General features: G+C 69.0%; 59 protein-coding genes (2 of these 59 running past the window's edge). 31 read left to right on the top strand and 28 right to left on the bottom strand.

Features of this window, described 5'->3' with window-relative positions; all coding sequences use genetic code 11:
• Positions 1–412, top strand: the 3' portion of a protein-coding gene (locus RM1_RS02045; protein WP_083576485.1) for a DUF1206 domain-containing protein. The gene continues 404 nt to the left of window position 1, outside the view; the window shows 412 of its 816 coding nt (coding positions 405–816); its start codon lies beyond the left edge, outside the window; the stop codon is at positions 410–412.
• Between the two features lie 136 nt (positions 413–548).
• On the top strand, positions 549–824 hold the full coding sequence (locus RM1_RS02040) for a hypothetical protein (protein WP_072749779.1): 276 nt from the start codon (positions 549–551) through the stop codon (positions 822–824).
• Here RM1_RS02040 and RM1_RS02035 read toward each other — a convergent pair.
• Complete coding sequence (locus tag RM1_RS02035; protein WP_072749778.1) at positions 794–2095, bottom strand: hypothetical protein; 1302 nt, start codon at positions 2093–2095, stop codon at positions 794–796. The two genes, RM1_RS02040 and RM1_RS02035, sit on opposite strands and share 31 nt — an antisense overlap.
• Positions 2096–2302: 207 nt before the next feature.
• Between RM1_RS02035 and hypF the strand changes: the two genes are divergently transcribed.
• The 7 genes from hypF to RM1_RS02000 are packed head-to-tail and all read left to right on the top strand — an operon-like array spanning position 2303 to position 9457.
• A complete protein-coding gene (hypF, locus tag RM1_RS02030) occupies positions 2303–4696 on the top strand; it encodes a carbamoyltransferase HypF (RefSeq protein ID WP_072749777.1) in 2394 nt (797 codons plus the stop codon).
• Positions 4693–5436, top strand: coding sequence for a HypC/HybG/HupF family hydrogenase formation chaperone (locus RM1_RS02025; RefSeq protein ID WP_072749776.1), 744 nt, complete (start codon positions 4693–4695; stop codon positions 5434–5436). Before hypF ends, RM1_RS02025 begins: the two co-directional genes overlap by 4 nt.
• The gene (locus RM1_RS02020; RefSeq protein WP_072749898.1) at positions 5433–6122 is read left to right on the top strand and encodes a D-sedoheptulose-7-phosphate isomerase; all 690 of its coding nucleotides are present in this window, start codon (positions 5433–5435) and stop codon (positions 6120–6122) included. The genes RM1_RS02025 and RM1_RS02020 overlap by 4 nt, the downstream gene beginning before the upstream one ends.
• Positions 6119–7231 carry a hydrogenase expression/formation protein HypE gene (gene hypE / locus RM1_RS02015; RefSeq protein ID WP_072749775.1) on the top strand — a complete coding sequence of 371 codons (1113 nt, stop codon included), beginning with the start codon at positions 6119–6121 and terminating at the stop codon, positions 7229–7231. Before RM1_RS02020 ends, hypE begins: the two co-directional genes overlap by 4 nt.
• A gap of 30 nt (positions 7232–7261) precedes the next feature.
• The gene (locus tag RM1_RS02010; RefSeq protein WP_027501456.1) at positions 7262–7534 is read left to right on the top strand and encodes a HypC/HybG/HupF family hydrogenase formation chaperone; all 273 of its coding nucleotides are present in this window, start codon (positions 7262–7264) and stop codon (positions 7532–7534) included.
• Between the two features lie 33 nt (positions 7535–7567).
• The gene (gene hypD / locus RM1_RS02005) at positions 7568–8701 is read left to right on the top strand and encodes a hydrogenase formation protein HypD (protein ID WP_072749774.1); all 1134 of its coding nucleotides are present in this window, start codon (positions 7568–7570) and stop codon (positions 8699–8701) included.
• Positions 8702–9457, top strand: a complete 756-nt coding sequence (locus RM1_RS02000) for a DUF6390 family protein (RefSeq protein ID WP_072749773.1) — start codon at positions 8702–8704, stop codon at positions 9455–9457.
• Between the two features lie 42 nt (positions 9458–9499).
• Here the strand turns inward: RM1_RS02000 and RM1_RS01995 are convergent, their stop codons facing one another.
• Both RM1_RS01995 and RM1_RS01990 read right to left on the bottom strand, forming a co-directional pair.
• Complete coding sequence (locus tag RM1_RS01995; protein ID WP_072749772.1) at positions 9500–10111, bottom strand: LysE family translocator; 612 nt, start codon at positions 10109–10111, stop codon at positions 9500–9502.
• Positions 10112–10373: 262 nt separating this feature from the next.
• Positions 10374–11189: a hypothetical protein gene (locus RM1_RS01990; RefSeq protein WP_143069414.1), complete on the bottom strand. Its 816-nt coding sequence runs from the start codon at positions 11187–11189 to the stop codon at positions 10374–10376.
• A 530-nt stretch (positions 11190–11719) separates the two neighbouring features.
• Between RM1_RS01990 and RM1_RS01985 the strand changes: the two genes are divergently transcribed.
• A complete protein-coding gene (locus tag RM1_RS01985; protein ID WP_143069415.1) occupies positions 11720–12799 on the top strand; it encodes a hypothetical protein in 1080 nt (359 codons plus the stop codon).
• Between the two features lie 38 nt (positions 12800–12837).
• Here RM1_RS01985 and RM1_RS01980 read toward each other — a convergent pair whose 3' ends face one another.
• The 15 genes from RM1_RS01980 to RM1_RS01915 all read right to left on the bottom strand — a co-directional run bounded on the left by RM1_RS01980 (position 12838) and on the right by RM1_RS01915 (position 24686).
• Entirely contained in the window at positions 12838–13458 is a 621-nt protein-coding gene (locus RM1_RS01980; RefSeq protein ID WP_083576457.1) for an RES family NAD+ phosphorylase, read from the bottom strand.
• Positions 13459–13477: 19 nt separating this feature from the next.
• On the bottom strand, positions 13478–14110 hold the full coding sequence (locus RM1_RS01975; RefSeq protein WP_072749769.1) for a hypothetical protein: 633 nt from the start codon (positions 14108–14110) through the stop codon (positions 13478–13480).
• A gap of 73 nt (positions 14111–14183) precedes the next feature.
• Positions 14184–14441, bottom strand: a complete 258-nt coding sequence (locus RM1_RS01970) for a HypC/HybG/HupF family hydrogenase formation chaperone (RefSeq protein WP_072749768.1) — start codon at positions 14439–14441, stop codon at positions 14184–14186.
• 4 nt (positions 14442–14445) lie between these two features.
• Positions 14446–14979 (bottom strand): hydrogenase maturation protease, encoded by a 534-nt coding sequence (locus RM1_RS01965; RefSeq protein WP_072749767.1) that lies wholly within the window; start codon positions 14977–14979, stop codon positions 14446–14448.
• A 27-nt stretch (positions 14980–15006) separates the two neighbouring features.
• Positions 15007–15126 carry a DUF6893 family small protein gene (locus RM1_RS27230; RefSeq protein WP_092667773.1) on the bottom strand — a complete coding sequence of 40 codons (120 nt, stop codon included), beginning with the start codon at positions 15124–15126 and terminating at the stop codon, positions 15007–15009.
• Positions 15127–15128: 2 nt separating this feature from the next.
• Entirely contained in the window at positions 15129–16508 is a 1380-nt protein-coding gene (locus RM1_RS01960; RefSeq protein ID WP_072749766.1) for a hypothetical protein, read from the bottom strand.
• Positions 16505–17140 (bottom strand): DUF6084 family protein, encoded by a 636-nt coding sequence (locus tag RM1_RS01955; RefSeq protein ID WP_072749765.1) that lies wholly within the window; start codon positions 17138–17140, stop codon positions 16505–16507. The genes RM1_RS01960 and RM1_RS01955 overlap by 4 nt, the downstream gene beginning before the upstream one ends.
• The gene (locus RM1_RS01950) at positions 17137–17805 is read right to left on the bottom strand and encodes a DUF5947 family protein (protein WP_072749764.1); all 669 of its coding nucleotides are present in this window, start codon (positions 17803–17805) and stop codon (positions 17137–17139) included. Before RM1_RS01950 ends, RM1_RS01955 begins: the two co-directional genes overlap by 4 nt.
• A complete protein-coding gene (locus tag RM1_RS01945) occupies positions 17802–18746 on the bottom strand; it encodes a NifU family protein (RefSeq protein WP_083576484.1) in 945 nt (314 codons plus the stop codon). Before RM1_RS01945 ends, RM1_RS01950 begins: the two co-directional genes overlap by 4 nt.
• Positions 18747–18748: 2 nt before the next feature.
• Positions 18749–20545 (bottom strand): nickel-dependent hydrogenase large subunit, encoded by a 1797-nt coding sequence (locus tag RM1_RS01940; RefSeq protein WP_027501466.1) that lies wholly within the window; start codon positions 20543–20545, stop codon positions 18749–18751.
• Between the two features lie 24 nt (positions 20546–20569).
• Positions 20570–21625 carry an NADH-quinone oxidoreductase subunit B family protein gene (locus RM1_RS01935; RefSeq protein ID WP_072749762.1) on the bottom strand — a complete coding sequence of 352 codons (1056 nt, stop codon included), beginning with the start codon at positions 21623–21625 and terminating at the stop codon, positions 20570–20572.
• Between the two features lie 134 nt (positions 21626–21759).
• Positions 21760–22557 (bottom strand): hydrogenase nickel incorporation protein HypB, encoded by a 798-nt coding sequence (hypB, locus tag RM1_RS01930; protein ID WP_072749761.1) that lies wholly within the window; start codon positions 22555–22557, stop codon positions 21760–21762.
• A gap of 3 nt (positions 22558–22560) precedes the next feature.
• The gene (locus RM1_RS01925; protein WP_027501469.1) at positions 22561–22890 is read right to left on the bottom strand and encodes a hydrogenase maturation nickel metallochaperone HypA/HybF; all 330 of its coding nucleotides are present in this window, start codon (positions 22888–22890) and stop codon (positions 22561–22563) included.
• 66 nt (positions 22891–22956) lie between these two features.
• Entirely contained in the window at positions 22957–24144 is a 1188-nt protein-coding gene (gene nicT, locus RM1_RS01920; RefSeq protein WP_092667774.1) for a Nickel transporter NicT, read from the bottom strand.
• 179 nt (positions 24145–24323) lie between these two features.
• Positions 24324–24686, bottom strand: a complete 363-nt coding sequence (locus RM1_RS01915; protein ID WP_027501470.1) for a nuclear transport factor 2 family protein — start codon at positions 24684–24686, stop codon at positions 24324–24326.
• A 133-nt stretch (positions 24687–24819) separates the two neighbouring features.
• On the opposite strand from RM1_RS01915, the gene RM1_RS01910 reads away from it, so the two are divergent.
• On the top strand, positions 24820–25611 hold the full coding sequence (locus tag RM1_RS01910) for a helix-turn-helix domain-containing protein (RefSeq protein ID WP_072749760.1): 792 nt from the start codon (positions 24820–24822) through the stop codon (positions 25609–25611).
• On the opposite strand, the gene gdhA is transcribed toward RM1_RS01910, so the two are convergent.
• Positions 25604–26971, bottom strand: a complete 1368-nt coding sequence (gene gdhA / locus RM1_RS01905) for an NADP-specific glutamate dehydrogenase (protein ID WP_072749759.1) — start codon at positions 26969–26971, stop codon at positions 25604–25606. The genes RM1_RS01910 and gdhA overlap by 8 nt on opposite strands.
• A 205-nt stretch (positions 26972–27176) precedes the next feature.
• Here gdhA and RM1_RS01900 point away from each other — a divergent pair, with 205 nt between their 5' ends.
• A complete protein-coding gene (locus RM1_RS01900; RefSeq protein WP_072749758.1) occupies positions 27177–28586 on the top strand; it encodes an NAD(P)/FAD-dependent oxidoreductase in 1410 nt (469 codons plus the stop codon).
• Here the strand turns inward: RM1_RS01900 and RM1_RS01895 are convergent.
• The 7 genes from RM1_RS01895 to RM1_RS01865 are packed head-to-tail and all read right to left on the bottom strand — an operon-like array spanning position 28583 to position 33335.
• Positions 28583–28933: an ArsR/SmtB family transcription factor gene (locus tag RM1_RS01895; protein ID WP_027501474.1), complete on the bottom strand. Its 351-nt coding sequence runs from the start codon at positions 28931–28933 to the stop codon at positions 28583–28585. The genes RM1_RS01900 and RM1_RS01895 overlap by 4 nt on opposite strands.
• A complete protein-coding gene (locus RM1_RS01890; protein ID WP_072749757.1) occupies positions 28930–29601 on the bottom strand; it encodes an urease accessory protein UreD in 672 nt (223 codons plus the stop codon). The genes RM1_RS01895 and RM1_RS01890 overlap by 4 nt, the downstream gene beginning before the upstream one ends.
• 4 nt (positions 29602–29605) lie before the next feature.
• The gene (gene ureG / locus RM1_RS01885; RefSeq protein ID WP_072749756.1) at positions 29606–30283 is read right to left on the bottom strand and encodes an urease accessory protein UreG; all 678 of its coding nucleotides are present in this window, start codon (positions 30281–30283) and stop codon (positions 29606–29608) included.
• A 52-nt stretch (positions 30284–30335) separates the two neighbouring features.
• Positions 30336–30974 (bottom strand): urease accessory protein UreF, encoded by a 639-nt coding sequence (locus RM1_RS01880; RefSeq protein ID WP_072749755.1) that lies wholly within the window; start codon positions 30972–30974, stop codon positions 30336–30338.
• A gap of 16 nt (positions 30975–30990) precedes the next feature.
• Positions 30991–32712 (bottom strand): urease subunit alpha, encoded by a 1722-nt coding sequence (locus RM1_RS01875; protein ID WP_072749754.1) that lies wholly within the window; start codon positions 32710–32712, stop codon positions 30991–30993.
• A complete protein-coding gene (locus tag RM1_RS01870; RefSeq protein WP_072749753.1) occupies positions 32712–33023 on the bottom strand; it encodes an urease subunit beta in 312 nt (103 codons plus the stop codon). Before RM1_RS01870 ends, RM1_RS01875 begins: the two co-directional genes overlap by 1 nt.
• Before the next feature lie 9 nt (positions 33024–33032).
• Complete coding sequence (locus RM1_RS01865; protein ID WP_027501480.1) at positions 33033–33335, bottom strand: urease subunit gamma; 303 nt, start codon at positions 33333–33335, stop codon at positions 33033–33035.
• Between the two features lie 182 nt (positions 33336–33517).
• Here RM1_RS01865 and RM1_RS01860 point away from each other — a divergent pair, with 182 nt between their 5' ends.
• The 16 genes from RM1_RS01860 (at position 33518) to RM1_RS01785 (ending at position 52004) form a co-directional block, all read left to right on the top strand.
• Positions 33518–33934: an Rv3143 family two-component system response regulator gene (locus RM1_RS01860; RefSeq protein WP_072749752.1), complete on the top strand. Its 417-nt coding sequence runs from the start codon at positions 33518–33520 to the stop codon at positions 33932–33934.
• A gap of 288 nt (positions 33935–34222) precedes the next feature.
• Positions 34223–34591 carry an NADH-quinone oxidoreductase subunit A gene (locus tag RM1_RS01855; RefSeq protein ID WP_072749751.1) on the top strand — a complete coding sequence of 123 codons (369 nt, stop codon included), beginning with the start codon at positions 34223–34225 and terminating at the stop codon, positions 34589–34591.
• Between the two features lie 63 nt (positions 34592–34654).
• On the top strand, positions 34655–35218 hold the full coding sequence (locus RM1_RS01850) for a NuoB/complex I 20 kDa subunit family protein (protein WP_072749750.1): 564 nt from the start codon (positions 34655–34657) through the stop codon (positions 35216–35218).
• Positions 35215–35976, top strand: a complete 762-nt coding sequence (locus RM1_RS01845; RefSeq protein ID WP_072749749.1) for an NADH-quinone oxidoreductase subunit C — start codon at positions 35215–35217, stop codon at positions 35974–35976. Before RM1_RS01850 ends, RM1_RS01845 begins: the two co-directional genes overlap by 4 nt.
• On the top strand, positions 35976–37271 hold the full coding sequence (gene nuoD / locus RM1_RS01840) for an NADH dehydrogenase (quinone) subunit D (protein WP_072749748.1): 1296 nt from the start codon (positions 35976–35978) through the stop codon (positions 37269–37271). Before RM1_RS01845 ends, nuoD begins: the two co-directional genes overlap by 1 nt.
• Before the next feature lie 41 nt (positions 37272–37312).
• Positions 37313–39523, top strand: a complete 2211-nt coding sequence (nuoF, locus tag RM1_RS01835; RefSeq protein ID WP_072749896.1) for an NADH-quinone oxidoreductase subunit NuoF — start codon at positions 37313–37315, stop codon at positions 39521–39523.
• A complete protein-coding gene (locus RM1_RS01830; protein WP_072749747.1) occupies positions 39523–41928 on the top strand; it encodes an NADH-quinone oxidoreductase subunit G in 2406 nt (801 codons plus the stop codon). Before nuoF ends, RM1_RS01830 begins: the two co-directional genes overlap by 1 nt.
• Positions 41928–43280: an NADH-quinone oxidoreductase subunit NuoH gene (nuoH, locus tag RM1_RS01825; RefSeq protein ID WP_072749746.1), complete on the top strand. Its 1353-nt coding sequence runs from the start codon at positions 41928–41930 to the stop codon at positions 43278–43280. Before RM1_RS01830 ends, nuoH begins: the two co-directional genes overlap by 1 nt.
• Positions 43273–43809 carry an NADH-quinone oxidoreductase subunit NuoI gene (nuoI, locus tag RM1_RS01820; protein ID WP_072749745.1) on the top strand — a complete coding sequence of 179 codons (537 nt, stop codon included), beginning with the start codon at positions 43273–43275 and terminating at the stop codon, positions 43807–43809. Before nuoH ends, nuoI begins: the two co-directional genes overlap by 8 nt.
• Positions 43806–44618 (top strand): NADH-quinone oxidoreductase subunit J, encoded by an 813-nt coding sequence (locus tag RM1_RS01815; protein ID WP_072749744.1) that lies wholly within the window; start codon positions 43806–43808, stop codon positions 44616–44618. The genes nuoI and RM1_RS01815 overlap by 4 nt, the downstream gene beginning before the upstream one ends.
• Positions 44615–44914, top strand: a complete 300-nt coding sequence (nuoK, locus tag RM1_RS01810; protein ID WP_027501491.1) for an NADH-quinone oxidoreductase subunit NuoK — start codon at positions 44615–44617, stop codon at positions 44912–44914. Before RM1_RS01815 ends, nuoK begins: the two co-directional genes overlap by 4 nt.
• 1 nt (position 44915) lies before the next feature.
• Positions 44916–46808 (top strand): NADH-quinone oxidoreductase subunit L, encoded by a 1893-nt coding sequence (nuoL, locus tag RM1_RS01805; protein WP_072749743.1) that lies wholly within the window; start codon positions 44916–44918, stop codon positions 46806–46808.
• Positions 46805–48472, top strand: coding sequence for an NADH-quinone oxidoreductase subunit M (locus RM1_RS01800; protein WP_072749742.1), 1668 nt, complete (start codon positions 46805–46807; stop codon positions 48470–48472). Before nuoL ends, RM1_RS01800 begins: the two co-directional genes overlap by 4 nt.
• Complete coding sequence (nuoN, locus tag RM1_RS01795; RefSeq protein WP_072749741.1) at positions 48469–50133, top strand: NADH-quinone oxidoreductase subunit NuoN; 1665 nt, start codon at positions 48469–48471, stop codon at positions 50131–50133. Before RM1_RS01800 ends, nuoN begins: the two co-directional genes overlap by 4 nt.
• A gap of 136 nt (positions 50134–50269) precedes the next feature.
• The gene (locus RM1_RS01790) at positions 50270–50692 is read left to right on the top strand and encodes a YciI family protein (RefSeq protein ID WP_072749740.1); all 423 of its coding nucleotides are present in this window, start codon (positions 50270–50272) and stop codon (positions 50690–50692) included.
• Positions 50693–50696: 4 nt separating this feature from the next.
• Positions 50697–52004 carry an RNA polymerase sigma factor gene (locus tag RM1_RS01785; protein ID WP_072749739.1) on the top strand — a complete coding sequence of 436 codons (1308 nt, stop codon included), beginning with the start codon at positions 50697–50699 and terminating at the stop codon, positions 52002–52004.
• On the opposite strand, the gene RM1_RS01780 is transcribed toward RM1_RS01785, so the two are convergent.
• Positions 52001–52435, bottom strand: coding sequence for a PaaI family thioesterase (locus RM1_RS01780; RefSeq protein WP_397513361.1), 435 nt, complete (start codon positions 52433–52435; stop codon positions 52001–52003). The two genes, RM1_RS01785 and RM1_RS01780, sit on opposite strands and share 4 nt — an antisense overlap.
• A 198-nt stretch (positions 52436–52633) precedes the next feature.
• On the bottom strand, positions 52634–53362 hold the full coding sequence (locus RM1_RS01775; protein ID WP_072749738.1) for a hypothetical protein: 729 nt from the start codon (positions 53360–53362) through the stop codon (positions 52634–52636).
• Between the two features lie 324 nt (positions 53363–53686).
• Between RM1_RS01775 and RM1_RS01770 the strand changes: the two genes are divergently transcribed.
• The 3 genes in view from RM1_RS01770 to RM1_RS01760 are tightly spaced (each overlapping or abutting the next) and all read left to right on the top strand, a layout consistent with a single transcriptional unit that may run on beyond the window.
• The gene (locus RM1_RS01770; protein WP_092667780.1) at positions 53687–55081 is read left to right on the top strand and encodes an iron chelate uptake ABC transporter family permease subunit; all 1395 of its coding nucleotides are present in this window, start codon (positions 53687–53689) and stop codon (positions 55079–55081) included.
• Positions 55078–56169: a FecCD family ABC transporter permease gene (locus tag RM1_RS01765; RefSeq protein ID WP_072749736.1), complete on the top strand. Its 1092-nt coding sequence runs from the start codon at positions 55078–55080 to the stop codon at positions 56167–56169. The genes RM1_RS01770 and RM1_RS01765 overlap by 4 nt, the downstream gene beginning before the upstream one ends.
• Positions 56169–56862, top strand: partial view of an ABC transporter ATP-binding protein gene (locus tag RM1_RS01760; RefSeq protein WP_072749735.1) — the 5' portion only. Its footprint extends 179 nt past the window's final position; the window shows 694 of its 873 coding nt (coding positions 1–694); it begins with the start codon at positions 56169–56171; its stop codon lies off the right edge, out of view. Before RM1_RS01765 ends, RM1_RS01760 begins: the two co-directional genes overlap by 1 nt.

Below are 56862 nucleotides of genomic sequence, written 5' to 3'. Positions count from 1 at the left end.
AAAGTCCACCAGCCAGCAGGACGCGGGAATCAGTGCACACCTGATGCGATCTACGGCCGGTACCGTCGCCCTCGTGGTGGCCGGGCTGGTGATCGTCGCAGTCGGTGGATATCACGTGTACAAGGGCGTGAGCCAGAACTTCCTCTACGACCTCCACGGCGCGTCCAGCAACTTGGTCCGAACGCTTGGCATCGCGGGTTATGCCGCCAAGGGTCTCGTTCTTGCTGAGGTAGGGGTGCTGGTCGTCGTTGCCGCGATCGTGTCGGACCCGAACCGAGCGACGGGACTCGATGGCGCGCTGAAGTCACTTCTGCCCCAACCCCTCGGGCCCGTGCTCCTCGTCGCAGCAGGACTCGGGATCATCACCTACGGCTTGTACAGCTTCGCTATGGCCCGATACACCAAGATGTGATCCCCCTGGATGCAGGATCCGACAACGAACGCAGTTCGGAGGTTCCTCTGACCGGGACAGTTCGCTTGACAATAAGGTAAGGCGTACCTAATCTTCACGCTCGGGCACAGTGCCCGACACGTGAGGAGTCAGCGTCATGATCGACGGTCTCATCGAAGAGGCATACGCGCGGGGCACGGTCCGCGCGGTGACGCCGACCCCAGAGGGCCACGACCAGTACCTGCTCGACCGCGCGGGCGACCCGACCCGGCGGGAGGCACCCGTCGCGGTGCGGGTACGCGCGGACGGGCGATTCGCGCTGGCGACAGGCGACGGCGGGGCACTGACCATCGGACAGGTGGCGGCGCTGTGTGGGCTGACCGGCCGCCCGACGGACCGGACTCAGCCGTTCCCGCTCAGGCAGGCCCGGTAGCCGCCCGCCTCGAAGTCCGCGCGCGCACAGTAGGTCGCCCGCGGGTAGTACTCCCCCATGGTCACCGCGGGATCGGAGTTCGCGGCCTGGGACGCCTGCACCGACTGCGGGTAGAAGGCCGGACCGGGCAGCATGTGCCGCAGGAACAGCACCTTCTTCGGAACCTCGGTCGATCCCCATGGCAACACCGTCACCGTGGGGTCTGACGCGGCGGACGCAGGCACGTCCCCCGGCGCCGCCACCACGTAGGTGTAGTAGCCGCTCGAGTCGAGATTGGTCTGGAAGTCGGCCGCGCAGGCCACCACCGGGTAGGGCGACACCTGATCGTTCTGGCACATCGACCAGTACCGCACCTGCTCCCCCGGCTCCGTCACCGGCACGCCTGCCCTGGTGTCCGGGAAGGTCGGCGCCCGCCCCCGGACGACCACGATCCGGCCCGGCTGGTAGCTCAGTCCGGCGCCGATGTACTTGTTGTCGCCGTTGGGGAACAGCCCGGAGGTGCTGGCCGGGTTCACGAACGTCGCCTCCGGCACGTTCCCGGGGAACGCCCCCGACGCCGCGCCCGCGATCAGCCGATCGAAGGCGGCCTCCATCGCCTGCCCCAACGGTCCGCTGGTGGCGTCCGCCGGGTCGAATGCCGTCGTGCAGGTCGAGATCGGGATCGTGGTGGCGCCGTTGTTCAGCACCAGTGCGACTGCAGGGAGCGGCACGCCTCCTGGCAGCGAGGCGGCGTCGTCCGGGACGTACACACGGATGATCAGGAAGCCCATCGGCACCGTCTGGGTCGCGGCTCCGGTTGGCAGCGCCCGGATCTGGTTGAGCGCATGATCCGCCTCCCCCGGCACCACGGTGGCGTGCCAACGGCGCGCCGAATCCGGCGACCCGGCCGACGAGGGATCCGCGAAGGGGTTCACGCTGCCCTGGTCCGGGGCGATCTGGTCGTCCCGCAGGGTGTCGACGGTGTTCAGGTCGGTGCCGTATGTGTTGAGCGAGAAGTACCGCGCGGCGGGATAGTCCCCGCTGAGCTCGATCCGGTCGTCCCCGCCCAATGCGTACGGCAGCACCCAGTAGGTCGCGTTGGCGTCCGGGAACGCGACGTTGAGAACGGTCTCGTTCGACATGAACCGCCACGCGCACGCGGGCGACTCCGGGGCGGCCTGTGCGGCGGGAGTGGCCGGCGCGGGCGCGCCGAGGGCCGCGGCCAGCACCGTGGCGACCAGCACGAACAGGACACGCACCGCGAGTGTCGGGTGTCTCGCCGAATCGGACATACCGGCTCCGTTTCGTTCCGTTCGCTCACGCTACCGTCCGACGCCCCACTGGGTCGTGTATTCCGGCGCAGGTCAGACCGTGACATGCGCAGGACGCTCCGGCGACGCCCTTGCGGGTCAGGAGCGCGAGGAGAAAGATCCGATGAAGGCCGGTCGTCACCCAGCACCCCGGACCGGGGTGAACCGTACTGCGATGTGGAGTCGGGTATGACAACCCACTTACAGCCAGCACACCGGGAGGAAGGCCGTATCGAACGGCGTCGGATCATCGTCCGCGGAATCGTCCAGGGAGTGGGGTTCCGGCCCTTCGTCGCCAGGCTGGCGGCGGACCTGGCGATCAGCGGCCACTGCGGCAACGACGATGCCAGCGTGTTCATCGAGGCGGAGGGCACCGCCGCGGCACTAGCGGAGTTCGAGCGCCGGATCCGGGCCGATGCCCCGCCGATCGCCGTCATCGTCGACATCGCCGCCGAAACCCTTGCCCCGCAGGGTGACACGTCCTTCCTCATCGCGGAGAGCAGGCACGTCCTCGGCGCGCGGACGCTGATCTCCCCGGACGTGGCGACCTGCGCGGACTGCGTGCGGGAGTTGCGGGACCCCGCCGACCGCCGCTACCGCCATCCGTTCATCAACTGCACCAACTGCGGTCCGCGCCTGACCGTGATCACCGACCTGCCCTACGACCGGCCTGCGACCACACTGGCCCCGTTCGAGATGTGCCCGCACTGCCGCCGCGAGTACGGGACCCAGGAGGACCGGCGCTACCACGCCCAGCCGATCTGCTGCCACGACTGCGGTCCACGGATCTTCCTGGAGCACGACGGTATCCGGACGGTCGGGGACGACGAGGTGCTCCGTCGCGTCCACCAGGCGCTCGGCGACGGCCTGATCGTCGCGATCAAGGGGCTCGGCGGCTTCCATCTGGTGTGCGATGCGGCCCAGCCTTCCGCGGTGCGGCGGTTACGGATCCGAAAACGCCGTCCCGCCAAGCCGTTCGCGGTGATGGCCGCGGACACGGCCACCGTGGAGCGGATCGTCGAGGTGTCCGGCGCCGAGGGGCGCCTGCTCGGCCACCCGGCGCGACCGATCGTGCTCCTGCACGCGCGCGGATCCGGACCGGTCGCGGACGAGGTGGCGCCCGGCCTGGACGAACTCGGGGTGATGCTGCCGTACACCCCGCTGCACCACCTGCTCTTCTCGCCCGTTCCCGGGCGCCCACACTACGAGCAACCCCGCGTCCTCGTGATGACCTCCGGGAACACCAGCGGCGAACCGCTCTGCTTCGACAACGACGACGCCCGCGCGCGGCTCTCCGGGATCGCCGACATGTTCCTGATGCACGATCGCGACATCGCGGTGCCGTGCGAGGACTCGGTCCTGGCGGTGTCCGAGGACCGGGAGGTCCCGATCCGCCGGTCGCGAGGATATGCGCCGCTGCCGATCCCGCTGCCCTCGCCGGGTCCGGTGGTGCTGGCGGTGGGGGCCGAGGTGAAGAACACCTTCTGCCTGACCCGCCAGGATCTCGCGTTCTGCTCGGCGCATCTCGGCGACATGGGCACCCTGGAGAGCCGGCGCGCGTTCGAGACCTCGGTGCGGCAGCTGACGACCATGCACAGGGCCGCACCCGCGCTGATCGTCGCGGACAACCACCCGGGCTACTCGACAAGGCAGTGGGCGACGCGGCACAGCGAGGCGAACGGGATCGAGCTGCGCACGGTGCAGCACCACCACGCGCACGTCGCCTCCCTCCTCGCCGAGCACACCCGCATCGGCTCGAGAGTCCTCGGCGTCGCGTTCGACGGCACCGGGTACGGGTGCGACGCCACCGTGTGGGGCGGCGAGCTGCTGCTGGTCGGCCCGGACATCCTGACCACCGAGCGGTCGGGCCACCTGCAGTCGTTCTGGCTGCCCGGCGGCGACGCCGCGATCCGCAACCCCGCCCGCGTCGCGTTGTCGCTGCTGCACGAGGCCGGTATCCGCGAGATCGACGACCTGCCCTGCGCCCTGGCGCTCGCGGCCGCGGAACGCCTGCTCGTCGCCTCGCAACTCTCCTGCGGGGCGGGCGCCGTCCGCACGACCAGCGTCGGCCGCCTGTTCGACGGCGTCTCCTCCCTACTGGGCGTGTGCCACCGGGTCAGCTACGAGGCGCAGGCGGCCATCGAACTGGAGGCGCTCGCCCGGCAGGCCGGCGAGACCGCGCCGCTGACGATGGCGGTCGAGGGCGAGCAACTGCGCCTCGAGGGGCTGTTCACCGAGCTCGTGGCCGGCCTGCGCCGGGGCGAATCCGCGGCCTCGCTTGCGCTCGGATTCCACCACGCGCTCGCGACCGCGACCGCGACGCTGGCCCTGCGGATCGCCGACCGGACCGGCACGGGGACCGTCGGGCTGACAGGAGGCGTCTTCCAGAACCGGCTCCTGCTGAGCCTGCTGCGAACGCGGCTGCAGGACAACGGGGTCGACGTCCTCACCCACCAGCGGGTACCCGCGAACGACGGCGGACTCTCGCTCGGCCAGGCGGTGCTCGGCATCGCGTTGCTCGAGCGCACCTCCGACCGGCGCGGCACCCGGGCAGACGAACCGGAGATCGGAGCACGGCGATGACCATCACAGCGCACCCGGGCGCGCCCCTGATCGACGACGATCTCTCCGCGGATCTCGCGTCCGCGGCACTGTCCCTCGCCCGACGATTCAACGCGGGCGCCACGCTCTGGGTCATCTCGCCGCAGTGGGAGCCACACGCCCATCACGTCGCGGTCGAGTTCGTGCACCCGGTGATCATGGGCAAGCGGGCGCTGCCGTCCGTCGCGCTGGTCGAACCCGACCCCGTGGCGCAGTGCCGCGTCGCCACCCGGCCCGGCGATGTGATCATCGCGGTGGCCTCCGCCGACCAGCCCCAGGTGCGCGATGCGATGCGGCGCGCGCCCGCGTGGGGCGCGGACACGATCTGGATCGGCTCCGGACCCCGCCCGCCCGCCGGCAGCGCGGATCACACGCTGTGGGTGGCCTCCGACGACCCGATGATCCCGGCGACCGGCAGGTTCGTGCTGATGTACCACCTGCTGTGGGAGCTGACCCACGTCTGCTTCGAACATCCCGGCCTGCTGATCCCGGACGACGACGTGTGCACCGGCGACGGATGCGTCACGTGCGGCGACGAGGGCCGACTCGCCGAGGTGGTGCTGCCCCCGGCGACCGCGCTGGACACCGCGCTCGTCCGTACCGGCTCCGGCGAGGAGTCCGTCGACGTCACCGTGCTCGGCGAGGTCGACGTGAACGACCTGATCCTCGTGCACGGCGGCGCGGCGATCACCCGCATCGACGACACGGAGGTGTGCCGATGAGCGAGCGGGAGGACACCAACTTCCTCTACCCCTTCATCGATGCGGAGGAGAACGACGCAGGCGCGTTGCTGACCGACCTGGCCGCGTCGGCGCGCAGCAAGGCCGCCGAGAGCGCACGGCTGCAGCGGGCCTCGCTCGACGAATGGGGCGATCCGATCACCGCGGCGGGCGCCCAGATGGCCGAGCGCTTCCGCGCGGGTGCGCGGCTGTACACGTTCGGGAACGGCGGCAGCTCCACCGACGCGGCCACCCTGGCCTCGCTGTTCAGTCGGCCCGCCCGCGGTCGTCCGGTCGCGGCCTGGTCGCTGGCGGCCGATCAGGCGGTGGTCACGGCGCTGGGGAACGACGTGGGTTTCGAGCTGATCTTCTCCCGCCAGATCATCGCCCACGCCAAGCCCGCCGACATCGCGATCGCGCTGTCCACCTCCGGCAACTCCGACGATCTGATGACGGCGCTGGCCGAGGCCCGCAAGCGCGGGCTCCTGACCGTCGGGTTCGCCGGCCACGACGGCGGCCGGATGGCGACCAGCGACGACCTGGACTTCTGCTTCACGATCCGGTCCCAGAGCATCCATCGCATCCAGGAGAGCCACGCGCTGGTCGGATACCAGCTCTGGTCTGCGGTGCAGAACAACCTCGCGAAACCCGCACCGGGGCCGCGAGAGACGACAGGCGGTCCCAGATGAGCAGCTCACAGGTCGGTGACCGACCCTCGACAGCGGCCGAACGCGAGGGCCGGGTGCTCGACCGGATCGACGAGTTCCGCAAGCGCCGTCCGCGCCTGCTCGAATCGGTGGTGACCCTCGCCCACGGTGCGGGCGGCAAATCCTCCGCGGCCCTTGTCGATTCCGTCTTCGTCGAGTCGTTCCGCAATCCGGAACTCGAGCAGCTCGGCGACGCCGCGGTGCTGCCGCTCCCGTCCGGTGAGCGGCTCGCGTTCTCGACCGACTCGTATGTGGTTCAACCGCTGCGGTTCCCCGGTGGGTCCATCGGGAATCTGGCCGTGCACGGCACCGTCAACGACCTGGCCGTCTCGGGCGCGCGCCCGCAATGGCTCTCGGCCGCCTTCGTCATCGAGGAGGGCTTCGAGATCTCCGCGCTGCGCGAGATCGTTGCCGACATGCGCGATTCCGGCCAGGCGGCCGGCATCGAGATCGTCACCGGGGACACCAAGGTGGTCGGCAAGGGCGCAGCGGACGGGATGTACATCTGCACCGCGGGCGTCGGTGTCATCCCCGCGGGCCGGGCGCTGTCCCCGGACCGGGTGCAGCCAGGTGACCACGTCGTGGTGTCGGGAACCATCGGCGAGCACGGCATGGCGGTGATGCTCGCCCGCGGCGAGCTCGCCATCGAGGCCGACATCGCCTCGGACACGGCTCCCGTGAACTCGCTCGTCGAGGCGCTGCTCGAGGCCGCCCCGTCGACCCGGTGGATGCGCGATGCCACCCGCGGCGGGGTCGGAACCGTCTGCAACGAGCTCGCGCAGGTCTCCGGCCTCGCGGTGATCCTCGACGAGCAGTCGCTGCCCGTCCAGCCGCAGGTGCTCGGCGCCTGCGACATGCTGGGTATCGACCCGCTCTACGTGGCCAACGAGGGCAAGTTCATCGCGATCGTGCCGAGCGCCGAGTCGGGCGCCGCGATCGACGCGCTGCGTGGGCAACCCGGCGGCGCGCAGGCGGCCGTCATCGGCGAGGTGATGGCCGAGCCGGAGGGCATCGTGGCGCTGCGGACCGCGTTCGGGGGCAGCCGGATCGTGGACATGCTCGTCGGCGACCCGCTACCGCGAATCTGTTGAGCAGCAGAAACTCCTGAAAGGAGGACGGCTATGTGCTTGGGCATACCGGGACAGGTGGTCGACATCGTCGACGCCCAGCAGCACCTGGCCAAGGTCGACGTCAACGGGATCCGCCGGGTCATCAGTGTTCGCCTGCTGGCCGATGAGGGCCTGGTCGTCGGCGACTGGGTCCTGGTGCATGTCGGGTTCGCGATGTCGAAGATCGACGAGGCCGAGGCACAGGTGACCCTGGACCAGGTCCAGAAGATGGGCGCCGACTACACCAACGAGATCGACGCGTACAACTCGTCCGAAATCGCCTGAACTCGGGCGTCATCCGTCAGCGAGGAACGCACGATGAAATTCGTAGACGAATTCCGTGACCCGGCCGCAGCCCGCGCGCTCGTGAGGTCCATCACCGACCTCGCGGGCACCGACGAGTTCAAGTTCATGGAGGTGTGCGGCGGCCACACCCACACGATCTACCGCCACGGCATCGAACATCTGCTGCCGCCGACCGTCGAACTCGTGCACGGTCCCGGCTGTCCGGTGTGTGTCATCCCGATGGGCCGGGTCGACGACGCGATGTCGCTCGCGGAACAGCCGGGGGTCATCTTCACGACCTTCGGCGACATGATGCGGGTGCCCGGTGCGCGGGGCAACCTGATCGAGGCGAAGGCAAGGGGCGCCGACGTCCGGTTCGTGTACTCGCCGCTCGACGCCCTCAAGATCGCCGTGGACAACCCCGATCGGGAGGTGGTGTTCTTCGCGGTGGGCTTCGAGACCACCGCACCGTCCACCGCGGTGACGCTGGTGCGGGCCCGGCAGCTCGGCGTCTCGAACTTCACCGTGTTCTGCAACCACGTCACGATCGTCCCGCCGATCAAGGCGATCCTCGAATCCCCCGACCTCCGGCTCGACGGCTTCCTCGGCCCCGGTCACGTGTCGACCGTCGTCGGCACCAGGCCGTACCGCTTCGTGCCGGAGGTGTACGGCAAACCGATGGTGGTGGCCGGGTTCGAGCCGCTGGACATCCTCGCCTCCGTGCACATGCTGCTGCAGCAGCACCGGGACGGCCGATGCGAGGTGGAGAACCAGTACACCCGCGTGGTCAGGACCGAGGGCAACACCCAGGCGCTGAAGCTGATGGCCGAGACCTTCGAGTTGCGACCGCATTTCGAATGGCGCGGACTCGGTTTCATCTCGCAGAGCGCGCTGAAGGTGCACCGCGACTACGCCGAGTTCGACGCCGAGGAGAAGTTCTCGATGCCGGGCGTTCGGGTCGCCGATCCCAAGGCGTGCCAGTGCGGCGAGGTGCTCAAGGGCGTCATCAAGCCCTGGGAGTGCAAGGTGTTCGGGACCGCGTGCACCCCGGAGACCCCGATCGGGACCTGCATGGTCTCGCCAGAGGGCGCCTGCGCGGCGTACTACAACTTCGGCAGGCTGCACCGCGAGACGGCGATGCTGGTCGGCAAGAACGCGGAGCGTTGAGTGCCGGGCCCGGCCGGACACCGGCTGTTCGCTCGGTATGCCTACGCCCCCAACGCGCTCGGCTACTGCGGCCCGGCGGACGCGCGCGCCCTGGAGGCCGTCGCGTGCGGCGACGGGACGGGTGCCGACGTGCCCGCGCTGGCCGCCAGGTTCAGCGGGGCCTGGCCGTACCAGCAGCTCATCGCCGAGATGTCCGGGCGCGCCGACCCGTTGGACGCGGCGGTGGTGCGGGCCTACTGGACCGGCAACGAGCTGACCGAGGAGATCGACCGCGAGCGCTTCGGCCGGGAGTTGCTGGCCCGGCTGGCGCCACAGGCCGGGCACTACTGGAAGCACCTCACCGAAGACCTCCTGGCCGAGGCGGCCCCCACCCACGGCTTCCACGTCTTCGGCGTGTATCCGTGGTCGCGGCTGCTCGGCTCCGGTGTGCCGCAGCCCCTGCAGGTGCTCGACTCCTGCCGGATCACCTGCGGGACGGTCATCGAGGTGCGGGCCGACAACGTGGTGGTGCGTGCGCGACCGCTCACCTACGACGGCGCGCTCGCGCTCGGAGGCGAGCAGGATCGGCCGGTCCGCCATCGGGTTGCGGGTGGTGCGTTCGTCCCCGATCTGCGCCGGGGCGACACGGTCGCGGTGCACTGGGACTTCGTGTGCGACAGGCTGAGCCCGTCGGACGCCGACCGCCTGCAGTACTGGACCGGGTGGCAGCTCGCGCACACCAATCGCCGCCTCGAACGGACCGAGGCCGTTGACTGAGTGCCGCGGTGCACGAAGATCAACGAAAACATGGTGCTGGAATCAGGCTTCGCGAGCGAGCCTGGAGCAGAAGCCGAGCATGACGACGCCTGCGGCGGTGTCGATCGTTCGTCGAACCGCGGGGCGTTCGAACTGTTGGCGCAGTGAACCCACGAACGCGACGACGAGCAAGCACCAGAGGGTTCCGAGAAATGGCAGGGTCCAGGCGTGCAACAGCCAGACCCACCAGGGCGCGTCCGGCTGCACGAACTGTGGCAGCAGCGACAGGTAGAAAACGAAGATCTTCGGGTTTGTGGCGTTGCAGAGGAATCCCTGCCGGTACCCGGTCCATCGGGCAGGCCGGGTTTCGGCCGACGTGGCGGCGTAGTGACCTCGGGCCGCGCTGAAAAGCATCGAACACCCGATCCAGGCGAGGTAGGCGATTCCGAACCACTTGATCGCGAGGAAGATCGGGTGCACACGGATGATCACGCTCGCGATGCCGAAGGAGACGAGCAGCCCTTGGACTGCCGCGGCGGAGCTAACCCCGAACGTGGTGGCGATCCCATGCCTGCGCCCGCCGGAAACGCTGTTGCGCACGATCAGCGCGAAATCCGCGCCCGGCGTCAGCACCAGCACGACGGCGACCGCGAGGAACAACCACGAGTAGGTCACGCTGGCACCCTAGCCAACCCCAGCTCATACAACTCGGGTTCAGCGTAGCCCGGTCAGGTGAGCATTCCGGTCCAGATCTGGGGTGAGAATCGCAAGCTCATCGAACGCGAACGATTTCTTGGGCACGGGCTCAGGCCCGGCAGTTCGAACGCGGCTTGGGCCAACGCTAGCCGCGACGTGTCAAGGATTGGCCGGTTCCGCGACGCTGGCTGGCAGACGGAATCGATACCAGAGGCCACCGCCACAGTCGTTGGCCGCAACTTCACTGGATGCGGGTTCCAACCGGAATGCTCACTACGATGGCGTCCAGTCGGATCGGCGCTAGACCAAGTGCGGTCCGCACGTGGTGAAGAAGAACCTCACGTTCATGCCGCGCTTTCCGCGTGTGCGTTTGCACTACGTCACGAGAACTATGCGCAGCCTCCGCGGCGCTCGGTGAAGCATTGTCAGGCAACCTGACGCCCTCCACATTTCCATCAGCGAACTGGGTCAGAAATCGGATCTGCACCATGATGTGGTTGTAGGTCAAACGGAACATCTCGGCGGCGGAGCATGGCTGCTCGTCGGCAACAAACTGGAAGAGGTCGATCGCGCGGTTCAGGTCTGCGAGTGCGTCCTCGACCTCCATGAAGAACTCCGACGGAGACTTTTCATGACGGTGTCTCGACGTAAGCACCCCCCTCTTAGGGCTACCCCACGACTCGGCACGCCAAGTCAGAGCCTTCACAGCCCGATCGACACGTATGTCGAGTTCTGTCGCCGCCGCCAGGATCGCGGCCGCTGCCTCAACAGTTTGCGCACGGACCCAGTTGCGCCGTTCCCGGTCCTCGGCAGCAGTGATGGTCTTGTCGGTGCCCTCAGCGCTGGCCTTCACCGAACGGGCGACGTTCTCCGCTGCCGCAGCAATCGATTTGTCCGCGTTGGCCTCTGCGGCCGCGATGGTCCTGTCGGCGTTTTCGCTGATCGTCCTGACGTTGCGATTGCTGACACGGAGCGCGAAGCCGCCAGCAACGAGCGCCGCGATGATCGGCGCCAGGATCTTCGCCCAGTCAAGCCACATGCTCGGGTCTTCGTTCACCGTAGAAGTATCCGTCGCTCACTTCATCCGATCCCTCAGACCCACATTGCGAACCCAGCGACACACTTCCGATCCCTACGAGCAGGAAGGTTCCGAGCCCTCCAAACGCCGTTGTCCTGATTGGTGGTGCCATGAAGGTAATCACGAGCACAACGGTCATCTCGGTGCTGTACGCCGCGTTGACTTCCGGCGCTACTGAGCGTCGCTGAGCGTGTCACACGAGAACCCGACATCCGATGGCTATGCAGGTTCTTTAGCGGCAACGCTCGACCGGCACGGTAGTCTTCAGCGCAAGGTAGCCCCGCGCCCGATGGCGTCGCCCATCGGATCGTCGAGTGTGTGGGGTTTTCATGATGACTGCCGAAGCGGCTGATCGAACTCTTGCTGTGTTCGTCCCCGGATGGATCCTCGATGACCGCTCGCTCGCACCACCCGCTCGCGCTGATGTCGTCGAAGTCGTGCTGACCTTCCACCCCACCGGCCCAACATCCTCACCATGTGAGCAGACCCTGCGGGCAACCATTCGGCCGGTGTTCGGGCACACCCCCTACAGCCACCCGGACGGCGGACTGCGGTGGCCGCTCGAGGTAGTCGGTGACGGATGGTCCGCCGAGTGGTCGTCCGACCGGCCCCTGACGGGGCGAGTCGAACTCACCGGCAGACTCTTCGTCGATATCGGCTCGCAACGGTCCGACAACCCCATCCGGGTTCGCGGCAGGGTTCGTCGGGTCCAGCTTGTCGAACAGCGCATCGAACACACCAGCAGTGGGTTGCGCGCCGTGGACGGCACCGAGCGCCTGACCGAGATCGAGTCCACCCCGCACCGCTACTGGTCCAACTGGGACACGACCTCGACCGAGGACCACTTCCAGGGAACCGGAGTGCTCCTCGACCTGGACCTCGACGACGTACCGGCCACCAAGGTGGAGTTCGTCGCCGGCGCGGTCTCCGTCGACGGACCCGACGTGTGGGTGATGGATCGGTCGAATCCTGTCCTGCTGCACCTTGATACGCGGTCCACACCACCACGAGTCGTCGAGTATCTGTTGCCGCTGACGATCGAGCCGCCGACCGACCAGTGGACCCGAAGGGTCCACGCCGACCGCGACGGGTGCTGGATCACCTCCCGATACGAGGTATTCCGGTGCGACCGTGCCAGGGACGGAACGTTGACCATCGAACGTGTCTGTGCCGAGGGCGGTAGCAGCGTGCTCGTCGACGGGCGACTGTTCCTTGTCGGTTCTACGTATCCGATGCTCGGCTTTGACCGCCGGTACGGTGCGGTGCGCGTCGATCCCGACGCGCACCCGGTGCGGATGCTCGACAACGAGCGGCGGCTGGTCCCGATCGATGATCCGGCCACCGTGGCCCGGGTGACGGCTCAGCCACGACGTGCCGACAAGGCGCGCGGTGCCGACGACACGGAATGGGTCGCAGTCGTCGGCCTCACCGCGCAGTCTCCAGACGGCACGCGCCGGCGAGTCGCTCTCGATGTACAAACTCGTGGCGTCGTGCACTGGATTCAGCCGGACCCCTACGCCGATCCAGCGAACGCAGACATCATGGCGAGAATCTCGGTTCCGAACCCGCGTACGCGGTCGATCGACTAGACACACTTAGCCGGCGCCAGGACCGACGCTGGCACCTATCAGCGCAGCGTGGCGTTGTAGACCGCGAGGTGCGAGCGCACCAGCTCCAGGCCCGCGGCGTCGTCGAGCGGGATCGGGTCCCGCACCACTGACATCAGGTCGGCCAACGCGACCGGCGGGTCCGCGTCCGCGCGGATGGTCATCACCACCGAGAACCGGTCCTCGTCGTTGCGGGCCCGGTACTTGATGCCACGCACCTCGGTGCCGTTCACCACCGCGGCCGCCCACTGCTGGGTCCGCGGGTAGTCGACGGGGTCGCACTTCGTCAGCCACGTGTCCTGGCCGATGGCGGCCAGGTGGCGGCCGTGCAGCAGCGCGACCGGGAACTCGGTGGTCACCTGCACCTGCGACAGCACCCGGCCCTCAAGCTTGCGCCTGCGCAGGATCCTGGGCACGTTGTCGTCGAGTGGGAGTGAGCGACAGTAGGTCTCGGCGATGCACACCGAGATGTCGTCGCCGAAGTAGCTGTAGTGGAACGAGCCGTCCGGGGAGTCGAACCTGCCGCCGTGGACGGGGTGAGCCGGGGTCTGGTTCAGGGACAGGACATGCCGATCGGGGGCGCCGGAATGGATGCGCCACAGCTTCGTTCCGGCAGGGATCGACGCCACCTCTGCGGTCACCGCGGGTGGGGGTACCCGGTTAGGCAATGTCGTCCTCGACCTCGGCCCGGACCAGGGCGGCGACCTGCTCGAGGTCGCCTGCTTCGAGCAGGTCCACCGGAGAGGTGCGGCCCGCGGCGGCCGGGTTGGGTGAGAGCCACCAGGACGCCACGCCCCACGGGTCGTCCTCGGCGCCGAGCGCCACATTACTCCGGCGTACCAGTTCGGTCGCGTCCTCTGGCAGCGAGAACTGGAACTCCGGGTAGCGGTATCGCCTGCCCTGCTTGAGGCCGATGATCTGTCCGGCCCGCTTGCGCAGCGCATCGCTCGGGTTGGCCCAGGTCTTGCGGTACTTGACGGCGACCTCGCCCGCGGAGAGGTGCGGGAACGACAGGATGTACTCGACGGCGTCACGCATCACCGTCTTCTCGTCGAGGACGTTGCCGGGATCGATGAGGTCGAGGATCGGATCGTCGCCATCGACCTGGCCGGCCAGCAGCAAGTGGGAGACCCGACCCGCGACCAGGCTCAGCGTGGGACGGCTGGCCAGTTCGGACCGGATGAGCTCGATGAGGTCGTGGTCGCTGACCGAGCCGCCGACGGCGGTCAGGCGGCGCGAGTGGTCGCGATGACGCTCCGGGACGCCGCCTGCGCGTGCTGCACTGTTCGACATGTCTGCCTCCCGGGACGCCTGGCTGATCTATCTAGATAACTAGTATAGATCCTCCCGGATCCGCCCGCGACCCTCACCTCGCCGGATCGTTCGGCTCGCGGGGCCGCCCCATCAACTCGAGCCCGGCAAGGGCGCCCTGCGCGCCCGCCTCGTCGGTCTTCTCGACGGCGAACCCCATGTGGATGATGATCCAGTCCCCCGGCTCGAACACGTCGTCGGGCAGCATCCCCACGTTGACCTTGCGGTGCTCACCCGCGACGTCGACCAGCGCCAACTGATCGCCGTAGCCGTCGAGCATGCGCACGACCTGCCCCGGAATCCCCAGACACATCCGCTCAGCCCTCCTCTCCCGGATCCGCGGCGGCCGCGGCCGCCCGCCTCGGCGGATCCTCGACCAACGCGAGCACGGCCGCGACCGCGTCGTCCACGACCGCGGCGACCTCCCGCGACAATCCGATGCCGTCCGCGACCGACCGCACCTCGCAGCCCACCACGACCGTCCTCGGCGCGGCGCCGCCGAGCGCGGCCAGGCTCGCGAAGACCGACGCCGGGTCCATGCTGTGGGCATCGAGCCCGCCACCACCGCCACCGTGCTCCGGATCGACCTCGAAGACCCGGATGGCGCCGGGCTCGCCGCGATCCGGCAGTGCGTCCACCAGGACGAGGGCATCCCAGCCGTCCAGCAGGTCATAGGCCAGGTGAACGCCCCGAATGCCATAGTCCACCAGTCGGACTCCCTCCGGGATCGACTGCGTGCCGCCCGCGCGCCCGCGCTCGGCCAGCCGTCTCAGCACCTCGGGGCCGAACCCGTCGTCGCCGAGAAAGATGTTCCCAATACCGGCAACCAGCACCCGCCGTTGGTCGCTCACCGATCTCTCCGCGCGCTGCCGTCGCCGTCACATATGACGCATGCGCAGGTAGCGCCTGATGTCGGGAACCGAACGCACGCCGACGATCACGCCCGCGGCGACCAGCGCCACCACGATCACCGTCGCGATCTGCCCCATTGTCTCCATCGCTAGCTCTCCTCTCTGCCCGGTTCATCGCCGCCGAGCGGTTCCAGCTCGTCCGGCGCGAAGTAGAGGTACCGCCCGTACCAGTCGTGCAGGTCCGCGGCCGGATCGTCATCGACGACCACGCCGACGTGGGTGTTGCCGTCGACGTCGGCGTGCACGGACGCGACCGTGGCCGTCCTGCCGTCGAAGAACAGGTCCTGCGCGTCGGCGCGGCGGGACGGGTGCAACCGCACCGCGCTGCCCCTGGCCACCCGGACACCGTTCACCGACACCGCGTCCACATCGGGCCGCACACTCGCGTCGGCCGCGGGATCCCACCACGGAACCCCCTCGGGCAGTTCGGGTATCAGTCCCGGATCGAGCCGCGGATCGCGGAAGGTGCCGTGCAGCCGCTGCATCGCCTCCGGCGTCATCGCGTCGCAGCGGTCGACGATCTGCGCGGCCAGCGGATCGGTGGCGCGGGCCTGCGACTTCTCCTCGTCGGTCATCGTCATCACGCGCAAGGTGAGGATCTCGTCGATCTCGGTGGAGTCGAACAGCGCGCCGTCACTCTGCGCGGCGACCTCCGGGTAGTCGTACAGGATGATCGGCGAGATCAGCACCGTGTCCGTCTCTCCGCGCGCGCCCGCCAGCACCGGGAAGCACCGGTGGTGGAGGGCCCTGGCCACGGGGCCGGCCGCGGCGTCCGGCGGCTCGAGCAGGGAGACGAACGACCCGCCGCGCACGGTCACGATGGCGTGCGCACCAATGAGCGACCGCGCGATGGCGAGATCCTTGCCGACCGTCTCCGGCCCGGTGTTTCGTACCTCAACCGTCAGCCGGGTGAAGCCGTCGTCCGCCGCGGCGCCGAGAGTCACCGTGGCGGTGATCGGCAACCGGGACCGGACGATCCGTCCCTCGGTGGATCCGTCCGCCGCGGGCAGCTCCTCGATGTCGGTGCCGCCCGCCACCTCGATCGGGAAGTCCAGGGACTCCGCGAGTTCCGATACCGCCACCGAGGGGAGTTCGATCTCCCGTTCGACGGCCTCGTCCCAGCTGAGCCAGGACCGCGCGCCGACAACCAGTTCATCGACCTCGTCGTATCCACCCGCGCCCGATGCCTCCTGCACGCGGCGCGCCTGCAGCTGCAGGAAACGGACGGTCACGGTGACCCGTGGCGCGCGTCCGTCATCCGACGCGCCACCCGCCAGCACGCACTGCGCGGACAGTGACGGCTCCTCGCCGACGCCCGCCGCCGCGGCCCCCGGTGGACCGAGGACACCGAACTGCCAGCGCGACTGGTTCTTTCGCGAGCTGGCCCGGTACGGATAGAGCAGGTAACCCTCGTACAGCACCGCGTCGGCGACGGCGCGGACACGGGTTCCGACCTCGGGGGTGGTCACCTGGCCTGCTCCCGCGTCTGCGCGAGCAGCTCCGTGATGGCCTCGTCGAGGCCGACCAGCCCCCGCTCGGACTTGTACCCGGCCAGCGCCTCGAGGGTGTCCTGACCGAGGCGGACCCATCCGGTGTTCGGGAAGTGCATCTGGATCAGGTCCCGCCACACCGAGATCGGGAGGTCGTAGCGGTCCTCGCGATCCCACGGGATCTGCTGGACCCCGAAACCTCCAGCGCCCTTGGTGAACACCGTGCCGCTGAAGAGGAACACCAGCGGCACCGTCCCCTCCTCGAGGGCGTGCAGGTACTTCGACGCCGCCACCTCGAAGTCGTAGGTGCACGGTAGCGGCAGGGTCGCCTCGCAGGTCTCGGCGAAACCCTGGACCAGCGTGGCGCACTGCAGCCACACGAACGAGCGCTGCGTCGACGACCACCGCTCCCGACCGCCGAACAGGTCCACGAGCCCGGCGGCCTCGGCCTCGGTGTATCGCCGTCGGTGCGGCTCGATGCGCACCTGGCAGCGCAGCGCGATGGCGTGGACCGGCGAGTCGGCGCTCACCGCCACCCGGGCGGAGAGGATCGGGGCCGCCGCGTACGGCTCCGGGGCGACGCCCCGGACGGCGAACGACACCTCGGTCACGACGACTCACCGCCGCCGAGCTGCTGGCCGGCACCGCAGGCGGGCGACGGGCCTGCGCGGACCGCGACCTCGGCGAAGAAGTCGTCGATGTACCCGCGTGCCTCCTGGCCGCCGTCGAAGCCGCGCCACAGCATGCGTAGTCGACCGACGAACTCGTAGCACGCGTCGATCGGGACCAGGAAGCACTCCGCGTCGCCGTCGCCTTCCTCCGGCATCCGGATCAACAGCGCCTCGACGTCGGCGGCGGGCGTGTCCAGCTCCGGATTCGCCGCGCGCACGGCATCCCACGCGTCGAGCGGCAGTTCCGACTCGGTGGCGCCTGCGGGGCCGGGGTAGAACGCGACCATCCGGCCGAGGACCGAGTTACGGAAGAAGAACGCCAGCCCGACCGGGATCTCGAGTTCGTCCCATCGGCCGCGGCCGAGCTCGAATCCGGGGAACGAGAGATAACGATCCGGGACGGCGCGGTACCGCAGCTCGGCGCCCTGGTCGGTGAACAGCAGGTAGCAGCCACGGCAGACGCACATCAACGAGCGCGCCTCAACGTTGACCACGTGCTGATGCGGATCGTCGATCGCCGCCGCGCACATCTCACAGCGTTCGCCCGGCTGCGGGGCCGGGCGGGTCGCCGTGATGCGTTTGAGCACCGAGAAGGGAGTGGTCACCCGCTCACCCCCAGCGGCACCGCGACCGAACGCACGCCGTCCCGGACCAGGACCGGCAGCGGCTCGAGGTGCAGGTCGCCGTCGTCGAGCCCGGCGCCTGCGTGCACCACGTCGAAATGCGCGCAGCAGGTCGGACACCGCAGGACGGCATCGCCAGCCGGATGGCCTGCGCGCCGCGCCAGGACGGCGCCCGCGAGCGAGTGCGTGCACGAGGGGCAGCGATCTCGATAGGCCAGCAGGTCGTCGCCGACGCGGCAGACCAGGATCGGCAGTCCCGCGACCACGAACCCACCCACCTCACCGGGGCCGAGCTGCTCCAATTCCGGCACCGGGCACCACGTTCCGGCCGAACCCGACGGGCCGTGCACGTGCGAGAACAGCGACTCCGCCGCGATCAGCCCCGGCTCCGCGTCGGGCTGCGCGGCGACCACCTCGATCGAGGCGATCTCCGGCGCCGCGGCGAGCACCGCGTCCTGCACGGCCAGCTCCAGAGTCACCGACGAGGACGGGCAGCTCTTGCAGCTGCCGGTCAGCTGCAGGCGCACCACCCCGCCGCCGTCGGCCGGCCCCCGTTCTCCTGGGAACTCGATGCCCATCAGCTCCACGTCCCCGCCGTGCGAGCCGAGATAGGGCCGCACGCTCTCGAGCGCCGCCCGCACCCGGGTGTGTACGTCGTGCGGGTGCAGGCCGTGCACCAGCAGCAGGCTCGCAACCAGGTCGTCGTCGGCGAGCCGGTCGGCCCCGCCCTCCACGTGCTCCGCGAGGATCCGCACGACACGCGCCAGCCCCTCGCCATAGAGGTCGACCACCTCGCGCACCAGTTGCTCGGCACGCTCACGCGCCGCCGTGCCGCCCGCCGAGCTGGCCTCGAGAAGGGTCTCTATCCGATCACCCGCCGCGCGCCACCGCGCATCCTCGTCACCTGCCGCCGGGCCGTTCACCGTCACTCTCCGGTCGAGTACTGCGTCGGCGAGTGCAGCTTCTCCAGCGTCTTGCCGCCGCCGAGGTACATGTGCACGCCGCAGGGCAGGCAGGGATCGAAGCTGCGGACGGTCCGCATGATGTCGATCCCCTTGAAGTGATCTCGATCGTTCTCCTCGAAGATCGGCTGCCCCTGCACCGCGTCCTCGTACGGCCCCGGTGTGCCGAGGCTGTCGCGGGGGCTGGCGTTCCACGGGGTCGGCGGATAGGGGTGGTAGTTCGCGATCTTGCCGTCCCTGATCACCATGTGGTGCGAGAGCACGCCGCGAACCGCCTCGGTGAACCCGCAGCCGATGCCCTCGTCCGGGACGTCGAACTTCTCCCACGTCTTGGTCCGCCCGGCCCGGATCTCCTCGAGGGCCTTCTCGGCGAAGTGCAATGCGCAGGCGGCCGCGTAGGCCTGGAAGTAGGTCCTGGCACGGTTGCGTTCGATCGTGTTGCTGCCGTGCTCCGGGATCTTCCACTCCAGCGAAACCGGGCCCTTGAGCGCGGTTTTCGGGAGGTTGATCTGCACGCTGCGGCCCGTCGACTTGACGTAGCCGATGTCGACGAGCCCGGCCAGCGCCGTCGACCACAGCCGGGCCAGCGGCCCGCCACCGGTGTCCAGCGCGAGGTGGTCGGTGCCGTCGAACCACCTTGGCGACATCACCCAGCTGTACTTGTCCTCGAGGTCGCGTTTCTGCGGCTGCGGGTTGGTGTGCTGGTTCCACGGGTGACGCCGGTCGACCGGATTGCCGAGCGGGTCCTGTTTGACGAAGGTCTCCTGGTCGTTCCAGTCGTCGTAGTACGACGACCCCAGCAGGATCCGGATGCCCAGGTTGATGTCGACCAGATCGGTGGTGACCAGCTTGCCGTCGACGACGACCCCTGGGGTGACGAACATCTTCCTGCCCCAGTTCGTCATGTCCTTGTACTCGAAGTTGCAGTGCTCGGGGTCCTGGAACGAGCCCCAGCAACCGAGCAGGGTCCGGCGCAGACCGACCTTCTCGTACCCGGGGATCGCCTCGTAGAAGAAGTCGAAAAGGTCGTCGTGCATGGGCACGACCTTCTTCATGAACTCCACGTACCGCATCAACCGGGTCATGTAGTCCGTCATCAGCTGGATGGTGGCCACCGTCCCGACCCCGCCCGGGTACAGCGTGGACGGGTGCACGTGCCGACCCTCCATGAGACAGAACATCTCTCGGGTGGCCCGGCTGACCTGGAGTGCCTCGCGATAGAACTCGCCGGTGAACGGGTTGAGCGAGCGCATGATGTCTGCGATCGTTCGGTACCCGTGCTCGCCCGCCCGCGGCGCCTGGGTGTTCTCGGCCTTGGCGAGCACGCCGGGGTTCGTCTCCGACACCATCTTCTCGCAGTAGTCCACGCCGACCAGGTTCTCCTGAAAGATGTTGTGGTCGAACATGTACTCGGCGGCCTCACCGAGGTTGACGATCCATTCCCCGAGGTGCGGCGGCTTCACGCCATAGGCCATGTTCTGCGTGTAGCAGGAACACGTCGCGTGGTTGTCACCGCAGATGCCGCAGATGCGGCTGGTGATGAAGTGCGCGTCGCGGGGATCCTTGCCCTTCATGAACAACGAGTAGCCGCGGAAGATGGACGAGGTGCTGTGGCACTCCACCACCTCTCGGTTGTCGAAGTCGATCTTGGTGTAGATGCCGAGACTGCCCACGATGCGGGTGATCGGATCCCAGGCCATCTCCACGAGGCCGCCGGGGTCCGTCTGCTTGTGCGACGGCTCGGGGATGATCTCTGTCATCGAATTGCCTCTCGACAGGTCTAGCTACCAGGTACGTACTGCTCCCGTTTCGAGTTCTGAACCCGGATTACGCCACCGCGGTTCCTTGTCCACCGTTCGCCCGGTCACGTGACGCAGGCGGCGGATGACGGAGCCGTAGAGCCCCGACGCCGTGCTCGAGACCAGGCCGCCGGGCGGCTCGTCCATGAACGGCATGAACTTGTCGGGGAAACCGGGCATGGTGCACCCGATGCAGATGCCGCCGACGTTCGGGCATCCGCCGAGCCCGTTCATCCAGCCGCGCTTGGGGACGTTGCACTTGACCACCGGACCCCAGCACCCGAGCTTCACCAGGCAGGTCGGCGATCCGTACTCGGTCGCGAACTCACCCTGCTCGTAGTAGCCGCCGCGGTCGCATCCCTCGTGCACCGTGGCACCGAACAGCCATTGCGGGCGCAACGCCTCGTCGAGCGGGATCATCGGGGCCTGATCGGTCGCCATGTACAGCAGATACGTCAGCGTCTCGGACAGGTTGTCCGGCTGGATCGGGCATCCGGGCACGCAGACGATCGGAATCCCGGCCTTGGACTTCCATTCCCAACCGAGGTAGTCGGGCACACCCATCGCGCCGGTGGGATTGCCTGCCATCGCGTGGATCCCGCCGTACGTCGCGCAGGTTCCCGCCGCGACGATCGCGGTCGCCTTCGGCGCGAGACGATCGAGCCACTCGCTCGTCGTCACGGGTTGTCCCGTCGCCGGGTCACTCCCGAAGCCGCACCAGTAACCCTCGTCGTGCAGCTTCTCGTTCGGGATCGATCCCTCGACCACCAGCACGAACGGTTCGAGTTCGCCGCGATCGGCCTTCCAGAACCACTCGAGGAAGTCGTCGGCACCACCGGCCGACCCACACTCGAAATCGATAAGGGGCCAGTGGACGGCGATCTTCGGCAGGCCCGGAAGGGCACCGAGGGCGATCTCCTCGATGCTGGGCTGGGTGGCAGCAGTCAGTGCCACCGAATCGCCATCACAACTGAGACCCGCGTTGATCCACAGCACGTGGATCAACGTTTCTTCGGCTTTGACTGCCGCCTCCGTTGGCATCAGTGCCGCTCTCCGGGGCAGGGCTGTGCCCCTACGTCATCGGAGTCGACCCTCGGCCCACTTGTATGACGCTTCTCACGGTCTACACCCGCGGGAACGACGCTGTCAACGGTCGCAGATTCGTCACGGCGTTCCTACTGCGCGGCAATCCATGTGTACCAATCGATTACGCCCTCGCCCGACTTGGCCGACACCGGCACGATCTGGACGTCCGGATTCACCGATCGCGCGTGTCTCGAGCACTCCTCGAGATCGAAGTCGACGTACGGCAACAGATCGGTCTTGTTGACGATCACCAACCCCGCGGCCGCGAACATGTGCGGGTACTTGAGCGGCTTGTCCGACCCCTCCGTCACCGAGATCACGACCACCTTGCTGCGCTCGCCGAGATCGAACAGAGCGGGGCAGACGAGGTTGCCGACGTTCTCCACGAACAGCAACGACCCGGAGGGCGGGTCCAGCGTGTCGAGCGCACGCCGCATCATCTCGGCGTCGAGGTGACAGCCGGCACCGGTGTTGACCTGCACCACCGAACATCCCGCGGCCTTGATCCGTTCGGCGTCGAGCAACGTCTCCTGGTCGCCCTCGATGACGGAGATCGGTCGCCCGCCGCCGAGTTCACGGATGGTTCGTTCGAGCAACGTGGTCTTGCCCGCGCCCGGCGAACTCGTCACGTTGAAGGCGAGGATGTCGCGGGCGGCCAGCCACTCCCGAATCTCCTGCGCGAGCATGTCGTTCTTCGCGAGCACCTTCTGCTCGAGCGAGATCGTCTCGGTCTGAGGCAGGTGTTCATGCGGATGATGGTCGTGCGGGTGGGCATGATCGTGTGGATGGGCATGCTCGTGTGGATGAGCATGATCGTGACCGGCGTGATCGTGGGGCACCGTGATCACCGCACCCGAGTGGTCGCCGCATCCGCATGTTGCACACATAGCTCAGCTCACTTCCATCGACATGATCCGCAGTTCCCTGCCCGAGAGGATCTCCACGTCCGCGCTCCCGCAACGGCACAGCACCACGAGATCGGTCAGCTCGAAATCCGCCCCGCAGCCTCGACAGTGCGCCCTCCCCGGCGGCTGATCGATCTCCAGGCTGGCGCCCTCCATCACGGTGCCCTCGGTCGCCAGTTCGAAACAGAACTGCATCGAATCGGGGACCACCGCGCAGAGCGTCCCCACCTCGATCGTGACCCGCCGCACCCGTCTGCCCGCCGCACGCTCACACACCGCGTCGACGACGCTCTGGGTGATCGACATCTCGTGCATCACGGCCTCGCTCCGGCCTCGGTGGAACTCACCCTAGGACGCGACCACCGAGGGCACAACGGTTCGTCACTCGGGTGAGGCCGCCTTCTCCGACACCGCCGCCGTTCGCTCTGGCGGCACCGCCGCCGTTCGCTCTGGCGGCACCGCCGCCGCGAGCCCGGACTCCCAGCGCGCCTGCACGCCGCCGTACTGCCACACCAGCACGGCGGTCAGCCAGGTGCCGACGAACAGCCCGACGATGATGAACCCCATCGCCCCGAGATCGAGTCCGCCGATCCACCCGAGCAGCCCGTCGGTGATGTCGAACTTCACGGTGAGGATCGAGATGATCTCCTGCGCGCCGATGAGCATCGCCACCACCACCGACAACCCCGTGACCACGAGGTTGTAGTAGATCTTGCGCAGCGGCCGGGCCAGCGCCCAGCCGTACGCGAAGTTCATGAACGAACCGTCGATCGAATCGAACAGCGACATGCCCGCGCAGAACAGGATCGGCAACACCAGGATCGAGTACCAGGGCAGCCCGGTCGCTGCCGCGCCACCGGCGATGACCAGCAGCCCCACCTCGGTGACCGTGTCGAAACCCATCCCGAAGAGCAGGCCGACCGGGTACATGTGCCACGGCGCGCGGACCGCGGCGACCACGGGCTTGAGCACCCTGTTGAGGGCTCCGCGATTGTCCAGCTCACGCTCCAGCCGCGCCTCGTCATAGGCACCCCTCCTCATCTCGCGGAAGACCCGGTGGATCGCGATCAGCGACATCAGGTTGAGCAAGCCGATGAGCAGCAGAAAGGTCCCCGAGACCAGGGTGCCGAACAGCCCCGTCCACCGCTCGAGGTCGGAGTTGTCGTCGGACAGGCTCGCGGCCAGCTCCTGCACCCCGAACGCCAGCAGGGCCACGAGGACGAAGACGATCGTGGAATGCCCGAGGGAGAACCAGAACCCGACCGACATCGGCTTCTTGTTCTCCGCGACGAGCTTCCTGGTGGTGTTGTCGATGGCCGCGATGTGATCGGCGTCGAAGGCATGCCGCATGCCGAGCGTGTACGCGGTGACACCGAGCCCGACGCCGAACGCGGAGCCGTGCACCGTGTAATGCCCGGGAACGACAAAGGCGAACAGCACACCCCAGCCGACGATGTTGAGGGCGAGCACCGTGACCGCCATGCCAACGAGGCTGCGTCGCTCACCGCGGTCGAGGTCTCGCCACGCGCCCGCCAGTCCGGTGCGTGAGAAGCGGGATGTCACGGTCATGACGTTCCTCGATGGGCGCGAGAACCGAGCCGATGCCGTCACTCAGCGTACGCCTGCTCACTTGTTCATTTGAAGCCCCGGACCGCCGGTTTCGGACGCACACCCGTTCACGTCAGCACACCCCCATTGCACGCACAAAGGGGGTGTGCTGACGGCAAAAGGTGTGTGAGGACGTGCCCCTAGGCGGACGGCACCTTGTCGAGGAAGCCGAGCACGTGGATCAGCCGGCCATCCGCATCGCGCTCGATCACGTCGAACCCCTCGATCAGGTCCTCCGCGCCCGCGGGCCCGAGCTGCCAGCCGAATCTGGCCTGGTCGTGGTGACCGTCGACCGGCCCGTTGAGCCGGAAGCTCATCCCGGCGAACTGCTGCTGCACGGCGCCGATGGTGGCGTCGATCTCGGCCCGGCCGGAGGCCGCGGCCATCGGGTCCACATACCGGCCGTCGGGCGCCCACAACGCGTCGATCGCGGCGCGGCGCCGGTCCGCATCCGTCTCGTTCCACACCGCGATGTACTGGGCCGCAAGGTTTTCGAAGGTCATGTCGTCACTCCTGTCGGATGTCGCGGTGGCCGCCTCGGCCGCCGTCGGAACACAACTCTGACCGTCGCGGTGCGCCGCGTCGATTACCTCCGAGGTAATGGCGACGCTTCCCGGGCCGCCCTAGTGTTGCCTCATGACCACGCTCATCGAGGCCACGCAGCCGGTCGGCACCCTGCTCCGACGGTGGCGCGAGCGACGCAGGCTGAGTCAGCTCGACCTCGCGTCAAGGGCCGAGGTCTCGGCCCGTCACGTGAGCTTCCTCGAGACTGGCAGGTCCCGGCCGACCAGGGCGATGCTGCTCAAGCTCAGCGAACAGCTCGAGATCCCGCTGCGGGAGCGGAACTCACTGCTGCTGGCGGGCGGCTATGCCCCCGCCTACCCCGAGCACCAGCTCTCCGACGTGCCGATGGCCGCGGTGGCCGACGCGATCGCGGCGATCCTCGGTGCGCACCTGCCTGCCCCTGCGGTCGTCGTCGACCGGCACTGGAACATGATCGACGGCAACTCCGCGGTCGCGACGTTCACCGAGGGATGCGCGCTCCACCTGCTCGAACCGCCCGTCAACGTGCTGCGATTGAGCCTGCACCCGGAGGGCATGGCGCCGCGGATCGTCAATCTCGGCCAGTGGCGCAGTCACCTCCTGCACCGGCTCGACCACCAGATCGCCACCACCGGGGACCCGTTCCTCGCCGCGTTGGCCGACGAACTGTCGACCTACCCGGGTGCCGACGCGCCGACCGACCACGACAAGGACGCCCTGGTGGTGCCGCTCCGATTCGCCACGCCGGGAGGCGAACTGGCGTTTCTCAGCACCACCACGGTGTTCGGCACGCCGATGGACGTCACGGTCGCCGAGCTGGCGATCGAGACCTTCTATCCCGCCGACGCGCCGACCGCCGCGGCGCTCGCCGAGGGCGTCAGATGACGCCCATCGCGAGCATCGCGTCCGCCACCTTGACGAAGCCGCCGATGTTCGCGCCGAGGACGTAGTCGCCCGGCTTGCCGTACTCCTCCGCGGTCGCAACGCAGCGGCCGTGGATGTCCGACATGATCTTCGAGAGCCGCTCGTCGGTGTAGTCGAAATGCCAGGAGTCGCGAGAGGCGTTCTGCTGCATCTCGAGTGCCGAGGTCGCCACGCCGCCCGCGTTCGCGGCCTTGCCGGGAGCGAACGCGACGCCCGCGCCGCGCAGCACCTTGAGCGCCTCTGGGGTGGTCGGCATGTTCGCGCCCTCGGCGACGACCTTGACGCCGTTCTCCACCAGGGTCAGCGCGGCCTTCTCGTCGAGCTCGTTCTGGGTCGCGGACGGGATCGCGACCTCACAGGGCACGTCCCAGATCGATCCGCCCGCAACGTATGTGGCCGAAGGAACCGTGTCGACGTAGTCGCAGATCCGGCCGCGCCGGACCTCCTTGATCTCCTTGAGCAGTTCCAGGTCGATCCCGCGCTCGTCCACGATGTAGCCGGCCGAATCCGAGCAGGCCACCACGGTGCCACCGAGCTGGTGCACCTTCTCGATCGCGTAGATCGCGACATTGCCGGAACCGGAGACCACGACCCGCTTGCCGTCCATGCTGGTGCCTGCCGCCTTGAGCATCTCGGCGACGAAGTAGGCGGCGCCGTAGCCGGTCGCCTCCTTGCGCACCTGCGAGCCGCCCCAGGTCAGGCCCTTGCCGGTGAGGACGCCGGACTCGTAGGAGTTCGTCAGCCGCTTGTACTGGCCGAACAGGTAACCGATCTCGCGGCCACCGACACCGATGTCGCCCGCGGGCACGTCGGTGTACTCACCGATGTGCCGGTGCAACTCGGTCATGAACGACTGACAGAACCGCATGATCTCCGCGTCGGAGCGGCCCTTGGGGTCGAAGTCGGAGCCGCCCTTGCCGCCGCCGATCGGCAGGCCGGTCAGCGCGTTCTTGAAGATCTGCTCGAAGCCGAGGAACTTCACGATGCCGAGGTTGACGCTCGGGTGGAACCGGAGGCCGCCCTTGTAGGGGCCGAGCACGCTGTTGTACTGCACCCGGAATCCGCGGTTGACGTGCACGTTGCCGTTGTCGTCGGTCCACGGCACCCGGAAGATGATCTGGCGCTCCGGCTCGCACAGCCGCTCGATCAGCGCGCCGTCGGCGTAGTTGGGGTGCCGCTCCAGCACCACCGTGAGCGATTCGAAGACCTCGGCGACGGCCTGGTGGAACTCCGGCTCACCGGCGTTGCGCCGGACAACTTCCTCGAAGTACTTGTCGACGCGCTCACGGACATGCCCACTCACAGCGGCCGCCCTCCTCATTGATCTGCAGGGATGGAAAGTAAAGACAATCACAAGACTTCCTCACCGCTACATGCGGGTCTCCGTGATCCTCGTCGCCGGGGTGACCGATCCCACACCGTGCCGCGTGCGCGACACGGGTGGGCGTGGACCCGACTTGCCGGGACGGGAGATGGGCCTGGGACTACCGTGAGATTCGTCATCGAAGATCTGCGGAGGAGCGTCAATGAGCATCCAGACGGTGGAATCGCGCCGCCATCGCGTCGTGGTCATCGGTTCCGGTTTCGGCGGGCTGTTCGGTGCGCAGGCACTCAAACGCGCCGACGTCGACGTCACCCTCATCGCTCGCACCACCCACCACCTGTTCCAACCGCTGCTCTATCAGGTGGCGACCGGCATCCTCTCGGTCGGTGACATCGCCCCAGCGACCCGCCTGGTCCTGCGCAAACAGAAGAACACCCAAGTGCTGCTCGGCGACGTGCTCGAGGTCGACCTCGAGGCCAAGACCGTGACCTCGCGACTGCTCGAACGAGAAACGGTCACCGAGTTCGACAGCCTGATCGTCGCCGCAGGCGCCGGTCAGTCCTACTTCGGCAACGACCATTTCGCCGAGTTCGCGCCCGGCATGAAGACCATCGACGACGCGCTCGAACTGCGCGGCCGCATCCTCGGCGCCTTCGAGCAGGCCGAGCTCTCCCATGACCCGGAGGAGCGCGCCCGGCTGCTCACCTTCGTCGTGGTCGGCGCGGGTCCCACCGGCGTCGAACTGGCGGGCCAGATCGCCGAGCTGGCCCATCGCACCCTCAACGGCGCCTTCAGGAGCATCGACTCCCGCGAGTCGCGGGTGATCCTGCTCGACGGCGCCCCCGCGGTGCTCCCCGTCTACGGCGGCAAGCTCAGCGAGAAGGCGGCCGCGCGGCTCGAGAAGCTGGGCATCGAGATCCAGCTCAACGCGATGGTCACCGACGTCGACGTCGACGGCCTTGTCGTCAAGGAGAAGGACGGGACCGAGCGCCGCATCGACTCCCAGTGCAAGGTGTGGTCCGCGGGCGTGCAGGCCAGCCCGCTCGGCAAGCAGCTGGCGGCGCAGTCCGGCGCCGAGATCGACCGAGCGGGCCGCGTCCACGTCAACCCCGACCTCTCGCTGCCCGGGTACCCCAACGTCTACGTCATCGGCGACATGATGTCGCTCGACAACCTGCCAGGACTGGCGCAGGTCGCGATGCAGGGCGGCAAGTACGCCGCCAAGCAGATCAAGGCCACCGTAGCGGGCGAGTCCCCCGAGACACGGCACCCCTTCAAGTACTTCGACAAGGGCTCGATGGCGACCATCTCCCGGTTCAGCGCCGTCGCGAAGGTCGGCAAGCTGGAGATCAGCGGATTCATCGGCTGGGTCGCCTGGCTGGTGATCCACCTGATGTACCTGGTCGGCTTCCGCAGCAAGTTCTCGACGATCCTGTCCTGGACCGTCAGCTTCCTCGGCCGCGGACGCGCGCAGATGGCCTCGACGGAGCAGCAGGTGTTCGCGCGCAACGCCATCGACCTGTTGCAGGACTACGAGCGGGCCAAGGACGCAGGCCTGATCGGCGATCCGCTTGCCGTCTCGACCGGCGAGGAGCGGGAGAAGGCCGGCTAACCGTTGTGCGCGTGGGTGGCGCCGAGGTCGTGCAGCATCCGGTGCACGACCTCGTCGTCGAGCGAGTAGCTCATCTTTTTGCCGTCGCGGCGCACCGCGACCCAGCCCTGATTGCGCAGCAGCCGAAGTGCGTGCGAGACGGCCGTGGTGCTCATGTCGAGCGCCGCCGCCAGATCAGAGACGTAGATGCCGGGTGCGCGGTGCAGGCCGAGCAGGATCCGGAGCCGGGTCGGGTCGCCGAGCAGCTCGAACCGGCGTACCCACTCCGGTAGATCCGGCACCGCCTCGACGGCGGCGCGGGCCTGCGCGACCTGTTCCGGGTCGAATGCGGGCGGGGTACCGGTCATGGGTTCACCGTAGCCAACGCGCGGCCGAGTCGGGTCCCGAGACTGCCGCCCGCCGCCAGAGGCATCCGCACCCACGACCCACCCGCGCCCTGCCGCTCGACCACCGCGGGCCGCGCGTCCGGGAACACCAGTTCGCTCTGGACCGCCATCGGCGCGTCCAGCAGGTCGTGGCCGACCGTCCCCGCACCCAGCTCCAGCCGGTGCCGCAGCAGCGGCAGCCCGTCCAGGTCCGCGTGCAGCGCGCCCGACCAGCGCCCGCCCTGCTCGCCGGTGCGCCCGATCTGTGCCCGCTCGCGCACCGTCACCCGCGACGTGGACGTCAGCTCGAGGTGGGTGTCGGTCCGGTGCTCCGCGTCCGCCGCGACCACCATGGGCTCGGGGTCGAGCAGCAGCTCCGCATCGCGGTCCACCCGGACGTCCCAGCGCGCCGTCGAGACCAGCTCGTCGGCGCCGGGCAGCGCGAGCGCCGCGGCGACGGTGCGCACCGTCAGGCTCGCACCCGGTCCGACGCGCAGCACGATCTCGAGGTGGTCACCGCCGAGCGGCGTCGCCGCCGCGGAGATCAGGTGCACGGTGTCGGGCCCGGTGATCCGGGCGGCCAGTCCCCCGCTCGCCCGGATCCGCGGGGTGCGGCCCCGCTCGGCGACGATGGTCAGTGCGGTGTGCACCCGGTCAGACCGCCGCGGCCAACTGCTCGCGCACCCAGGCCAGCACCGGGGTCGCCGCCGGGTCGGCGGTCAGCGAGACCAACGCCGTCGGCCTGCCCTCGCGGACCCGGGCCGCGTCGGTCTCCATCACGGTCAGGTCCGCTCCGACCAGCGGGGCGAGATCGGTCTTGTTGACGACCAGCAGGTCCGAGAACGTCACGCCGGGTCCGCCCTTGCGCGGGACCTTGTCGCCGCCCGCCACGTCCACGACGAAGATCTGCACGTCGATCAGCCCCGAGGAGAAGGTCGCGGTGAGGTTGTCACCGCCGGATTCGACGAGGATCAGGTCAAGGGGCGGGTTCGCCTCGATCAGGTCGTCGATCGCGTCGAGATTCGCGGTGATGTCGTCGCGGATCGCGGTGTGGGGGCAGCCACCGGTCTGCACCGCGGTGATCCGCTCGTCGGGCAGCACGGCATGCCTGCGGAGGAAGTCCGCGTCCTCGGTTGTGTAGATGTCGTTGGTGAGCACCGCGAGCGACAGTTCGTCGCGCAGCTCACGACAGAGCGCGGCGACCAGCGCGGTCTTGCCGGATCCGACCGGCCCGCCGATACCGACCCGCAGCGGCTCTCCCGCCGTGCGTACCCGCTTGGGCCGGTCGTGCGTGTGGTGATGCGGTTCGCCGTCGATCAGGTGCGGGGGCATGTCGATCTCCTTCTGGTGGTGCGGTTCTCGGGTGTTCGGGGCGTCGGGGAGGTCACGAGGCGAACAGCGGGCGTTCGCGGTCCAGGTGCGCCTGCGCGACGAGGTCGAGCACGGGGTCGGACAGGTCGGCGAGCCCGGTGGCGGCGAGATCCGCGGTCCGGTCGCACAGCTCGGAGAGCGCGAAGGTGCAGGCCGCGACATCGGCCGGGTCGAGGGCGAGCAGGCGCTGCGCGGCGATCGCGGACCCCGTCATCGTCGTGTAGACGAGGACCATCGCGGCCTCGGTCTCGCTCATCCCGCATACCCGCGCGGCCCGGCCGGACGCCACCGCCAGGTGCGGGCGGGTACCGAGAACCGACCAGTCGTGTTCGGGCCACACGTGTTTGGACAGCCGCAGCAGCCCCCGGCCCTGTGCCCGGGATGCGGCACGTCCCGCAGGGGACGGGGTCCGTGCGTCGGTCTCCGCGTCCGCCTGCGCGGGGTCGAGCGTGCCCCCGCACACCGCGGCGGCGATCGACCCGGCGACCAGACCGGTGCTGCGGATCCGCCTGCGCAGGTAGGCGTCGAGCGTCGCGAGGTCCCGCACCAGCCCGCAGGCGATGGCCTCCTCGACGCCACCGGAGTGCACGTGCCCTCCGGTCGGCAGCCGGGAATCGGCCAACGCGAGCAGGTTCGCCAGTCTCGAGGTCATCGCGTTCGCACCGCCATCAGAACAGGAAGTACCGCTGGGCCATCGGCAGCTCGGTGGCGGGCTGCTCGCGCCACACCTGCCCGTCGATCCGCACGGTGAACGTGTCGGGGTCCACCTCGATGTGGGGCCGCGCGTCGTTGAGCGGCATGTCCGCCTTGCCCCGCGCGCGGACATCGAGAACGGGCACCAGCCTGCGGTCCACGTTCAGCCGATCGGCAAGCCCGTCCTCGATCGCCTGCGGCGCAACGAAGTGCACCGAGGTCGCGGCAGCCACCTTCGGGGCGGCGCCGAACATCGGCCGCGGCAGCACCGGCTGCGGGGTCGGGATCGAGGCGTTGGCGTCGCCAATCGCTGCCCAGGCGATCGCGCCGCCCTTGATCACGGCGTGCGGACGGACCCCGAAGAACGCGGGCTCCCATAGCACCAGGTCGGCGAGCTTGCCCACCTCCACCGACCCGATCTCGGCATCCAGCCCGTGCGCTATCGCCGGGCAGATCGTGTACTTGGCCACGTAGCGCCTGGCCCGATTGTTGTCCGCGGCGCCGTCGCCGGGCAGGGCCCCGATACGGCGCTTCATCACGTGCGCCGACTGCCACGTGCGCAGCACCACCTCACCGATCCGGCCCATCGCCTGCGCGTCGCTGCCGATCATCGAGATGGCGCCCATGTCGTGCAGCAGGTCCTCCGCCGCGATGGTCGACGGCCGGATCCGGCTCTCCGCGAACGCCAGGTCCTCGGGGATGGACGGGTCGAGGTGGTGGCACACCATGAGCATGTCCAGGTGCTCGTCGAGGGTGTTCACCGTGTGGGGACGAGTCGGGTTGGTCGAGCTGGGCAGCACGTGACCCTGCGCGGCGACGGTGATGATGTCCGGCGCGTGCCCGCCGCCCGCACCCTCGGTGTGGTACGCGTGGATCCCGCGGCCCGCGATCGCCGCGAGGGTGTCCTCGACGAAGCCCGCCTCGTTGAGCGTGTCCGAGTGGAGCGCGACCTGGACACCCGCCGCATCGGCGACGGACAGGCAGGCATCGATCGCAGCAGGCGTCGAGCCCCAGTCCTCGTGCAGCTTGAATCCGGAAGCGCCGCCCCGCAACTGCTCCCACATGGACTCGGCGCTGACGGTGTTGCCCTTGCCGAGCAGCGCGATGTTCATCGGCCATCCGTCGAGCGCCTCCAGCATCCGCGACAGGTGCCAGGCGCCTGGCGTGACGGTGGTGGCCTTCGACCCCTCGGCCGGGCCGGTGCCGCCCCCGATCAGCGTGGTGATCCCGCCACCGAGCGCTTCCTCCATGATCTGCGGGCAGATGAAGTGCACGTGGCAGTCGATCGCGCCCGCAGTCAGGATCCGCCCGTTGCCCGCGATGATCTCGGTGGAGGGTCCGACCACCAGATCTGGATGCACACCCGTCATGGTGTCCGGATTGCCCGCCTTGCCGAGCGCGACGATCCGGCCGTCCCGGATCCCGACGTCCGCCTTGATGATTCCCCAGTGGTCGAGGACGACCACCCCGGTGATGACGGTGTCGGGCGCCCCCTCGGCGCGGGTCGCACGGCCCTGTCCCATGGACTCGCGGAGCACCTTGCCGCCACCGAAGACGGCCTCCTCGCCCGCCAGCCCCGGACCGCCCGAGCGGTCCTCGGTGATCTCGATGAACAGGTCGGTGTCGGCCAACCGGATCCGGTCGCCGGTGGTTGGTCCGAACAGCGCGGCATAGCGGGGCCTGCTCAACGAGGTCATCAGCGGTCCAGCTTTCCCGGCGCGGCCAGATCCAGGCCGTGTACCTCACGGGTGCCGCCGATCGGGACCAGGCTCACACGCTGGCCCAGCCCCGGTTCGAAGCGGACCGCGGTGCCGGCGGGGATGTCGAGACGAAGCCCGTGCGCGGTCGCCCGGTCGAACTGCAGCGCCGCGTTCGCCTGGGGGAAGTGCACGTGACTGCCGACCTGGACCGGACGGTCGCCGACGTTGAGCACCTCGAGCTCGGTCCGCGTCGCGCCGGGATTCAGCTCGATCTCGCCGTCGGCGCAGAGGATTTCACCGGGGATCATCTGCCGCTCCTACGCGATCGGATGGTGGACGGTCACGAGCTTGGTGCCATCCGGGAAGGTGGCCTCGACCTGGACGTCGGCGAGCATCTCTGGCACGCCCTCCATCACGTCCTCGCGGCCGAGCACCTCGCGACCGGACGCCATCAGCTCGGCGACGGTGCGGCCGTCCCGCGCACCCTCGAGCAGGTGGTCGGTGATGATGGCGACCGCCTCGGGATGGTTGAGCAGCAGGCCCCTGCCCCTGCGACGCCTGGCGAGTTCGGCGGCGTAGCTGAGCAGCAGCCGTTCCTGCTCGTGGGGCGACAGGCGCATCCGTCCTCCTCGTCATGGGCCGGGCGGGTGCCCGGAGGGGCAATGGTGCCACGCGGACCGGGGCCGTTCGCAGCCTCCCCGCCCGGTTGACGTGGCTGTAAGAAGACCGAAACATGCAGGCAACACGCCTCTCTCGACGCAGCGACGGCCCGCGAGAGCGGATCGCCAGTAGCATCGACCCCGTGACCGAGGCGACGGAACGCACCAGCCCGCCAGTCGTGTTGCGCGTGCTCGTGTACAGCGACAACGCGAACACCCGCGCCCAGGTCATCAGCGCGCTCGGGACGCGGCCCCATCCGGACCTGCCGGAGCTGGAGTACCTCGAGGTGGCGACCGGACCCGTCGTGATCGGGCACCTGGACGCGGGCGGCATCGACCTGGCCGTCCTGGACGGGGAGGCGACCCCTGTCGGGGGGATGGGTATCGCCAAGCAGTTGAAGGACGAGATCCGCGACTGCCCGCCGATCCTGGTGCTGACCGGCAGGCCCGACGACGCCTGGCTGGCCAACTGGTCGCGGGCCGAGGCCTCGGTGCCGCGGCCGATCGACCCGATCCGCCTCGCCGAGGCCGTCGTCGCGCTCCTGCGTGGCTCCGCGTAGCTCCCCGGTTCGCCGCCGGACACGCCCGCGAACCGCCGGGCGCCGACTCCCCAGACCGGTAGGGTGAGATGTAGCTCACATCGACCAGAGTCGGGATAGTGCGGCTCGTTCGGCCGGAGTGATCGCGCGGGAAGTGCTTCGGATCTTGGGAGCGTGGCATGGGGCGAACCTGGCAAGTCGGACCGACGAGTCGGTCCGAGAACGACTGCCGCATCGATCCCGCGCGCGTGCTGGAACGACCGTCCGGAACCGGGCGGCCAGGCTCGCACAGAGGGGAGCTCACCCGGCATGAACGTCTATGTGCCGATCCTCGTACTCGGAGCGATCGCAACGGGATTCGCGATCTTCTCGGTGATCGTGGCATCGATCGTCGGCCCGAAGCGGTACAACCGGGCCAAGCTCGAGGCGTACGAGTGTGGCATCGACCCGATGCAGCAGCCGGCGGGCCGGGCCCCCGGCCAGCGCATTCCCGTGAAGTACTACCTGACGGCGATGCTCTTCATCATCTTCGACATCGAGATCGTGTTCCTCTATCCGTGGGCCGTGCACTTCGACGCACTCGGCCTCTTCGGTCTCGGCGCGATGGCGCTGTTCATCGTCAACGTCGCCGTTGCCTACGTGTACGAGTGGCGCCGGGGCGGCCTGAGCTGGGACTGAGCGCCCGTTCGCGTAGTGCCGGAATCGATCTCAAGCGAAATCCGAACCGAGAAGAGTAGCGAGATGGGTCTCGAGGAGAAACTGCCGAGCGGCTTCCTGCTGAGCACGCTCGAGGGGCTGGCGGGATTCGCCCGAAAGGGCTCCCTCTGGCCGGCGAGCTTCGGCCTCGCCTGCTGCGCAATCGAGATGATGGCGACCACGTCGGGGCGCTATGACCTCGCCCGCTTCGGGATGGAGGCGTTCCGCGCCTCGCCGCGCCAGGCGGATCTGATGATCGTCGCGGGCCGGGTCAGCCAGAAGATGGCCCCGGTCCTCCGCCAGATCTACGACCAGATGGTCGAACCCAAATGGGTGCTGGCGATGGGGGTCTGCGCGTCCTCGGGCGGCATGTTCAACAACTACGCCATCGTGCAGGGCGTCGATCACGTCGTTCCCGTGGACATCTACCTGCCCGGGTGCCCGCCTCGGCCGGAGATGCTGCTGAACGCGATCATCACGCTGCACGAGAAGATCCAGCAGATGCCGTTGGGCGCCAACCGCGAGGAGGCGGTCCGGGCCGCCGAGCAGGCCGCACTGGCGTCGACCCCGACGTTCCAACTCGGCACCCCCGGGGGTCTGCTCCGGTGACCAACAGGGACGGTGAACGCGACGACGATGCCCGACGGGTCGACGCGGAGGCGACCGCGGGCCCGGAGGGCGCGGTGCCGTCGGCGCATCGGGAGGACGAGGAGTTGATCGGTGTGCGCCGCGGCATGTTCGGGGTGCGCGGCACAGGAGACACCTCCGGCTACGGCCGGCTGGTTCGCCCGGTCACGGTGCCCGAGCCCGCCCCTCGCCCGTACGGCGGCTACTTCGACGAGGTCGCGGACGCCCTCGAGGCCGCGCTCACGGAGGTGGGCGTGCCGCTCGAGGAGGCGATCGAGAAGGTCATCGTCTTCCGGGACGAGCTCACCTTCCACGTCCGGCGATCGCACCTGCCGCTGGTCGCCCGGACCCTGCGCGACGAGCCCGACCTCCGATTCGAGCTGTGCCTCGGCGTGAACGGCGTGCACTATCCGCAGGACGCCTGCCGGGAACTGCACGCGGTCTACCCGCTCCGGTCGATCACCCACGGCCGCCTCATCCGGCTCGAAGTATCTGTGCCCGACGATGATCCGCACGTCCCGTCGCTGTACGCGGTGTACCCGACGAACGACTGGCACGAGCGGGAGACCTACGACTTCTTCGGCATCGTGTTCGACGGCCACCCGTCGCTGACGCGGATCGAGATGCCGGACGACTGGCAGGGCCACCCGCAGCGCAAGGACTACCCGCTCGGCGGCGTCCCCGTCGAGTACAAGGGCGCGCAGGTGCCGCCGCCGGACGAGCGGAGGGCTTACAGCTGATGAACGAATCCGAACAGAGCCTCACCGTCACGGGGCAGGACTGGGACGAGGTCGTCGCAACGTCGGGGACAACCGGGGCCGAGCGCATCGTCGTCAACATGGGCCCCCAGCACCCGTCCACGCACGGGGTCCTCCGCCTCATCCTCGAGATCGAGGGCGAGACGGTCACCGAGGCGCGCTGCGGAATCGGCTACCTGCACACCGGGATCGAGAAGAACCTCGAGTACCGGAACTGGATACAGGGCGTCACCTTCGTCACCCGGATGGACTACCTGTCACCGTTCTTCAACGAGACCGCTTACTGCCTCGGGGTGGAGAAGCTCCTCGACATCACCGACCAGATCCCGGAGCGGGCCAACGTCATCCGGGTCATGCTGATGGAGCTCAACCGGATCTCCTCCCACCTGGTGGCACTGGCCACCGGCGGGATGGAGCTCGGCGCGATCACCCCGATGCTCTTCGGGTTCCGCGAGCGCGAGCTGATCCTCGATGTCTTCGAGACCATCACCGGCCTGCGGATGAACCACGCCTACATCCGTCCGGGCGGACTCGTCAGGGACCTACCGCCCGGTGCCGTTGAGAAGGTTCGCGAGCTGCTCGTGATCATGCCGGAACGACTGCGGGACATCGAGTTGCTGCTCAGCGACAACGCCATCTGGAAGGCCCGCACGGAAGGCATCGGCCATCTCGACCTGACCGGGTGCATGGCGCTCGGCATCACGGGTCCGGTGCTGCGGGCCACCGGCCTGCCCCACGACCTGCGCAGGAGTGCACCGTACTGCGGCTACGAGGACTACGAGTTCGACGTCATCACCGACACCCGCAGCGACTGCTACGGGCGCTACCGGATCCGGGTCGACGAGATGGCGGAGTCGTTGAAGATCGTCGAACAGTGCCTCGACCGGCTGCGGCCCGGCCCCGTCATGGTCGCGGACGAGAAGATCGCCTGGCCTGCCGATCTCGCCCTCGGCAGCGACGGACTCGGCAACTCCCCCGAGCACATTCGCAAGATCATGGGGACCTCGATGGAATCGCTCATCCACCATTTCAAGCTCGTCACCGAGGGGCTCCGGGTACCGCCGGGGCAGGTATACATCGCGGTCGAGTCCCCGAGAGGCGAGCTGGGCGTGCACATGGTCAGTGACGGCGGCACCCGCCCGTTCCGGGTCCACTACCGGGACCCGTCGTTCACCAATCTCCAAGCCGTGGCGGCCATGTGCGAGGGCGGGATGGTGTCCGACGTCATCGCCTCGGTCGCCAGCATCGATCCGGTCATGGGCGGAGCTGATCGTTGATGTTGCAGGGACGAGGCGACGAGCGCGCGACAAACGTCTCCGTGAGCGGTCCACCCGGTGCCGCCGGACCGGTCTTCCTCGAGCTGGGGCCGCGTCCGGACGAGAAGGGTCAGCTGGTCCGGCCGGGTGCCCGCGAGGCCTACCCCCCCGACGTCCACGCCCGGTTGGCCGCGGACGCGGCGGAGATCATCGCGCGGTACGGCGAGACGAGCGCGGCGCCAGAGGCACGTTCGGCGCTGCTGCCGCTGCTGCACCTGGTCCAGGCCGAGGACGGATACCTCACCCCCGCCGGAATCGAGTTCTGCGCAACGCGACTCGGCCTCACCGGGGCCGAGGTCACCGCGGTGGCGACCTTCTACTCCATGTACCGGCGCAATCCGACCGGCGACTACCACGTCGGGGTCTGCACCAACTCGCTCTGCGCGATCATGGGTGGCGATGCGATCGCCGCCGCGCTCGAGGAGCATCTCGGCGTCGGCGACGGTGACACCACCGGCGACGGCAAGATCACGCTCGAACGCATCGAGTGCAACGCGGCGTGCGACTTCGCCCCCGTCGTGATGGTGAACTGGGAGTTCTTCGACAACCAGACCCCGGACTCGGCCAGGGCGCTCGTCGACGGCCTTGCGGCGGGCGACGAGGTCACCCCGACCAGGGGCGCCCCGCTGTGCACCTTCCGGGAGACCGCACGGATCCTCGCCGGGTTCCCGGATACCCGACCCGGCGCGCTCGAGGCGGGCGGCGGCGCGGCTGGTCCCACCGTGGTCGGCCTGCGGATCGCCCGCGAACTGGGGATGGCGGCACCGGTCGCCGCGCCGTTGCCGGAGCCCGCCGCCTCCCCCGACGAGACGGACCGGCCGCTGGCCGACGCGGCACAGGAGCCGGCCACCTCCCCCACCACGTTGTCCCCGGTGCTGAGCCGGTACTGGGACGATCCGAGGTCCTGGACGCTGGACACCTACCGCCGCCACGACGGCTACCGGGCCCTGGACAAGGCCCTGCGCATGGACCCCGACCAGGTGATCGGGACGGTGAAGGACTCCGGTCTGCGCGGGCGCGGGGGTGCCGGGTTCCCCACCGGCACCAAATGGGGGTTCATCCCGCAGACCAAGGAGGGGGGCGGGCCCGCGACCAAGCCGCACTTCCTCGTCGTGAACGCCGACGAGTCCGAGCCCGGCACCTGCAAGGACATGCCGCTCATCCTGGCCACGCCGCACGCCCTTGTCGAGGGCGTGATCATCGCGGCGTACGCCATCCGCTCGAGCCGCGCCTTCATCTACCTGCGGGGCGAGGTCGTGCCGGTGCTGCGTCGACTGCAGGCCGCGGTGGCCGAGGCCTACGACGCGGGATATCTCGGCCGGGACATCCTCGGCTCCGGGTACGACCTGGAGTTGGTGGTGCACGCTGGCGCGGGGGCCTACATCTGCGGCGAGGAGACGGCACTGCTCGATTCGCTGGAGGGCCGACGCGGGCAACCCCGCCTGCGCCCACCGTTCCCGGCGGTGGCCGGCCTGTACGCGAGCCCGACCGTCGTCAACAACGTCGAGTCGATCGCGAGCGTCCCGCCGATCATCCTGCGCGGGCCGCAGTGGTTCCGCTCGATGGGCAGCGTGGAATCCCCCGGCTTCACCCTCTACTCCCTCTCCGGCCACGTCGCCAGGCCCGGACAGTACGAGGCGCCACTCGGCATCACCCTGCGCGAGTTGCTCGAGTATTCGGGCGGTGTACGGGAGGGCCATTCGCTCAAGTTCTGGACCCCGGGAGGATCGTCGACTCCCCTCTTCACCGCGGATCACCTGGACGTCCCGCTGGACTACGAACACGTCGCAACCGCGGGCTCGATGCTGGGCACCAAGGCACTGCAGATCTTCGACGAGACCACCTGCGTGGTCCGAGCCGTGCTGCGCTGGACCGAGTTCTATGAGCACGAGTCCTGCGGCAAGTGCACCCCCTGCCGCGAGGGCACCTACTGGCTGGTCCAGATCCTCGAACGCCTGGAGGCAGGCAACGGCACCGAGGCGGACCTGGAGAAACTGCTCGACATCTCCGACAGCATCCTCGGGAAGTCCTTCTGCGCCCTCGGCGACGGCGCGGCCAGCCCGATCATGTCCTCCATCAAGCACTTTCGTGACGAGTACCTGGCGCACTTCGAGCTCGGCCGGTGCCCGTTCGATCCGGACCGGTCCACTCTCGACGACGCTGGCGACTGCTCGCAGGTCGCTCGAAACAACACAGCGAGAGGACACATCTGATGACGGTGAACACGAACAGCGACGCGACGGAGCTGCCGGTCCCCGAGGAGCTCGTGTCGGCCACCATCGACGGTGTCCCGCTCGCGGTTCCCAAGGGAACACTGGTGATCCGCGCCGCGGAGATGGTCGGCATCCAGATCCCCCGGTTCTGCGACCACCCACTGCTCGACCCGGTCGGCGCCTGCCGCCAGTGCCTTGTCGACGTGGAGGGCCAACGCAAGCCGCTCGCCTCGTGCACCACGACCGTCACGGACGGCATGGCGATCCACACCCAGCTCACCTCGCCCGTCGCGGACAAGGCGCAACGGGGCGTGATGGAGCTGCTGTTGATCAACCATCCGCTCGACTGCCCGGTCTGCGACAAGGGCGGCGAGTGCCCGCTGCAGAACCAGGCGATGTCCAACGGCAGGACCGAATCACGGTTCGGCGGGGTCAAACGCACCTTCCCCAAACCGATTCCGCTGTCCTCCGAGGTCCTGCTCGACCGGGAACGGTGCGTGCTGTGCGCCCGGTGCACCCGCTTCTCCCAGCAGATCGCAGGCGACCCGTTCATCGAGCTGTTGGAGCGCGGCGCGCTGCAGCAGGTCGGCATCTACGCCAAGGAACCGTTCGAGTCCTACTTCTCGGGCAACACAGTGCAGATCTGCCCGGTCGGCGCGCTCACCGGCGCCGCATACCGGTTCCGCGCAAGGCCGTTCGACCTGGTGTCCAGCCCGAGCGCCTGTGAACACTGCGCCAGCGGCTGTGACCTGCGCACCGATCATCGGCGCGGCACCGTGTTGCGCCGGATGGCGGGCGACGACCCGGAGGTCAACGAAGAATGGAACTGCGACAAGGGCAGGTGGGCGTTCACCTATGCCACCGCCCCCGATCGCATCACCACACCGATGGTCCGCGACGACGACGGCACGCTGGTGCCCGCCTCATGGCCGGAGGCATTGGCAGCAGCGGCACGAGGTCTGAGCACCGCCCGGGGCGGTTCGGGCGTACTGGTGGGCGGCCGGTCCACCCTGGAGGATGCCTACGCCTACGCGAAGTTCGCGCGGGTGGTGCTCGACACCAACGACATCGACTTCCGCAGCAGGCCGCACTCCGAGGAGGAGGCCGACTTCCTGGCCGCCCGCCATCGGGTGACCGTGTCGTACCGCGACCTGGAGAACGCGCCGACCGTGCTGCTCGTCGGGTTCGAGCCCGAGGAGGAATCACCGATCGTCTACCTGCGACTGCGGAAGGCGGCACGGCGGGGTGCCCTCGTGGTCCAGTCGATCGCGCCGTATGCCAGCCGCGGTCTGGCAAAGATGTCGGGCCGACTGCTCAGGACACCACCCGGTGGCGAGGCCGCGGCACTCGACTCGCTGTCGGGGTCGGAGCTCCTGCGAGCGCCAGGCGCCGTGATCATGGTCGGCGAGCGCCTGGCGGCCCTGCCCGGGGCGCTGTCCGCCGCGATCCGGCTGGCAGATCGGACCGGGGCGCGGCTGGTGTGGGTACCCCGCCGGGCAGGCGACCGGGGCGCGCTCGAGGCCGGCGCCCTCCCGCACCTGCTGCCCGGTGGCAGGCCGGTCGCCGATGACGTCGCACGCGGGCAGGTGGCCCGGGCGTGGGGCCGCACGGATCTGCCTGCGGCGCGGGGACGCGACACCGCGGACATCCTCGCCGCCGCGCGCGAGGGTCGGCTCGGGGCGCTGGTGGTGGGCGGGGTCGAGCCGGGCGATCTCGCCGATCCGCGGGCCGCCCTGGCCGCCATCGACGCGGCCGGGTTCGTGGTCAGCCTGGAGCTGCGCCGCAGCGAGGTCACCGACCGCGCCGATGTGGTGTTCCCCGTCGCCCCGACCGCGGAGAAGCCCGGCACCTTCCTCAACTGGGAGGGGCGCCCCCGGGTCTTCGGCGCCGCGCTCCCCGGCACCGGCGCCATGCCCGACCAGCGGGTGCTGGACGCCATCGCCGACAGGATGGGCACGCCGCTCGGCCTGCCCGATGCCGCGGCCACGCGCGCCGAACTCGCGCGGCTCGGCCCGTGGGAGGGTGCGCCCCCCGCCCCGCCGGACGTCGCGCCCGCGGAGCAGGCGAAGCCGGGCCCAGGTGAGGCGGTGCTGGCGGGCTGGCGGATGCTGCTGGACTCCGGCCGCATGCAGGACGGGGAGCCGCACCTCGCGGGGACCGCACGCACACCCGTGCTGCGTCTTTCCGCCGCCTGCGCCGCCGAGATCGGCTCCGCCGAAGGGGATCCGGTGACCGTCAGCACCGAGCGGGGATCGATCACCCTGCCGTTGGCCATCACGGACCTGCCGGACCGGGTGGTGTGGCTGCCCATGAACTCCCCCGGGTCCGCGGTGTTCCGTGAGCTCGCCACCCTCCCCGGCGGGCTCGTCCGCATCCACTCCGCGACAACCGAAACGGAGCGGTGATGGACACGGGATACATCGCTAGCGACTGCTTGCAGGTCGCTCGAAACTACACGGACCTTTCGGCGTTCGGCCACGATCCGTGGTGGCTCGTCGTCGGCAAGGCCCTTGCGGTCTTCGTCTTCCTCGTCCTGACCCCGTTGCTGGCGATCCTCGTCGAACGCAAGGTGTTGGCCTGGATGCAGATGCGGGTGGGGCCCAACCGCGTCGGCCCGAAGGGCACCCTGCAGAGCCTGGCCGACGGCATCAAGCTGGCGCTCAAGGAGGGCATCGTCCCGAGCGGCGTGGACAGGCCGGTCTACCTGCTGGCACCGATCATCGCGGTGGTGCCTGCCTTCATGGCCTTCGCCGTGATCCCGTTCGGTCCCGAGGTGTCGATCCTCGGGCATCGGACTCCGCTGCAACTCACGGACCTCCCGGTCGCCGTCCTGTACATCCTCGCGGTCACCTCGGTCGGCGTGTACGGCATCGTGCTCGCCGGGTGGGCGTCGGGCTCGACCTACCCGTTGCTCGGCGGCTTGCGTTCGACGGCGCAGGTCATCTCGTACGAGGTCGCGATGGGATTGGCCTTCGCCGCGGTCTTCCTGTGGGCGGGCACGATGGCCACCTCGGGCATCGTCGCCGCGCAGGAAGGTACCTGGTACGTCTTCCTGCTGCTGCCCTCGTTCCTCATCTACGCCACCTCGATGGTCGGCGAGACCAACCGCGCGCCGTTCGACCTCCCCGAGGCCGAGGGCGAACTGGTCGGAGGCTTCCACACCGAGTACTCCTCGCTCCGCTTCGCCATGTTCATGCTCGCCGAGTACATCAACATGGCGACCGTCTCGGCGCTTGCCACCACACTGTTCCTCGGCGGCTGGCACGCCCCGTGGCCGCTGAACATGTGGGACGGCGCGAACTCCGGATGGCTTCCGCTGCTGTGGTTCACGGCCAAGGTCTGGGGCTTCCTGTTCCTCTTCATCTGGTTGCGCGGGACGCTGCCCCGGCTGCGTTACGACCAGTTCATGAACCTGGGCTGGAAGATCCTGATCCCCGCCGCGCTGGTCTGGGTCCTTGTGGTCGCCGCGATGCGGACCCTGCGGAACGAGGGGTACGGCTCCCTGCAGGTCTTCCTCTTCGGCGCGGGGACGGTCGTCGCACCGGTCGCCCTCGGACTGCTGTGGCGCCGGCTCCGGTCCGCGCAGAAGCCCGCACCGCCGGCGACCGCGGGCCCGACCGCGCCGCCCGCCCAGGAACCGTTCGACCCCATGGCAGGCGGTTTCCCGGTTCCGCCGCTACCGGGCCAGAGATTGCCCGCGTTCCGCCGCACCCCGGTATCAACGGGGGCCACCACCCAGGAGGGTGACGATGGTTGAGTTCCTAGGTCCCCTGTCGGGATTCGGCGTGACCTTCCAGACGATGTTCAAGAAACCGAACACCGAGTTCTACCCCGAGGAGAAGTCGCCGACCGCCCCCGGCTTCCACGGCAGGCATCAGCTCAACCGCTACCAGGACGGGCTGGAGAAGTGCATCGGGTGTGAGCTCTGTGCCTGGGCCTGCCCCGCCGACGCCATCTATGTGGAGGGCGCGGACAACACCGAGTCCGAACGCTATTCGCCCGGTGAGCGGTATGGCCGCGTGTACCAGATCAACTACCTGCGGTGCATCGGATGCGGACTCTGCATCGAGGCGTGCCCGACCCGGGCGCTGACCATGACCGACGACTACGAGATGGTCGACGACAACCGCGCCGGGCTGATCTACGACAAGGATCGCCTGCTGGCGCCGCTCGAGCCCGGGATGACCCCGCCTCCACACCCGATGCAGCCGGGGAGCACCGACAAGGACTACTACCTCGGCACCATCTCCGAGGACACCACCGAGGAAGGGAAGGCGCAGCCGTGAACGCGGTCGCAGTGGCGGCGCAGTTCGCCGCCGAGCCTCTCGAGCGCACGTCCACGGGTGAGGCGGTCCAGTTCTGGATCCTCGCCGTGGTGGCGGTGATCGGCGCCCTCGGCGTCGTGTGCGCGACCAAGGCCGTCTATTCGGCCATTTTCCTCGCGCTGACCATGATCATCCTCGCGGTGTTCTACATCGCCCAGGACGCGCTCTTCCTCGGCGTCGTGCAGGTCGTCGTCTACACGGGCGCGGTGATGATGCTGTTCCTGTTCGTCCTGATGCTCATCGGCGTCGACTCCTCCGACTCGCTGGTGGAAACGCTTCGCGGCCAACGGATCGCCGCGATCGTGGCGGGGATCGGGTTCGGGGTGCTGCTGATGGCGGCCATCGGTAACGCGTCCGTGAACTGGGCAGGCGTCGCGCCCGAGCCGGCCGGGCGACCTGCGGGCAATGTCGAGGCCCTCGCGGAACTCATTTTCATCCGCTATGTGTGGGCCTTCGAACTCACCGGCGCGCTGCTGATCACCGCGACCATCGGCGCCATGGTGCTGGCACACCGCGAGCGGTTGTGGCCGCGCATGGACCAGAGGGCGCTCTCGCGTGACCGGGTTCGCCGATGGAGCGAGGGCGCCACGGACGGCGAGCGGGTGACCCCGTTGCCGAGTCCCGGCGTCTACGCCCGCAGCAACGCCGTCGACATGCCCGCCCTGCTCCCGGACGGGTCGTTCGCCCCGTCGTCGGTCAGTCGCATTCTCCGGCAGCGAGACATCTCGGCACCCGAATCGGAGACACCAGGAGAGGAGGGCACGCGGTGAACCCAGAGAACTACCTGTACCTGTCCGCCCTGCTGTTCACCATCGGTGCGGCGGGCGTCCTCGTGCGCCGCAACGCCATCGTCGTGTTCATGTGCATCGAGCTGATGCTCAACGCGAGCAATCTGGCGTTCGTGACGTTCGCCCGGATGCAGCACGACCTCGACGGCCAGGTCTTCGCGTTCTTCACCATGGTGGTCGCCGCCGCGGAAGTCGTTGTCGGCCTGGCGATCATCATGACGATCTTCCGCACCCGGCGTTCGGCCTCGGTCGACGGCGCGAACCTGCTGAGGTACTGACATGACCGGGAGGATCTGGCTGCTGCCCGCCCTGCCGCTGCTCGGCGCCGCGGTGCTGCTGCTCGGCGGCAGGCGAACCGACCGGTGGGGTCATCTGTTCGCCTGCGCGATGGCATTGGCGTCGTTCGCGGTGGGTGTCGTGTTCTTCGCCCAGATGCTGGGCCGCGACGCCGCCGATCGTGCCGTGACCGAGGATCTCTTCAGCTGGCTCCCCGCCGCCGGCCTGCAGGTGGACTTCGGTCTCCTGCTGGACCAGCTGTCGATCTGCTTCGTCCTGCTGATCACCGGGGTCGGCTCGCTGATCCACATCTATTCGATCGGCTACATGAAAGACGATGTGGGCAAGCGCCGCTTCTTCGCCTACCTCAACCTGTTCCTCGCCGCGATGCTGCTCCTGGTGCTCGCCGACAACTACCTCGGGCTGTACATCGGGTGGGAGGGCGTCGGCCTCGCCTCCTACCTGCTGATCGGCTTCTGGCAGTTCAAGCCCGCCGCGGCGACCGCGGCGAAGAAGGCCTTCGTGGTCAACCGCGTCGGCGACATGGGCCTGGTCGTCGCGATCATGCTGATGTTCGCGACTTTCGGTTCGATCGGTTTCGGTGACGTCTTCGCCGCCGCGGACGGGGCGAGCGAGTCGGTGGTGACGGCGATCGGGTTGGCCCTGCTGCTCGCGGCCTGCGGCAAGTCGGCCCAGGTACCGCTGCAGTCCTGGCTCGGCGACGCGATGGAGGGCCCGACCCCGGTGTCGGCGTTGATCCACGCCGCCACCATGGTCACCGCGGGCGTCTATCTCATCGTCCGGTCCAACGTGATCTTCGACCTGGCGCCCGGCGCGCGGCTCGCCGTGGTGGCGGTCGGCGCGATCACCCTGCTGTTCGGCGCGATCATCGGCTGCGCCAAGGACGACATCAAGAAGGCACTGGCGGCGTCGACGATGAGCCAGATCGGCTACATGGTGCTCGCCGCGGGCCTCGGCCCCGCGGGGTACGCGTTCGCGATCATGCACCTGCTCACCCACGGCTTCTTCAAGGCGGGACTCTTCCTCGGCGCCGGATCGGTGATGCACGGCATGAACGACGAGACCGACATGCGCCGCTACGGCGGGTTGCGCGCGTTCATGCCGATCACCTTCGTCACGTTCGGGCTCGGCTACCTGGCCATCCTCGGTATCCCCCCGTTCTCGGGCTACTTCTCGAAGGACAAGATCATCGAGGCGGCGTTCGGCGCGGGGGGCGCCGAGGGCATCGTCCTCGGCGCGGCGGCCTTGCTCGGGGCCGGCATCACCGCCTTCTACATGACCCGGGTGATGCTGATGACGTTCTTCGGCACGCCCCGATGGCGGGAGGAAACAGTAGCGGCCCACCCACACGAGTCGCCAGGCGTGATGACCTGGCCGATGATCCTCATCGCGATCGGTTCGGTCGCCTCCGGTGCGATCCTGGCTTTCGGTGGCGCGCTGCAACATTGGCTCGAGCCGGTGGTCGGCGCCCACCATCCCGACCTCGGCGTCCCCGTATGGGTGATCACCGCGACGACCCTGGCGGTGGTGCTCGCCGGAGTCGCGGTCGCCTACCGGCAGTACGCGGGCAAGGAGATCCCCGAGGTCGCGCCCGCCGCGGTCTCCCCACTCACCGTCGCGGCGCGCAGGGATCTGTACGGCGACGCAGTCAACGAGGCGGTGTTCATGCGTCCTGGCCAACATCTGACGCGGTGGCTCGGGTACTTCGACGGCCGGGGCATCGACGGCGTGGTCGGCGGGTTGACCGCGGCGATCGGCGGCGCCTCGGCGCGAATCCGGCGGCTGCAGACGGGGTTCGTCCGGACCTACGCGCTGTACATGTTCGCGGGAGCGGCCGCGGTGGCCGCGACGATGGTGCTGGTGGGTGTGCGATGAGCCTTCCCTGGTTGACCGCGATCTGGGTGGCGCCGCTCGTCGGCGCCGGCGCCGTCCTGGCCCTGCCCGCGGACAAGCACCGGCTCGCCCGGTCCTTCGCGCTCGGCACCGCGCTCGTGGTGCTCGCGCTTGCCGTCTCGATGGCTGTCGGTTTCGATCCGGCAGGCGAGCAGTACCAGTACGTCGAGTCGCACGCGTGGATCCCGGCTTTCGGCACCCGCTACACGCTCGGAGTGGACGGCATCGCTCTGGTGATGGTGTTGCTGACGGCCGTGCTGGTCCCACTCCTCCTGCTGGCCGGGTGGAACGACGTCCCCGAGCCGGACCCGATCGGTCGGCGCAGGATCCACTTCTACGTGGCGCTGATCCTGGTGGTCGAATCGATGGTGCTGGTGTCGTTCACCGCCCTCGACATCCTGCTGTTCTACGTGTTCTTCGAGGCGATGCTGCTCCCGATGTACTTCCTGATCGGCGGGTTCGGGAACGGGCACAGGACGGCGCCTTCTCGTCGCTCCGCGCCAGGAGCGGAGCCTGCGGAGCGACCAGACAGCGCTGCCGCTCCTGCCGCGGCGGTGAAGTTCCTGCTGTACAACCTCTTCGGCGGCCTGATCATGCTGGCCGCGGTGATCGGACTGTATGTGGTGACGGTGCGCGAGGGCAGCCCGTTGCCCGGCGGGACCTTCGACTTCCGCGAGATCGTCGCGGCCACCTCGACGGGCGGGCTCGGGGTCGATCCCGGCGTCCTCAACGCGCTGTTCCTCGGCTTCATGTTCGCCTTCGCGGTGAAGGCGCCGCTGTGGCCCTTCCACACCTGGCTGCCGGGCGCGGCCACCGCAGCCACCCCGGCCACCGCGGTGCTCATGATGGCCGTGGTCGACAAGGTCGGCACCTTCGCGATGCTCCGGTACTGCCTGCAGCTCTTTCCCGAGTCGTCCGCGTACTTCGCGCCGCTGATCGTCACGCTGGCGGTGGTCGGCATCGTCTACGGCGCACTGCTGGCGATCGGCCAGACCGACGTGATGCGGCTGATCGCCTACACGTCGATCTCGCACTTCGGCTTCATCATTCTCGGCATCTTCGCGATGACCAGCCAGGGCCAGGCAGGCTCGACGCTCTACATGGTCAACCACGGCATCTCGACCGCCGCCCTGTTCCTGGTGGCCGGATTCCTGGTGTCCCGCCGCGGCACCAGGGCCATCGCCGCGTACGGCGGTGTGCAGAAGGTCGCCCCTCTGATGGCGGGCACCTTCCTGGTCGCGGGCCTCGCGACCCTGTCCCTGCCCGGGCTGGCCCCGTTCGTGAGCGAGTTCCTAGTCCTGGTGGGCACTTTCACCCGCTACCCGGTCGCCGCGCTGATCGCGACCAGCGCGCTGGTTCTCGCCGCGATCTACGTGCTGTGGCTCTACCAACGCGTGATGGCCGGTCCCGTGAACGAGGACAACAGGCGCATCCGCGACCTGGTGCCCCGCGAACTCGCGGTCGTCGCTCCGCTGATCGCGCTGCTCCTCGTCCTCGGCTTCTACCCGAAACCGGTCCTCGACATCGTCAACCCAGCGGTGAGCCAGATCATGACCACGATCGGTCAGCAGGATCCCGCGCCGACCGGCCCGCAGCTCACCGGTTACGTCGCCGATCAGGACAACCACGGAGGTGCGCCCCGATGAGGTCCCACGAAGCCCTCGCCCAGGTTGCACTGCCCGCGCCGGACATCGAGTACAGCAGGCTCGCACCGATGCTGATCGTGTTCGGGGTGGCGGTCGTGGCGGTGATCGTCGAGGCCTTCGCGCCCACCCGTGGCCGACTGGCCTGTCACCTGGTGCTCAGTCTCGGTGGCCTCGGCGCGGCGTTCGTCGCGGTCGTGCTGCTGAGGGGAGATCGCGGCACCGCCGTCATGGGCGCGGTCGTCGTCGACGGCGCCACCCTGTTCCTACAGGGCACGATCCTGCTGGTCTCGATCCTCTCGGTGTTGTTGATCGCCGAGCGCAGCGGCCTGCGGGCCGGGGTCGCGGCCGGACACTCGCCGGGGGCGTCGGTCCCGAGTCCCGCGTCCGGTGCAGGCGGCATCGACGCCTTCGCCCCGCAGGCGGCCGCGGTACCCGGCAGCGTCGACGAACTGGAGGCGACCAGGGCGGGAGTGACGCAGACCGAGGTGTTCCCGCTGACGCTCTTCGCGGTCGGCGGGATGCTGCTGTTCCCCGCGGCGGGTGACCTGCTCACCATGTTCGTCGCGCTCGAGGTGCTGTCGCTGCCCCTCTACCTGCTCTGCGGACTGGCCCGGCACCGGCGCCTGCTCTCCCAGGAGGCCGCGCTGAAGTACTTCCTGCTCGGCGCGTTCTCGTCGGCGTTCTTCCTCTACGGCGTGGCGCTGTTGTACGGCTACGCGGGCACGGTGCGGCTCGCGGGCATCGCCGACGCGATCGCCGACGGCGGCGAGCAACGGCCGGTGCTGGCGCTTCTCGGCGCCGGACTGCTGACGGTGGGCCTGCTGTTCAAGGTCGGTGCGGTGCCGTTCCATTCGTGGGTGCCCGATGTGTACCAGGGCGCCCCGACCCCGATCACCGCGTTCATGGCGGCGGCAACCAAGGTCGCCGCGTTCGGCGCGATGCTGCGCATCTTCTACGTCGCCCTGCCGGAGCTGCGGGCGGACTGGCGTCCTGTGCTGTGGGGCGTCGCCATCGCGACGATGCTGATCGGTGCCGTACTGGCGATCACCCAGACCGACGTCAAACGCATGCTCGCGTATTCGGCGATCGCCCACACCGGGTTCATCCTCACCGGCCTGATCGCCGGGAACGACGCAGGGCTCTCGGCCACGATGTTCTATCTGCTCGCCTACGGGTTCAGCACCCTCGGCGCCTTCGCCTGTGTGACGTTGGTGCGGAACGGATCTCGCGAGTCCACCGAGATGTCGAGCTGGGCCGGCCTCGGCCGCCGCTCGCCACTGCTCGCCGCGGTCTTCGCCCTGTTCCTGCTCTCCTTCGCCGGAATCCCGTTGACCAGTGGGTTCGTCGGAAAGTTCGCGGTGTTCCGGGCCGCCGCCGAGGGCGGCGCGGCACCCCTGGTCATCGTCGGCGTGATCAGCAGCGCGATCGCCGCGTTCTTCTACGTGCGGGTCATCGTGCTGATGTACTTCGCGGAGCCACAGGAGCGGAGCCTGCGGAGCGACAAGACGGCACAGCCCGCCTCCGAGGCGACGACGGTCGTCGTGCCCAGCACCGCGACCGCGGCCGCGATCTGTCTGTGCGCCGTCGTCACCGTGATGCTCGGGATACTGCCCCAGCCCGTGCTCGACCTCGCGGACCGGGCGGCGGAGTTCCTCCGCTGACCGTCGGCACAGTCTCGCCGTGCTCCCCGTCCACAAGCCTGGAAGAAATCTCCCCAGACGTGTCGATCCGTTCGCCTTTCGTTCGACGTCCCGGATGAGAGGGTCGAATTGCGACCCGGGACGAAGGAGCCAACCGATGAAGTACATGTTGATCATGCGCGCGACCGACAAGGCGATCGAGGCGGCCAAGGACATCCCGTTCGAACGGATCATCGAGGACATGGGCCGGTTCAATGACGCGATGATGAAGGCCGGGGTGCTCCTGGCCGGTGAGGGACTCTCCGACGCGGACGAAGGATTCGTCGTCGACTTCTCCGGGGACACACCGCTGGTGACCGACGGCCCCTATGGGGAGACCAAGGAGCTGTTCAACGGTTTCTGGATCCTCGAGGTCGCGTCCAGGGAGGAGGCAGCCGAATGGGCGAAGCGGGTGCCTCTTGGCCCTGGCTCGAAGATCGAAGTGCGCCGGGTGACCGGCCCGGAGGACTTCCCGCAGGACAACGAGTGGATCCAGAAGGAAGAGGGATGGCGCGAGGAGCTCGAGAGCCGCGAGGCCTGACCCCATGACCGACGCCCCTACGGAGCGCCGCCAGGACGCTGTCGAGTCCGCGCGGCGCTCCGTCGCGGCCGTGTGGCGGATCGAGTCTGCCCGCATCGTCGCGACGCTGACCCGGACCGTCGGCGATTTCGGGCTCGCCGAGGACCTCGCGCAGGAGGCGCTCGCCGACGCACTGGCCCAATGGCCGGCGACCGGGATACCCGCGAATCCCGGGGCGTGGCTGACGACAGTCGCCAAACGTAGGGCCATCGACGGCTGGCGACGGAGGGAGCGGTATGACGACCGGCTCGCCGCCATCGCCCGTGACCTTGAGGCTGAGGAGACCCGAGCGGCGGACGTGGCAGCGGAATTGCCCTGGGACCCGGACAGAATCGACGACGACGTCCTCCGGCTCGTGTTCGTCTCGTGTCATCCGGTGCTCGCCCGAGAGGCACGGGTGGCACTGACGTTGCGGGTGGTCGGTGGCCTGTCGAGCGAGGAGATCGCGCGCGCATTCCTCGTGCCGACATCGACGGTGCAGCAGCGGATCGTCCGCGCCAAGAAGACGCTCGCCGCGGCCAAAGTGCCGTTCGCGGTGCCGGAGCGGTCCGAGTTCGGCGCGCGACTCGGCGACGTCCTAGGGGTGCTGTACCTGGCCTTCAACGAAGGCCATGCGGCGAGTGCAGGTGACGAGTGGATGCGACCCGAACTCTGCCGAGAGGCGCTGCGTTTGGGCCGGGTGCTCGCCGAACTGGTCCCACACGAGTCCGAGGTGCACGGTCTCGTCGCGCTGATGGAGCTCACCGCCGCTCGATTCCCCGCTCGCCTGGACACGAATGGCGATCCAATCCTGTTGGCCGACCAGGACCGACGCCGGTGGGACCGCAACGCCGTGGTGCGGGGGCGCGCCGCACTCGAACGTGCCGACTCGATCGGGCGAGGCCGCGGCGCCTACTCGCTGCAGGCGGCGATCGCGGAATGCCATGCGGTCGCGGCCTCGGTCGACGACACCGACTGGGACCGAATCGTGCTGTTGTACGAGGCACTGGGGCGGCTCGCCCCTTCGCCCGTGGTCGAACTCAACCGCGCCGCGGCGGTTGCGATGGCCGCGGGGCCTGCCGCGGCCCTCGCGATCGTCGACGGCCTCGTCGCCGATGGTCGGCTCGACGGTTACCGACTGCTCCCCGCCACCCGCGCGGAACTGCTGGCCCGTCTGGGCAGGAATGCGGAGGCGAGCACCGAGTTCGCGGCGGCAGCCCGGCTGACGGGCAACGATCGAGCACGGAAGATACTGCTGGAGCGGGCCGCGACGCTTACCGCCGACCCCGGCTAACCACCGAGCCGGTCCGTGTCCGTGACGTTCGCGAGTCGCACCTGTCCCTTGGCCACCAGGCGGTCGCGCTCGTCCACCACCGCGACCTGCCACAGCTGCTGCGTGCGGCCGCGGTGCACCGGCGTCGCCTCGGCGAAGAGGACGCCATCGCGGGTGGCCCGCAGGAAGTCGGTGTTGTTGTTGACGCCGACCACGTGCCCCCGGTCGCCCAGCCAGATGCTGCCCGCGATGCTGGCGAGCGTCTCGACGACGGCGCAGTGCACGCCGCCGTTCATGATGCCCGCCGGCTGGTACAGCTCGGGACGGACCGTCCACTTGGCACGCACCCGGTCGCCGCTGAGTTCGGTGTACTCGAGCCCCAGCACCTCGCCGAATCCCTTGTTGAGGAACGGGGTCGCGGCCGCGGGATCCATCCCGGACAGATCGCTCATCGAGGACACGTTGCTCATCTTCACACTCCATGGTTGCCGCCGGTCGAGTGAATGTACCTTTCGCCCGAAATGCCGACGGGCCCCGCACCCGAAGGTGTGGGGCCCGTCGCGGGGAAGGACCGGGAGTCTCTGCAGCCCTCAGGACTCCGGCGCGGTCCGATCATTCACGTTCCGGAAATGACTATAGGCAAGCCTGGCCTAACTTGCAAGCGAGGCGATTGCGCCGCGCCTGGGCGCCGCCCGGTCGGCACGCGCCCGGACCGGCACCCCGGCACCCTCGAAGGCGTCGAGCAGGCCCTGACCCCGGCGCATCGCCACGGACTCCCCGACCCCGCCGAGGATCGGGACCAGCGTGGCGGCGCCGAGGATCGCCTCGCCGACCATGGCCCACAGGCGCGATCGATCGAGCGGCACGATCCGGTCGAGCGCATCGAAGATCGCGACCAGCGCGGCGCGGCACCGGTACGCGGTCCACACCAGCAGGGCGCCCTCACACGGCAGCGTGACCGCCGCGCGCGTCCCGGCCCACCGATCGCCCGGCAGCACCCGCAGGACCGGATCACACACCCCGGCCCAGTCGATGCAGCCGTCGCTGTCCATGTGCAACCACAGGTTCTCGAGACCCGGATCCCAGGACCGCCCCTCCAGCACCACCAGCGACGCCACTCGGCCGATCACCGCGTGGATGAGCGCGGTCGCCACCGAGGCGGCGGCCGCCTCTGGCTCGCCGAGGTCGGCCAGCGCCCGCTCGACCATCCGCTCGAGGCGGTCGCCGTGAATCCCCTCGGCTGCGGACCACCAACGACGCTTGCCCTGATCGGCCATCAGCGCGACGGCGTACACCCTCGGGTAGTCCGGGTAGATGCCCCGCAGCCGGGCGCAGGAGTCGTCGAGCGCGGCAGCCGGGTCGTTCCCCAGCGGTTTCATCGAAACGGCGGTCGATGACACTGCGATCGGGGGCGCTGCGATGGAAGACACTGCTCACTCCTGGGTCGGCGACATTCGGACTTCTCGTGGGGCGACCAGGCATCAGATCGGCCGCGAATGTAGGTTAGCCTAACCATTACTAGCGGGCGACAGGGAGCCGGACCCCTCGCCGGAGATAGGGTTCCGTAACCTAATCTCTCAAGCTTGCGCCTCGCCGATCAGGAGCCACCGACCGTGACGTCCACCCCCACACCAGGTTCGGTCGCCGCGCGCCCCGGGCCGACCGAGACCCGGGGGACCCACCCGACCGAGGTCTACGGTTCGCTGGAGGTCCCGAGCGGACCCGCACCGCTGCAACGCCGACTGCTCGCCGCCCTCGCCGACCTGGGCGTGGTCGCCCTCCCCCTGGTCATCGGCTGGTTCATCGTCGACTCCCTGCGCGACGACAACGGCGGCGGCCAGATGGATCGCGCGGTCTTCGGCGGGGTCGCCCTGATCACCGCCGCCGCCCTGCTCGTCTGGAACCGCGGCACCAGGGAGGGCAGCACGGGCCAGAGCGTCGGCAAGGGCTGGCTGGGCCTGGTCACCCGGGACGCCGACTCCGGCGAACCGCTCGGCACCCGCAGGGCGCTGCTCCCCCGCACCGGCGCCGAGGTCGTCCGGCTCAAGACCGCGGTCGCGGAGGGCTTCACCCCGATCCGCCGCGACACCTCGATGGCCGCGATCCGCAGGCGCCGACTGCTCGGACTCGCGCTCCTCGTGCTGCTGCTCGCCGCGGCCGCCCTGGCCAGCATCGCGGTCGGTGCCAGGCCCATGAACTTCGCCGAGATCTTCCACGCACTGTTCACCCCGACCGGCATCGACACCGACCTGGTGGTGCGCACCCTGCGGGTGCCGCGCACCGCTCTCGGGATCGCCGTCGGCATCGCGCTCGGCATCGCGGGCGCGCTCATCCAGGGCCACACCCGCAACCCGCTCGCCGATGCTGGTCTGCTCGGTCTCAACGGCGGCGCCGCCTTCTTCGTGGTGCTCTCGATCTACCTGTTCGGGCTGGCCGGACCGAACGAGTACCTGTGGTTCGCGTTCGCCGGATCCCTCGCCGCGAGCATCGTCGTGTTCGGCATCTCGTCGATCGGCAACGGCAGGTCGAGCCCGTTGAGCCTCGCGCTCGCCGGCGCCGCGGTGGCCATGTTCCTCAGCGCCATGACGAACACCGTCATCCTGCTCGACCAGACCAGCCTCGACGGCTACCGGTTCTGGGTCGTCGGCTCCATCGCCGGGCGCGGACCCGAGGTGCTGTGGCAGGTGCTGCCGTTCCTGGTGATCGGTGCGCTGATCGCGATGGCGAGCACCCCGAGCCTGAACGTGCTCAGCCTCGGCGACGACGTCGCCCGCGGCCTCGGCACCAACATCGTGCTGAGCCGGACGATCGGCATCGTCGCGATCACCCTCCTCACCGGCGCCGCCACCGCCGCCTGTGGCCCGATCGCCTTCGTCGGGCTGGTGGTACCCCATGTCGCCCGGTCGATCACCGGTCCCGACTACCGCTGGCTGGTGCCCTATGCAGGCATCATCGGCGCAATCATGGTCCTACTCGCGGACGTGATCGGCCGCGTCGTGGTCCGCCCCGGCGAACTCCAGGTGGGAATCGTGTTGGCGCTCTTCGGCGCACCGTTCTTCGTCGCGCTCGTCCGGCGCAGAAAGCTGGTGTCGCTGTGAGCCTGATCGACGACGAGGTCGAACTGCCCGCCACGGTGCCGTCGCGCCCGGCGTGCCGGGTCGGGCCGGTCTCCCTGGTCCGCCGCACCACCATGATCGCGATCACCGCGGGCCTGCTGCTCGCCGCGTTCCTGCTGCTGTGCATCAACATCGGCCGCGGCGACTTCGCGATCTCGGTGCCGACCGTCGCCGAGATCCTCTTCGGCGGCGGCACCAAGGTCGAGCGTTTCATCGTGATGGACCTGCGCCTGCCGCGCGCCCTCACCGCGCTGCTCACCGGGCTTGCCCTCGGCATCTCCGGCGCGATCGCCCAGTCCATCCTGCGCAATCCGCTGGCCAGCCCGGACCTGTTGGGTATCACCGCCGGGGCCAGTGCGGCGGCCGTGGCGCTCATCGTGCTCGCGGGCGGCGGCAGCTTCGTCGGACTGCTCGCGGTGCTGGGCATCCCGATCGCGGCGCTGATCGGCGGCATCGCGACCGCCGTCATCATCTACGCGCTCGCGTGGCGCGGCGGGGTGCAGGGCTACCGGGTGGTGTTGATCGGCATCGGGTTCAACGCCATGCTGATCGCCGCGATCCAGTGGATGCTGATCTCCGCCGACATCAACGACGTCGCCCGCGCACAGGTGTGGCTCAACGGGTCACTCAACGGCAGCGACTGGGCGCAGGTCTGGCCGGTCGCGATCGGCGTCGCGGTGGTAGGCACGATCGCGCTGATCTCCTCGTTCACCCTCGGCGCGCTGCGTCTCGGCGACGACAACGCACGCTCCCTCGGTGTCCGCCTCCAAACCGGTCAGGCCACCCTCCTGCTGGCCGCCGTTGCGCTCGCCTCCATCGCGACGGCCGCCGTCGGCCCGATCGGGTTCGTCGCGCTGTGCGCGCCACAGCTCGCGCTCCGGATGCTGCGGACGGCGGGACCGCCGATCCTGGCCTCCGGCCTGGTCGGTGCCGTCCTGGTGGTCGGCAGCGACGTCATCGCGCGCACCATCCTTCCCGTCGAACTCCCCGTCGGCATCGTGACCTCGGCCCTCGGCGGACCGTTCCTGCTGTACTTGCTCGTCCGCAACAATCGAAAGGTGTCGGTCTGATGAGCGAGCTCACCACCGAGCACACCGCGCCGCGGCTCGCGGCCGAGGCCCTCACCGTCGGCTACGGCGACCGCATCATCGTCGACGGGCTCGATCTGGAGATCCCCACCGGCGTTGTGACGACGGTGATCGGGCCGAACGGCTGCGGCAAGTCCACCCTGCTGCGCTCCCTCGGTCGGCTGCTCAAGCCGAAGTCCGGCCAGGTGCTGCTCGACGGCAAGGCCATCTCCACCCTCAAGACCAAGGACGTCGCGCGCACCCTCGGCATGCTGCCGCAGGCACCGGTCGCCCCGGAGGGACTGACTGTGGCCGATCTGGTGGCCCGCGGTCGGCATCCGCACCAGTCCTGGATCAGGCAGTGGTCGGCCGACGACGAGGGCGAGGTGGCCAGGGCGCTGGCCCTGACCGGGGTGTCCGAGCTCGCAGACCGCCCGGTCGACCAGCTCTCCGGCGGCCAGCGTCAGCGCGCCTGGATCTCGATGGCCCTGGCCCAGGGCACCGACATCCTGCTGCTCGACGAGCCGACCACGTACCTGGACCTGGCGCATTCGGTCGAGGTGCTCGACCTGGTTGACCGGATGCACGAGGAGCTCGGGCGGACCGTGGTGATGGTGCTGCACGACCTGAACCTCGCCATCCGCTACAGCGACCGCCTGATCGTCATGTCCGAGGGCGCGGTCGTCGCGTCCGGCA

Origin of the sequence: Rhodococcus maanshanensis NBRC 100610 (assembly GCF_001894865.1) — a bacterium.
Classification (GTDB): domain Bacteria; phylum Actinomycetota; class Actinomycetes; order Mycobacteriales; family Mycobacteriaceae; genus Rhodococcus_G; species Rhodococcus_G maanshanensis.
Note: the sequence above shows the minus strand (reverse complement) of the source record. Positions and strands in the feature narration are given on the sequence as shown.

Bases quoted from the DNA above. Each gene is read 5' to 3' on its own strand.
- RM1_RS01910 (WP_072749760.1), top strand. From the start codon at position 24,820: ATGACCACGCTCATCGAGGCCACGCAGCCGGTCGGCACCCTGCTCCGA.
- RM1_RS01775 (WP_072749738.1), bottom strand. From the start codon at position 53,362: ATGAAACCGCTGGGGAACGACCCGGCTGCCGCGCTCGACGACTCCTGC.
- RM1_RS01800 (WP_072749742.1), top strand. From the start codon at position 46,805: ATGAGCCTTCCCTGGTTGACCGCGATCTGGGTGGCGCCGCTCGTCGGC.
- RM1_RS01935 (WP_072749762.1), bottom strand. From the start codon at position 21,625: ATGCCAACGGAGGCGGCAGTCAAAGCCGAAGAAACGTTGATCCACGTG.
- ureG (WP_072749756.1), bottom strand. From the start codon at position 30,283: ATGCCCCCGCACCTGATCGACGGCGAACCGCATCACCACACGCACGAC.
- RM1_RS01870 (WP_072749753.1), bottom strand. From the start codon at position 33,023: ATGATCCCCGGTGAAATCCTCTGCGCCGACGGCGAGATCGAGCTGAAT.
- hypE (WP_072749775.1), top strand. From the start codon at position 6,119: ATGAGCAGCTCACAGGTCGGTGACCGACCCTCGACAGCGGCCGAACGC.
- RM1_RS02035 (WP_072749778.1), bottom strand. From the start codon at position 2,095: ATGTCCGATTCGGCGAGACACCCGACACTCGCGGTGCGTGTCCTGTTC.
- hypD (WP_072749774.1), top strand. From the start codon at position 7,568: ATGAAATTCGTAGACGAATTCCGTGACCCGGCCGCAGCCCGCGCGCTC.
- nuoD (WP_072749748.1), top strand. From the start codon at position 35,976: ATGAACGAATCCGAACAGAGCCTCACCGTCACGGGGCAGGACTGGGAC.
- RM1_RS01970 (WP_072749768.1), bottom strand. From the start codon at position 14,441: ATGTGTCTGGGGATTCCGGGGCAGGTCGTGCGCATGCTCGACGGCTAC.
- RM1_RS01790 (WP_072749740.1), top strand. From the start codon at position 50,270: ATGAAGTACATGTTGATCATGCGCGCGACCGACAAGGCGATCGAGGCG.
- RM1_RS01915 (WP_027501470.1), bottom strand. From the start codon at position 24,686: ATGACCTTCGAAAACCTTGCGGCCCAGTACATCGCGGTGTGGAACGAG.
- RM1_RS01940 (WP_027501466.1), bottom strand. From the start codon at position 20,545: ATGACAGAGATCATCCCCGAGCCGTCGCACAAGCAGACGGACCCCGGC.
- RM1_RS01785 (WP_072749739.1), top strand. From the start codon at position 50,697: ATGACCGACGCCCCTACGGAGCGCCGCCAGGACGCTGTCGAGTCCGCG.
- nuoI (WP_072749745.1), top strand. From the start codon at position 43,273: ATGGTTGAGTTCCTAGGTCCCCTGTCGGGATTCGGCGTGACCTTCCAG.
- RM1_RS01850 (WP_072749750.1), top strand. From the start codon at position 34,655: ATGGGTCTCGAGGAGAAACTGCCGAGCGGCTTCCTGCTGAGCACGCTC.
- RM1_RS02025 (WP_072749776.1), top strand. From the start codon at position 4,693: ATGACCATCACAGCGCACCCGGGCGCGCCCCTGATCGACGACGATCTC.
- nuoH (WP_072749746.1), top strand. From the start codon at position 41,928: ATGGACACGGGATACATCGCTAGCGACTGCTTGCAGGTCGCTCGAAAC.
- RM1_RS01855 (WP_072749751.1), top strand. From the start codon at position 34,223: ATGAACGTCTATGTGCCGATCCTCGTACTCGGAGCGATCGCAACGGGA.
- RM1_RS02020 (WP_072749898.1), top strand. From the start codon at position 5,433: ATGAGCGAGCGGGAGGACACCAACTTCCTCTACCCCTTCATCGATGCG.
- nuoN (WP_072749741.1), top strand. From the start codon at position 48,469: ATGAGGTCCCACGAAGCCCTCGCCCAGGTTGCACTGCCCGCGCCGGAC.
- RM1_RS01865 (WP_027501480.1), bottom strand. From the start codon at position 33,335: ATGCGCCTGTCGCCCCACGAGCAGGAACGGCTGCTGCTCAGCTACGCC.
- RM1_RS01895 (WP_027501474.1), bottom strand. From the start codon at position 28,933: ATGACCGGTACCCCGCCCGCATTCGACCCGGAACAGGTCGCGCAGGCC.
- RM1_RS27230 (WP_092667773.1), bottom strand. From the start codon at position 15,126: ATGGAGACAATGGGGCAGATCGCGACGGTGATCGTGGTGGCGCTGGTC.
- RM1_RS01875 (WP_072749754.1), bottom strand. From the start codon at position 32,712: ATGACCTCGTTGAGCAGGCCCCGCTATGCCGCGCTGTTCGGACCAACC.
- RM1_RS01900 (WP_072749758.1), top strand. From the start codon at position 27,177: ATGAGCATCCAGACGGTGGAATCGCGCCGCCATCGCGTCGTGGTCATC.
- nuoL (WP_072749743.1), top strand. From the start codon at position 44,916: ATGACCGGGAGGATCTGGCTGCTGCCCGCCCTGCCGCTGCTCGGCGCC.
- RM1_RS01830 (WP_072749747.1), top strand. From the start codon at position 39,523: ATGACGGTGAACACGAACAGCGACGCGACGGAGCTGCCGGTCCCCGAG.
- hypB (WP_072749761.1), bottom strand. From the start codon at position 22,557: ATGTGTGCAACATGCGGATGCGGCGACCACTCGGGTGCGGTGATCACG.
- RM1_RS02010 (WP_027501456.1), top strand. From the start codon at position 7,262: ATGTGCTTGGGCATACCGGGACAGGTGGTCGACATCGTCGACGCCCAG.
- RM1_RS01975 (WP_072749769.1), bottom strand. From the start codon at position 14,110: ATGTCGAACAGTGCAGCACGCGCAGGCGGCGTCCCGGAGCGTCATCGC.
- nicT (WP_092667774.1), bottom strand. From the start codon at position 24,144: ATGACCGTGACATCCCGCTTCTCACGCACCGGACTGGCGGGCGCGTGG.
- gdhA (WP_072749759.1), bottom strand. From the start codon at position 26,971: ATGAGGAGGGCGGCCGCTGTGAGTGGGCATGTCCGTGAGCGCGTCGAC.
- RM1_RS01780 (WP_397513361.1), bottom strand. From the start codon at position 52,435: ATGAGCGATCTGTCCGGGATGGATCCCGCGGCCGCGACCCCGTTCCTC.
- RM1_RS01925 (WP_027501469.1), bottom strand. From the start codon at position 22,890: ATGCACGAGATGTCGATCACCCAGAGCGTCGTCGACGCGGTGTGTGAG.
- RM1_RS01880 (WP_072749755.1), bottom strand. From the start codon at position 30,974: ATGACCTCGAGACTGGCGAACCTGCTCGCGTTGGCCGATTCCCGGCTG.
- RM1_RS02040 (WP_072749779.1), top strand. From the start codon at position 549: ATGATCGACGGTCTCATCGAAGAGGCATACGCGCGGGGCACGGTCCGC.
- hypF (WP_072749777.1), top strand. From the start codon at position 2,303: ATGACAACCCACTTACAGCCAGCACACCGGGAGGAAGGCCGTATCGAA.